Origin of the sequence: Rhodobacter capsulatus (assembly GCF_005144475.1) — a bacterium.
GTDB lineage: Bacteria > Pseudomonadota > Alphaproteobacteria > Rhodobacterales > Rhodobacteraceae > Rhodobacter > Rhodobacter capsulatus_C.
Genome location: NZ_SWJZ01000063.1, coordinates 1 through 56,599 on the forward strand (window position 1 = coordinate 1; position 56,599 = coordinate 56,599).

At 66.7% G+C, this 56,599-nt stretch carries 47 protein-coding genes and 2 pseudogenes (1 of these 49 cut by a window edge); 21 read left to right on the top strand and 28 right to left on the bottom strand.

The annotated features are described in order from the left end of the window. The first annotated feature begins 263 nt into the window (after positions 1–263). The 5 genes from FBT96_RS14305 to FBT96_RS14325 all read left to right on the top strand — a co-directional run bounded on the left by FBT96_RS14305 (position 264) and on the right by FBT96_RS14325 (position 6,308). Positions 264–722, top strand: a complete 459-nt coding sequence (locus FBT96_RS14305; protein ID WP_136907799.1) for a helix-turn-helix domain-containing protein — start codon at positions 264–266, stop codon at positions 720–722. Positions 723–848: 126 nt separating this feature from the next. Next, entirely contained in the window at positions 849–1,793 is a 945-nt protein-coding gene (locus FBT96_RS14310; protein ID WP_136907801.1) for a major capsid protein, read from the top strand. Positions 1,794–1,795: 2 nt separating this feature from the next. After that, entirely contained in the window at positions 1,796–2,716 is a 921-nt protein-coding gene (locus FBT96_RS14315; RefSeq protein WP_136907803.1) for a hypothetical protein, read from the top strand. Beyond that, on the top strand, positions 2,716–3,267 hold the full coding sequence (locus FBT96_RS14320; protein WP_136907805.1) for a phage virion morphogenesis protein: 552 nt from the start codon (positions 2,716–2,718) through the stop codon (positions 3,265–3,267). The genes FBT96_RS14315 and FBT96_RS14320 overlap by 1 nt, the downstream gene beginning before the upstream one ends. Next, on the top strand, positions 3,264–6,308 hold the full coding sequence (locus FBT96_RS14325) for a phage tail tip lysozyme (protein ID WP_136907807.1): 3,045 nt from the start codon (positions 3,264–3,266) through the stop codon (positions 6,306–6,308). Before FBT96_RS14320 ends, FBT96_RS14325 begins: the two co-directional genes overlap by 4 nt. Before the next feature lie 474 nt (positions 6,309–6,782). On the opposite strand, the pseudogene FBT96_RS14330 reads toward FBT96_RS14325, so the two are convergent. From FBT96_RS14330 to FBT96_RS14355, 5 genes and pseudogenes are all read right to left on the bottom strand, one after another. Further along, positions 6,783–7,500: pseudogene (locus FBT96_RS14330) on the bottom strand (IS91 family transposase); the annotation flags it as partial. 12 nt (positions 7,501–7,512) lie between these two features. Continuing rightward, positions 7,513–8,496: pseudogene (locus FBT96_RS14340) on the bottom strand (tyrosine-type recombinase/integrase). Positions 8,497–8,894: 398 nt separating this feature from the next. Then, positions 8,895–9,461, bottom strand: coding sequence for an HNH endonuclease (locus FBT96_RS14345; RefSeq protein WP_136907811.1), 567 nt, complete (start codon positions 9,459–9,461; stop codon positions 8,895–8,897). A gap of 402 nt (positions 9,462–9,863) precedes the next feature. Continuing rightward, on the bottom strand, positions 9,864–10,526 hold the full coding sequence (locus tag FBT96_RS14350; protein ID WP_136907813.1) for an alpha/beta hydrolase: 663 nt from the start codon (positions 10,524–10,526) through the stop codon (positions 9,864–9,866). After that, the gene (locus FBT96_RS14355) at positions 10,523–11,155 is read right to left on the bottom strand and encodes a DNA-3-methyladenine glycosylase family protein (RefSeq protein ID WP_136907815.1); all 633 of its coding nucleotides are present in this window, start codon (positions 11,153–11,155) and stop codon (positions 10,523–10,525) included. Before FBT96_RS14355 ends, FBT96_RS14350 begins: the two co-directional genes overlap by 4 nt. Before the next feature lie 81 nt (positions 11,156–11,236). Here FBT96_RS14355 and FBT96_RS14360 point away from each other — a divergent pair, with 81 nt between their 5' ends. After that, positions 11,237–12,466, top strand: a complete 1,230-nt coding sequence (locus FBT96_RS14360; RefSeq protein WP_136907817.1) for an MFS transporter — start codon at positions 11,237–11,239, stop codon at positions 12,464–12,466. A 6-nt stretch (positions 12,467–12,472) separates the two neighbouring features. Here the strand turns inward: FBT96_RS14360 and FBT96_RS14365 are convergent, their stop codons facing one another. Beyond that, the gene (locus FBT96_RS14365; protein ID WP_136907819.1) at positions 12,473–12,919 is read right to left on the bottom strand and encodes a MerR family transcriptional regulator; all 447 of its coding nucleotides are present in this window, start codon (positions 12,917–12,919) and stop codon (positions 12,473–12,475) included. A 90-nt stretch (positions 12,920–13,009) separates the two neighbouring features. On the opposite strand from FBT96_RS14365, the gene FBT96_RS14370 reads away from it, so the two are divergent. Continuing rightward, the gene (locus FBT96_RS14370; RefSeq protein ID WP_136907821.1) at positions 13,010–15,280 is read left to right on the top strand and encodes a heavy metal translocating P-type ATPase; all 2,271 of its coding nucleotides are present in this window, start codon (positions 13,010–13,012) and stop codon (positions 15,278–15,280) included. Positions 15,281–15,365: 85 nt separating this feature from the next. After that, the gene (locus FBT96_RS14375; RefSeq protein WP_136907823.1) at positions 15,366–16,139 is read left to right on the top strand and encodes an NYN domain-containing protein; all 774 of its coding nucleotides are present in this window, start codon (positions 15,366–15,368) and stop codon (positions 16,137–16,139) included. A 6-nt stretch (positions 16,140–16,145) separates the two neighbouring features. On the opposite strand, the gene FBT96_RS14380 is transcribed toward FBT96_RS14375, so the two are convergent. The 6 genes from FBT96_RS14380 to FBT96_RS14405 form a co-directional block, all read right to left on the bottom strand. Next, complete coding sequence (locus FBT96_RS14380) at positions 16,146–18,641, bottom strand: putative bifunctional diguanylate cyclase/phosphodiesterase (protein WP_136907825.1); 2,496 nt, start codon at positions 18,639–18,641, stop codon at positions 16,146–16,148. Positions 18,642–18,763: 122 nt separating this feature from the next. Continuing rightward, positions 18,764–20,437: an amidohydrolase gene (locus FBT96_RS14385; RefSeq protein ID WP_249306510.1), complete on the bottom strand. Its 1,674-nt coding sequence runs from the start codon at positions 20,435–20,437 to the stop codon at positions 18,764–18,766. A 72-nt stretch (positions 20,438–20,509) separates the two neighbouring features. Further along, positions 20,510–21,535, bottom strand: coding sequence for an extracellular solute-binding protein (locus FBT96_RS14390; RefSeq protein ID WP_136907829.1), 1,026 nt, complete (start codon positions 21,533–21,535; stop codon positions 20,510–20,512). A gap of 32 nt (positions 21,536–21,567) precedes the next feature. Further along, positions 21,568–22,374, bottom strand: coding sequence for an ABC transporter permease (locus FBT96_RS14395; protein WP_136907831.1), 807 nt, complete (start codon positions 22,372–22,374; stop codon positions 21,568–21,570). Then, the gene (locus FBT96_RS14400; RefSeq protein ID WP_136907833.1) at positions 22,367–23,275 is read right to left on the bottom strand and encodes an ABC transporter permease; all 909 of its coding nucleotides are present in this window, start codon (positions 23,273–23,275) and stop codon (positions 22,367–22,369) included. Before FBT96_RS14400 ends, FBT96_RS14395 begins: the two co-directional genes overlap by 8 nt. Before the next feature lies 1 nt (position 23,276). Beyond that, positions 23,277–24,338: an ABC transporter ATP-binding protein gene (locus FBT96_RS14405; protein ID WP_136907835.1), complete on the bottom strand. Its 1,062-nt coding sequence runs from the start codon at positions 24,336–24,338 to the stop codon at positions 23,277–23,279. Between the two features lie 340 nt (positions 24,339–24,678). Between FBT96_RS14405 and FBT96_RS14410 the strand changes: the two genes are divergently transcribed. Further along, complete coding sequence (locus FBT96_RS14410; RefSeq protein ID WP_136907838.1) at positions 24,679–26,070, top strand: aspartate aminotransferase family protein; 1,392 nt, start codon at positions 24,679–24,681, stop codon at positions 26,068–26,070. A gap of 24 nt (positions 26,071–26,094) precedes the next feature. On the opposite strand, the gene FBT96_RS14415 is transcribed toward FBT96_RS14410, so the two are convergent. The 3 genes from FBT96_RS14415 to FBT96_RS14425 form a co-directional block, all read right to left on the bottom strand. After that, entirely contained in the window at positions 26,095–26,757 is a 663-nt protein-coding gene (locus FBT96_RS14415; protein WP_136907840.1) for a GntR family transcriptional regulator, read from the bottom strand. A gap of 62 nt (positions 26,758–26,819) precedes the next feature. After that, positions 26,820–27,158, bottom strand: a complete 339-nt coding sequence (locus FBT96_RS14420) for an AzlD domain-containing protein (protein ID WP_136907842.1) — start codon at positions 27,156–27,158, stop codon at positions 26,820–26,822. After that, positions 27,155–27,847 carry an AzlC family ABC transporter permease gene (locus FBT96_RS14425; RefSeq protein WP_136907845.1) on the bottom strand — a complete coding sequence of 231 codons (693 nt, stop codon included), beginning with the start codon at positions 27,845–27,847 and terminating at the stop codon, positions 27,155–27,157. The genes FBT96_RS14420 and FBT96_RS14425 overlap by 4 nt, the downstream gene beginning before the upstream one ends. A 194-nt stretch (positions 27,848–28,041) precedes the next feature. Between FBT96_RS14425 and FBT96_RS14430 the strand changes: the two genes are divergently transcribed. Then, on the top strand, positions 28,042–28,932 hold the full coding sequence (locus FBT96_RS14430; RefSeq protein ID WP_136907847.1) for a bestrophin family protein: 891 nt from the start codon (positions 28,042–28,044) through the stop codon (positions 28,930–28,932). A gap of 39 nt (positions 28,933–28,971) precedes the next feature. Here the strand turns inward: FBT96_RS14430 and FBT96_RS14435 are convergent, their stop codons facing one another. The 3 genes from FBT96_RS14435 to FBT96_RS14440 all read right to left on the bottom strand — a co-directional run bounded on the left by FBT96_RS14435 (position 28,972) and on the right by FBT96_RS14440 (position 30,624). Continuing rightward, complete coding sequence (locus FBT96_RS14435) at positions 28,972–29,601, bottom strand: DUF1638 domain-containing protein (RefSeq protein ID WP_136907849.1); 630 nt, start codon at positions 29,599–29,601, stop codon at positions 28,972–28,974. After that, a complete protein-coding gene (locus FBT96_RS20795; protein ID WP_169583483.1) occupies positions 29,598–29,765 on the bottom strand; it encodes a hypothetical protein in 168 nt (55 codons plus the stop codon). The genes FBT96_RS14435 and FBT96_RS20795 overlap by 4 nt, the downstream gene beginning before the upstream one ends. A 160-nt stretch (positions 29,766–29,925) precedes the next feature. After that, positions 29,926–30,624 carry a corrinoid protein gene (locus FBT96_RS14440; protein ID WP_136907850.1) on the bottom strand — a complete coding sequence of 233 codons (699 nt, stop codon included), beginning with the start codon at positions 30,622–30,624 and terminating at the stop codon, positions 29,926–29,928. 166 nt (positions 30,625–30,790) lie between these two features. Here FBT96_RS14440 and FBT96_RS14445 point away from each other — a divergent pair, with 166 nt between their 5' ends. After that, a complete protein-coding gene (locus FBT96_RS14445) occupies positions 30,791–31,897 on the top strand; it encodes a PA0069 family radical SAM protein (RefSeq protein WP_136907852.1) in 1,107 nt (368 codons plus the stop codon). A 96-nt stretch (positions 31,898–31,993) separates the two neighbouring features. On the opposite strand, the gene bmt is transcribed toward FBT96_RS14445, so the two are convergent. The 3 genes from bmt to FBT96_RS14460 all read right to left on the bottom strand — a co-directional run bounded on the left by bmt (position 31,994) and on the right by FBT96_RS14460 (position 35,651). Next, positions 31,994–33,007, bottom strand: coding sequence for a betaine--homocysteine S-methyltransferase (gene bmt, locus FBT96_RS14450; RefSeq protein WP_136907854.1), 1,014 nt, complete (start codon positions 33,005–33,007; stop codon positions 31,994–31,996). A gap of 69 nt (positions 33,008–33,076) precedes the next feature. Then, entirely contained in the window at positions 33,077–35,107 is a 2,031-nt protein-coding gene (locus FBT96_RS14455; protein WP_136907856.1) for a phosphatidylglycerol lysyltransferase domain-containing protein, read from the bottom strand. A 229-nt stretch (positions 35,108–35,336) separates the two neighbouring features. Further along, complete coding sequence (locus tag FBT96_RS14460) at positions 35,337–35,651, bottom strand: DUF1476 domain-containing protein (RefSeq protein ID WP_136907858.1); 315 nt, start codon at positions 35,649–35,651, stop codon at positions 35,337–35,339. 252 nt (positions 35,652–35,903) lie between these two features. On the opposite strand from FBT96_RS14460, the gene purC reads away from it, so the two are divergent. From purC to FBT96_RS14490, 6 genes are all read left to right on the top strand, one after another. After that, complete coding sequence (gene purC / locus FBT96_RS14465; protein WP_136907860.1) at positions 35,904–36,665, top strand: phosphoribosylaminoimidazolesuccinocarboxamide synthase; 762 nt, start codon at positions 35,904–35,906, stop codon at positions 36,663–36,665. A 185-nt stretch (positions 36,666–36,850) separates the two neighbouring features. Next, positions 36,851–37,090 carry a phosphoribosylformylglycinamidine synthase subunit PurS gene (gene purS / locus FBT96_RS14470; RefSeq protein WP_136907862.1) on the top strand — a complete coding sequence of 80 codons (240 nt, stop codon included), beginning with the start codon at positions 36,851–36,853 and terminating at the stop codon, positions 37,088–37,090. Between the two features lie 76 nt (positions 37,091–37,166). Beyond that, entirely contained in the window at positions 37,167–37,835 is a 669-nt protein-coding gene (purQ, locus tag FBT96_RS14475) for a phosphoribosylformylglycinamidine synthase subunit PurQ (protein WP_136907864.1), read from the top strand. A gap of 111 nt (positions 37,836–37,946) precedes the next feature. Next, positions 37,947–39,680, top strand: a complete 1,734-nt coding sequence (locus FBT96_RS14480) for a sensor histidine kinase (protein WP_249306516.1) — start codon at positions 37,947–37,949, stop codon at positions 39,678–39,680. A 3-nt stretch (positions 39,681–39,683) separates the two neighbouring features. Next, positions 39,684–41,009: a sigma-54-dependent transcriptional regulator gene (locus FBT96_RS14485; RefSeq protein ID WP_023915360.1), complete on the top strand. Its 1,326-nt coding sequence runs from the start codon at positions 39,684–39,686 to the stop codon at positions 41,007–41,009. A 575-nt stretch (positions 41,010–41,584) separates the two neighbouring features. Continuing rightward, positions 41,585–44,410, top strand: coding sequence for an Rne/Rng family ribonuclease (locus FBT96_RS14490; RefSeq protein WP_136907868.1), 2,826 nt, complete (start codon positions 41,585–41,587; stop codon positions 44,408–44,410). A 59-nt stretch (positions 44,411–44,469) separates the two neighbouring features. On the opposite strand, the gene FBT96_RS14495 is transcribed toward FBT96_RS14490, so the two are convergent. Continuing rightward, positions 44,470–44,727, bottom strand: a complete 258-nt coding sequence (locus FBT96_RS14495; RefSeq protein WP_136907870.1) for a sulfurtransferase TusA family protein — start codon at positions 44,725–44,727, stop codon at positions 44,470–44,472. Positions 44,728–44,818: 91 nt separating this feature from the next. Between FBT96_RS14495 and FBT96_RS14500 the strand changes: the two genes are divergently transcribed. Both FBT96_RS14500 and FBT96_RS14505 read left to right on the top strand, forming a co-directional pair. After that, a complete protein-coding gene (locus FBT96_RS14500; protein WP_136907872.1) occupies positions 44,819–45,577 on the top strand; it encodes a cytochrome c biogenesis CcdA family protein in 759 nt (252 codons plus the stop codon). Between the two features lie 111 nt (positions 45,578–45,688). Beyond that, complete coding sequence (locus tag FBT96_RS14505; protein ID WP_136907874.1) at positions 45,689–48,250, top strand: penicillin-binding protein 1A; 2,562 nt, start codon at positions 45,689–45,691, stop codon at positions 48,248–48,250. Positions 48,251–48,502: 252 nt separating this feature from the next. Here the strand turns inward: FBT96_RS14505 and gap are convergent, their stop codons facing one another. The 4 genes from gap to purB all read right to left on the bottom strand — a co-directional run bounded on the left by gap (position 48,503) and on the right by purB (position 52,420). Then, positions 48,503–49,504, bottom strand: coding sequence for a type I glyceraldehyde-3-phosphate dehydrogenase (gene gap, locus FBT96_RS14510; RefSeq protein ID WP_136907876.1), 1,002 nt, complete (start codon positions 49,502–49,504; stop codon positions 48,503–48,505). Positions 49,505–49,640: 136 nt separating this feature from the next. Further along, positions 49,641–49,784: a hypothetical protein gene (locus tag FBT96_RS14515; RefSeq protein WP_055212864.1), complete on the bottom strand. Its 144-nt coding sequence runs from the start codon at positions 49,782–49,784 to the stop codon at positions 49,641–49,643. A 114-nt stretch (positions 49,785–49,898) separates the two neighbouring features. Further along, positions 49,899–50,957, bottom strand: a complete 1,059-nt coding sequence (locus tag FBT96_RS14520) for a flagellar motor switch protein FliG (protein WP_136907878.1) — start codon at positions 50,955–50,957, stop codon at positions 49,899–49,901. Positions 50,958–51,115: 158 nt separating this feature from the next. Then, a complete protein-coding gene (purB, locus tag FBT96_RS14525; RefSeq protein WP_136907880.1) occupies positions 51,116–52,420 on the bottom strand; it encodes an adenylosuccinate lyase in 1,305 nt (434 codons plus the stop codon). An 81-nt stretch (positions 52,421–52,501) separates the two neighbouring features. Between purB and FBT96_RS14530 the strand changes: the two genes are divergently transcribed. Together FBT96_RS14530 and mprF are read left to right on the top strand one after the other, a co-directional pair. Next, on the top strand, positions 52,502–52,906 hold the full coding sequence (locus FBT96_RS14530) for a DUF6314 family protein (RefSeq protein ID WP_136907882.1): 405 nt from the start codon (positions 52,502–52,504) through the stop codon (positions 52,904–52,906). Between the two features lie 225 nt (positions 52,907–53,131). Then, on the top strand, positions 53,132–55,738 hold the full coding sequence (mprF, locus tag FBT96_RS14535) for a bifunctional lysylphosphatidylglycerol flippase/synthetase MprF (protein WP_136907884.1): 2,607 nt from the start codon (positions 53,132–53,134) through the stop codon (positions 55,736–55,738). Here the strand turns inward: mprF and FBT96_RS14540 are convergent, their stop codons facing one another. Beyond that, positions 55,739–56,053 carry a TM2 domain-containing protein gene (locus FBT96_RS14540; RefSeq protein ID WP_136907886.1) on the bottom strand — a complete coding sequence of 105 codons (315 nt, stop codon included), beginning with the start codon at positions 56,051–56,053 and terminating at the stop codon, positions 55,739–55,741. Between the two features lie 64 nt (positions 56,054–56,117). Next, positions 56,118–56,599 carry the 3' portion of a CAP domain-containing protein gene (locus tag FBT96_RS14545; protein ID WP_136907888.1) on the bottom strand. 91 nt of this gene lie beyond the right edge of the window, so the window shows 482 of its 573 coding nt (coding positions 92–573); its start codon lies off the right edge, out of view; it ends in the stop codon at positions 56,118–56,120.

A 56,599-nucleotide genomic window follows, 5' to 3' on the forward strand; every position in this document is an offset into this window, starting at 1 on the left:
TATTCCCCACCGGTTAGGAGGGAAGTGGTGGCGGGGCTCAATCCAAGCCCCGCCACACGCCCCCGGCCTCTTCTGCGATGATGCGCCACCGCGATCAGCCGGGGGTTGCCCACGAGAACGCGGGCAACCGTTGATCGCCAGGGAACGGGCCAGACCACCTTCGCCGCAATCGCCCCCGGTTGACCCCGGACAAATGTCCGGTGGTATAATGATACCTCCCCGGACTAGCGTCCGGGAGACAGGCAAAACGGAGGCATCCCGGCATGACACCCCTTCCCGTTCGGTCCGGTTACGCGGACGAAACCGACGCATCTCTGATCAAGGAGGCGATCCTTGACGAGTTGGGCGAATGGGCCTTCGGGCAGATTTGCAAGGCGTTCGGCGGGCAACAGATCGACATTCCGGCCAGGGCGAACACTGTCACCGAGGGGCACTTTCTTTCCCAGGCATTGGGCCTCGATAACGCCCGGCTGCTGTGCGAGGCGGTCGGGCCTGCGCGGTTCTATGTGCCGCGCCTTTGCAAGGCCGAAGACCGGGACGCCCGGCTTGTTGACATGGTGCGCCGCGGCCTCGCCAACTGGGAGATTTCCCGCGCGGTGTCGCTGACCGAACGGCATGTGCGGCGGCGCCTGTCGCAGCTGGGCGTCAGCAATCCCAACCGCAAGCCCCGGAACCGTTATTTCGGCGCGAGTTGCGCCACCGCAGCGGGCGGGGCGTCCTGATATGCCCCGCGCCGCGATCCTGACGGGGGGTTAACACCCCTTCCCACCCTTTCCGGGGCGTGACCACCGGGAAGGGCACAGACCGCGCCCAGCGGCGCGGAAATCAACCAGAGCCAAGGAACGCAAATGCAACCTCTGAACCAGAATTCCGCCCGCGTGATCGACCCCGTCCTGTCGGGCATCGCGCAGGGCTATATCCACCCGCAGCGGGTGGGCCACATCCTGTTCCCCTCGATCGCGGTTCCGGCCTCGGGCGGGCAGGTGATCGAATTCGGGCGCGAAGGCTTCGTCAACTACAACTCGCGCCGCGCGCCGGGGGCGAGTGTCCAGCGCATCCAGTTCGGCTATGAGGGCAAGCCCTATGCGCTGCAGAACTTCGCCCTCGATACGCCGGTTCCGCGCGAATTCGCCCAAGACGCCGCCGCCGTGCCGGGTCTCGATCTGGGCAAGCGCGCCGTCAATACGGTGATGAATTCGCTGACGCTGACGCTGGAAATCGACCAGGCGGCGTTGGCGACCGATGCGACGCACTATGGCAACAGCAACAAGCTTGCCTTGGCTGGAACGGCTTGCTGGGACGACGACCTGAGCACCCCCATGCAGGACATCGAGAACGCGAAAGACCAGGTGCGGACCACCTGCGGCATCGATCCGAACCGCATGGTGATCAGCTCGAAAGGCTTCCGGGCGCTCAAGCTTCACCCGAAAATCGTCGAACGGTTCAAATACACCACCGCCGAAAGCATCACGGCGCAGATGCTGGCGGGCCTGTTCGAGCTGGAAGAACTGGCGGTGGGCAAGGCCACCTATCTCGACCCCAAGACCCCGGATGCCGCGGCCAAGGAAGCTTGGGGCAACTTCGCCGTGCTGGGCTATGTGCCGTCGCAGGATGCGGCGATGGATCAGCCGTCCTTCGGCTACACCTACACCCTGACCGGGCATCCCTTCGTGGAAACGCCGCGCTGGGATGGCGATTGCCGGTCGTGGGTCTATGGCGTCACCTATCAGCGCGCGCCGCAGCTGACGGGCATCGCCTCGGGCTTCCTGTTTCAGAACATCGTGGGGGCGTGATCATGGTGAACCAAGGAACGGGCATTCCTTCGCAATCCGCGCCGGGCAGCTTCGGACCGATCGAGGTCTTTCGGGTCGGCACCTTCAGCGACATGTCGGGCACGAAGCAGACCATCGGGCGTCAGACCTTGGCCAGCATCGCGGCCAGCTATAACGCCGAGGCCAACCCGGCCCCGGTGGTGATCGGGCACCCTGAAACCGACGCCCCGGCTTTCGGCTGGGTGGATCGTCTCTTTGTCGAAAACGACGTTCTCAAGGCGACGGTGCGCGACGTGGTGCCGGAATTTGCCGATGCGGTGAAGGCCGGGCGTTACAAGCGCGTCTCGATCTCGCTTTTCACGCCCGGCTCGACGGCGAACCCGACCCCCGGTGATTTTCACCTGCGCCATGTCGGCTTCCTCGGGGCGACGGCCCCCGCCGTGCCCGGCCTGAAGCCGGTCAAGTTCGCGGGCGGGGCGGGCGAAAGCATCGCCCTTTCGCAGAACTTCGCCGCGCCGCTTTCGCCCGAGGCGCGCGAGCTGGCGCAGCTGCGCCGTGAAGCCGTGGAACGGCGGGTGGAAGACCTGATCCAGTCGGGCCGGGTGCTGCCCGCGTTCAAGGACGAGGTGCTGAGCTTCGCCGCGCACCTGGGCAGCTCCGATACCGTCAGCTTTTCTGACGGCAGCGAAAAACCCGCCCGTGACTGGTTCTTCGACTACCTCGCCAAACAGCCGTCCGTGGTAAGCTTCGGGGAATTCGACCTTGGCCCCGATCCGTTCAAGGCTGGCGGCGCGCCGCGCGCTCCTGGCGGTGTCGAGGTTCCGGCAGGCTACACCATCGACCCGCGCGGCAGCGACCTTGCGGCGCGGGCGTCGGAAGTCAGCCGGGCCAAGGGCATCAGCTTTGCCGACGCGCTCGATCTCGTGCAAGGGCAGGGGCGGTGATGGCAGGCATCAGCGTCTCGGTTGAACTGCAAGAAGCCGCCGCGCGGCAGGCGCTGCGCGATATGCTCGCACGGATGGGCGATCTGCGGCCCTTCTACAAGGGTGTTGGGGAAATCCTGTTGAATTCCGCACGTGAACGGTTCGACAGCCAGAGCGGCCCGAATGGTGCGCCCTGGGCGCCGCTGAAACCGGCGACAGTCCGGGCACGGATCAAGAAAAACCAGCTGCCGTTGATGATCCTTCAGTCAAACACGAATGGCAAAAACAGCAGCCTGAAAGCATCGCTCAACGCAATTCCCTCCGACAAGGATGTGAGGGTTGGCTCTCCTGTTCGCTGGGCGGCGATCCACCAGCTTGGCGGCACCATCAACAAGGACGCTGGCAGCCGCTATATGGTCGGGAGGCGCTTTGCTCAGCGCGACAAGGAGGGCGGCAAGGACGTGTCAATCAAGGCGCACTCCATCCGAATTCCGGCACGTCCCTACATCGGTGTTTCCGATCTGGATCAGGAGCGCATTCTTGAGGCCGCAGAAGAATGGTTGTCGGTATGAGCGGGCCTTTCGTCTATGAGCTGATTTTCAAGGGAAACGCGACCAGCGCGACGGCGGCGGCCAAGGAAGTGCTAGCCGCAACGGATGCGCTGGCAGCGGAAACGCAAGGCGCGGCGGCGGTCACCAATCAGGACACCGCCGCCACGGTCCAAAATGCGAATGCCAAGCGCAATGCAGCGAGCGCATCGCGTGAGGCAGCCGCCGCGGCCGAGGCAGAAGCCCGCGCCCGCGAGGCCCTGCGCAAATCGGCTCTTCCTGATCCGATGCCATTGCAGCCCCCGCCTCCGGTTCTGCCGCCCGCTCATGTTCCCACGCCCTTGCCCATGCCCGCCACCCCCACGGGATCGCAGCAAAGCGGGGCCGGTGCGGCCTATGCCGCAAACCTTGGCTACCAGTTCAACGACATCGCCATGATGACGATGGCCGGGCAAAACCCGATGATGCTGATGATGCAGCAAGGCACGCAGGTTACGCAGGTCATGGGGCAGATGCGGGCTTCCGGCCTGAGTGTCGGGACCGCGCTGCGCGGGGCTTTCATGGGGATGCTCAACCCCATGTCTTTGGCAACCATGGCCGTGATCGGCTTTGGCACGGCAGCCGTGCAATGGCTGATGGACACACGCGAGGGGACCAAAGACCTCGATCAAGCGTTGTCCGATCTGCAAAGCTCGACCAAATCCCTCGACGGCGCCATGAAGGCAGCGAAGGAAGGGTCTTCCGATCTGGTCGAGCAATACGGCAGCGGGGCCAAGGCGGCGCGCGAAATGAACCTCGCCATTCTGACGCTCTCGCGGGCAAAATCGGCCCTCGATCTCAAAGACGCCCTGGGCAGCATCGGTGAAAAGATCGGAGACGTCTCGACCTTCGGCGTCGTTCGCCTGCAAAAGCTGGAGGAACAGTTCAACCTGACCAACAAGGGCGCGGTTGGGGTCAAGGACGCGCTCGATCTGTTCTTGCACGCCAAGACCAATGAAGATCGGCAGATCTTTGCGCAGCGGTTGGCAACCGCCTTGGCTCAGGCTGAATATGCCACCGGGGGAGCCACACGGGAGGCGCTCGCGTTTGGTGAAAATGTCGCCAAGGTCGCGCTTGAGGCGCAGAATGTTAAGGGCACGACTGAGCAGATCGACGCCCTGGTGAAATCGGTCGCCAAGACGGACATGGGGGCACCCTACAAGAGCGGCGCTGAAAAGGGCAAAGAACTCCTGGGCATTCTGTCCGATCTTCGGAACGTGATGAAGGAGACGCGCGGTCCTTACGATCTGGCCGACGATCTCGAAATGACGCAGCGGATCGCCAAGGCCACTGCGGAATATGGTGCCGACAGTCTCGAAGTGAAGCGCCTGCAGATCGAGGCCGAGCGTCAGGATTTCGAACGGCAACTGCGGGACATGACGCAGCTGACCGAGGCTCACAAGCAAGAGCTGCGCGAGCGGTGGGAAGCGGCCAAGGGGCTGAATTCTGCCGACCCCTTCGGCACCATCGCAGCCGGTCGCGACTATCTGCGCACCCAAGCCGAGAGCATCGCCAAGACGCAGCTCGAACTGAGCCTGGTCGGACAGACAGAAGAAACGCGGCGGCGTGTGCTGGCCCTTTATGAAGCCGAACTCGAAATCCGTCAGCGCAACATAAATCCTGACAGTTCGCTTGCGGCCATGATGCGGGATGCGTCCGTGACGGCTTCCGAAGCTGAAGCGACCCTGAAGCGGATCAGCGACGGATGGGGAACGGTGACAAAGGCGGGTGAAACCGCCATTGACGGCATCTTCGACGCCCTCAAACAGGGGGACGTTAAGGGCGCATTCGACAGTTTGGCCGACGAAATCGGCTCGATGTTCGAACAACTGGCGATCACCAACCCCCTCAAGAACGCGATCTTCGGCAGCGATTATTCCACCATGTTCGATGTCGGCGGTCTGTCAGGAATTTGGGACAGGCTCACCGGAAAAGCCGGTCCCATCGACGGTTCGAAGCTTGCCGCCACGGCCGCGGCGCAGTCTGTCGCGAACATGAACGTGACCGCAGCAACGGTAATTCTTGGCGGAACAGGGATTGGCGCATTGGCCGGTGGCATCGGCGCGGGTGGGGGCATGGGCGGCTTGCAAGGCACGTCCGATGTGCAATCGCAGGTCTGGAACTACTTCTCGGCCAAGGGTCTCAAGCCGCACCAGGTGGCGGCGATCATGGGCAATGTGCAGGCCGAAAGCGGCTTCAATCCGACGATCCCAGGCGATGGAGGCACAAGCCTCGGGCTGTTCCAGCACCATGGCGCGCGCGCGGATGGCCTCCTTTCCTCTCTTGGCGGACGTCAGAACCTTGGCAACGTGCAGGGGCAGCTTGATTACGTCTGGAAGGAGCTCAACAGCTCCCATTCCGGCGCGCTGGCCGCGTTGAAGGCCGCGCCGGATGTGTCGAGCGCAACCAATGCCTGGATGCGTCAGTTTGAGCGCCCGTCTGACGACGCGATGCAGAAAAGCTGGTCAACCCGGCTTGGTGCCGCCGAACAGGCGATGGCGAAATTCGGCACCACCACGACGCTCGCCACCGGCCAGTTGGGCACCATGGGCACTGGCTTCGACAAGTTCGGGCAGGCGCTTGGTGGCGCCGTGCAGGGCGGTGGTGGCGGAGGCTTCTGGGGCACGCTGTTTTCGGGCATCATGAGCGGCCTCGGCATCCCCGGCTTCGCCGGCGGCGGGCGCCACGACGGTGGCCTGCGGATCGTTGGCGAATCCGGCCCAGAGGTCGAATATACCGGCCCGAGCACGATTGTCCCCGCCGACCTGACGCAGCGCATTCTCACTGGCGGTGCCCCGGCTGCCAGCGCGACCCAGATCGACGCGCGACCGGTGATCAACATCACCAACAATTCTTCGGTGCCCGTGCAGGGCGAGGTGCAGGAGACCACGGATAGCCGCGGGCAGCGCCGGTTTGAACTCGTGATGGCCGATGCCGTCGCGAAGGGCCTGACCGCTGGCGGAGGTCAGGCGCGGCGGACCATGCGGGATTACTACGGCATCAATCCGGTCGGGATAGCGCGCTGATGGGTTCGGAACGATTTCCCGCCTAATTGCGAACTGAAGGAACATTGTTCCGATTGGTGAGATTTCGCGGCTTCCCACCTTGTTTCAAAATGTATGCGATGCAATCCCAATTATTTTCATTCATTATCATAACCTTACATGTCATTTCCATTTCGGAACAAGGTGGGAAGCCAGGCAACACCTTGGCAGCCAATGGCCGACCTGTTTCCGGCGCATTTTCGCTCATCTCAGCACATAAAATGTCTTTTGGCTCAGAATGTTAGCTTGCGCCAAGAAGTGCTTCCTTCATGGTGGCCTTGTGCAAGTTTTTGCGTGCTGAATGTCAGTTTTTGGGGCCAGTAAAGGCACTTGGTAACATTCGCCCGCGTCCTGCGTCACGTCTCCATGTCGCTGTTCTTTAAGCCTTTTCATGCCCTTGCAGGTTTTTACCCCGTCCGGAAGCTTTGTGTCAAAGGTAGTCCCCCCCTACACGAAGAAGGCGAGTTCCCCGGCGCAGTGCAAGGCGAGCAGACCTTCAAGGAACAGGCGCCGAAACAGCCGCGACAGCACCCGAACATGCAAGAAAAAGCCCGGCTTGCAGGCAATCCAGTGGGTGCCGTCAGGCGACAGGCCGCCGCCCGGAACGATCATGTGGATGTGGGGATGGTGGGTCAGCGCAGAGCCCGTCGTGTCGAAGACGCGCCCGCGGCACGATGTGTGCAGCACCGCCGTCATGCCGAGCCGTGTGGCCCAAGGCGTTTGGGGTCGGCCGCGATGGTCATGACCGTTTCGGCCGAAGCGCGGAACAGCAGGTCATAGACCGCCTTCTTGTTCCAGAACGCGACCTGCGCGATCTCGGCCGACAGGGTGAAGACGACGTGGAAATATTCGACCGGCAGCAGATCCTCGGCGCGCGCGGCCATCCAGTCGCGCGCCGCCGGGCCCTGGCATTTGGGGCAATGCCGGTTCTTGCAGGAGTTATAGGCGATGTGCTGGTGGCCGCAGTTGGCGCAACCGGCCACATGCCTGGCCCAAGCGCGTTTTCGCTACAAACGATCCCCCGGATCGTTTGCTTGACGCTCAAACTCCGGCAGGCCTCGATCGCCGACATTACCTTCAGCTGGGTCAGGCTGACATGCCCCGCATTGGCCCGTCGCCACGCCGGGCCATGGGTGCGGAAGATGTCAGCCAGTTCCAGCGATGGGCGGGGCATAGAGCCCCGGCATCAATCCGGGCCGTCGGATCGCAGCACCCTGTCCTGCACAAGCTTCATCTGTTCGAAGGGGCTGACGGTGCTCTGGATCGTCTTGGTGGCGACATGGGCATACCGCGCCGTGGTGCTGAGCTCGGGCCGTGAACCAACAGAACCTGGATCACCCGCACATCGGTATTGGCCTCGAGCAGATGCGTGGCGAAGCTGTGGCATCGTGCCGGAGGCGCGTCTTCGACACGACGGGTGTGCAGGGTCGCGGGCTTCGTGATCCCCGCATTCGCCATGGTCCTCGGACCAATGGCGGACCATGGCTCATTCCTTGGCCGCCATGAAAGCGCGGTTCAGCTGCCTGGACGACAGCGGCGAGATCTTCGGCTTGCCCGGAAACAGCCAGCCTTCGGGCCGGGACTCGCGCCAATATTGCCGCAGCACCTCCAGCAGGCTGGGCGACAACATGGCTTGCCGGTCCTTGCTCCCTTTGCCTTGTTCGACATGGATCAGCATGCGCTGGCTGTCGTCGTGTCGAAGACGCGCCGTCGGCACGATGTCGCGGACCTTGAGGTTGCAGACCTCCGATGCCCGCAGCCCGGCTCCGTAGCTGATGCCAAGGGCTGCTCGATACTTCAATCCGGGCCCGGGCACCGAGGCCAACAGTTTTGCGACCTCTTCCACGCTCAGCACCACCGGCAACTTCCGCGGCTGGCGATGGAACTGCATGTATCGCTTCATCTCTTCGCGTCCGCAGGTGACGCCGAAAAAGAACCGCAACGAGATGATCCGGACGTTGAACGTGGTGGCCGAGACCCCGTCTTTCGTCATTTGAAGCTGGTAGGACCGCAGATCCTCCGGAGTGGCGGTGTCTGGCGATCGCCCCAGGAACGACGCGAAATGCTTCACGCAGCGGATGTGACCCTGTTGGGTCTTCTCGCATAACCCGCGGATCTTCATGTCCTCAATCATCCGCTGGCGCAGCGGAGTGGTCTTCTTCTCCTTCATCGAAACCTCCTGTCTGACGGGTGGGAAGACCACGATCGTCAGCCCGCAAAGGCCTCACACAAAGCGCAACTCTGAATTGGCAGCCGAGCGCCAGCCACAGGCGCCAATGCCGCGGAGCGGCTTAGTCCTTCCGCCCCTTGCGAAGGCGCCCTCACTGCGGCGTGCCCGACTGGCCGCTTCGCAGGCCCGAGAGAAAGATGGCCGGGTTGCACGGTTCCTCGCAGTCGCCTGTGCTCCCTGCTAGGGCTCTGCACGGCCCAAGCGGTCAGCGCGGGCAAGGGCGGTTTGGGCCGCGCGGCCCTGACACTTTCGCGGCCTTTCACGATGGGGTGGTGAAATCGATGCGTCCGAGGGGAAACCTGTGCGTCCCTCTGCACCCGGGTCGCCACCGGCCGCGGTCATTCTTCCAGTTCGCTGTCCCAGTAAAGAAAGTCGAGCCAGGTCTGGTGCAGCCCCTCCTTGGCCATCGGCAGCCGTCGCGCGATGTCGTCAAGCTGGCGCGGGCTGGGCTCGAAAGGGGCCCGCAACAGGCGCATCCCGGCTTCTTTCGGGGTCCGGCAGCCCTTGCGCAGATTGTCCGGGCCGCAGGCGGTGACGATGTTCGTCCAGCGGCTGCCGCCCGACCGCGCCCGCGGAATCACGTGATCGAAGGTCAGCTCCGAGGCCGAAAACCGCTTGCCGCAATACTGGCAGCGGAATTCGTCGCGCAAGAACACGTTGAACCGCGTGTAGGGCACCTTCTTGCGCCGCCGATAGGTCTTGAGCGCCACCACCGCCGGGATTTCAAAGCTCTGGTTGGCCGAGGAGACCCGCAGCCCCTCGTAGGTCTTCACCTGGATGACGCGCTCCTGCAGCACCGCCACCAGCCCCTGCTGCCAGCTCCAGGCCGACAGCGGCGCCCAGGACAGCGGCTGCATGTCGGCGTTCAACACCAGCGTGCGCAGATTTCCGATCGCCGCATTCATCCCCGCCCCCTTTCGGCAAGGCCTTGCAGGCAAAGAAAAAAGCGCGTGGGATACACGCGCTTTCGCAAGGTCGGACAGGAAGAGACAGGCGTCACGGGGGTGATACTGCTCGGATGCGGCGGGCAGGCAAAGCCACCATCGGCCGACACCCGGTTGCGCCGGTCCCTGCAGGTCCGCAGCCTTTCGCCCCCTCGATCCGATCCGCACATCGTTCTTCCCCGCCTGTTCCGAGCGGGCAGCGCGGCGGAGAAGCCCCCGCCTCTGCCACAGCTCTACTATATCTCGCGTCAGCCGCAGGACAAGGCCCGCGATCTGCGCAACCTGCCCGTGGGCCTTGGCATTGCATGCGTTTGCAACGGCGATATGACGGGCTGCCCGGAAATCGGGCAGATGGCGCGCGACTCAGGCGGGCAGATGCGCCCGCAGGAAGGCCAGCGCCTGACCCAGCCCGTCGGGCGAGATGCCATGCCCGGTACCGCGCATCACATGGGTGCGGACATCGAAACCGGCGGCGCGCAGCGCATCGGAGGCCTGCTTCAGATCGCCGAAGGGCACGATCTGATCGACATCGCCATGCAGCAGCAGCATCGGCGGCTGTGTCACCGTCTCGGCGGCCAGCGCATCGGCGCGCAGAAGCCGCCCCGAAAAGCCGACGACGCCAGCCAGCGCCTGCGCGCGGCGCGGCGCCACCTGCAGCGACATCATCGTGCCCTGCGAAAAGCCCACCAGTGCGATCTGCGACGCGGCCAGCGCCTCGGAGGTCATCACCTGATCCAGGAAGGCGTTCAGATCTTCGGACGAGCGCGCCAGCCCCGCGGCGGCCTCCTCGGGGGCGGAGCCGTCGAGCCAGGGGATCGGGAACCATTGCCGCCCGAAGGGATTGGTCACGCAGGTCTCGGGCGCGTCGGGCGACAGGAACAACGTGTTCGGCAGATGCGGCGCCAGCGGTTCGGCCAGACCCAGCAGGTCGTCGCCATCCGCGCCGTAGCCGTGCAGGAAGATCACCGCCGAGGTCGCCTTGCCCGACAGGGCCTCGACCCGTCCCACCTTGTTGATCCGCGTCATGGCGCCACTCCTTCGCGATCCTTCATCGCCGCGTAATAGGCCCAAAGCCCGCGCGCGGCAACCGCCCGCCAGGGCGACCAGGGCGCAGAGAGCGTGCCAAAGGCGCGTGGCTTCGGCCGTTCGGGCAGATCGAACAGCATCCGCGCCGCCTCGGCCAAGGCCAGATCGTCGACGGCAAAGACATCGGCGCGGCCCAGCGCGAAGATCAGATACATCTCGACCGTCCAGCGGCCGATGCCGGGCAGGGGCAGCAGCGTCTCGATCACCTGCGCATCGGGCAGGCGGCGCAGCGCGTCGAAATCGATCCCCGAGCGGGCGAGCGCCTGCAGATAGCGCACCTTTTGCCGCGACAGGCCACAGCCGCGCAGATCGTCCTCGGAGGCTTCGGCCAAAGCGGGGGCGGCGCCGAACCCGGCCTCGATCAGCTTGCCGCGGATCGACCGCGCCGCGGCGGTCGAAACCTGCTGACCCAAGATCGCATCGCGCAGGGCGTCGAACCCGTCTTCGCGGCGTCTGAGCGGCCAGGGGCCGGTCCGCTCCAGCGCCCGGGCAAAGCGCGGCTCGGTCGCGGCCAGCCAGGCCGCGCCCTCGGCGATATCGTCTTCGGTATGTATGATGCGTCCGACCATGCGCCCAGCCTGCCCGGTTTTCGCGCCCGCCGCCAGCCCCGAAAGCTTGCCAGCCCGCGCGGCGCGCGCTAGGCCTTGGGCATGACCGAGACCGCCACCTCCGCCCCGCCGCTGCCGCTTCGCAACCTGATCGTGCTGGTCGCGGCGCAGGCATTCCTGGGCGCGCAGATGTCGATGATCTTCACCGTCGGCGGGCTGGCGGGCAAGTCCTTGGCCACGAACCCCTGTCTGGCGACGCTGCCGCTGTCGCTGATCGTGCTGGGATCGGTGCTGACGGCGCAGCCGATGTCGAGTTTCATGGCCGTTTACGGGCGCCGCGCGGGCTTCATTCTGGCCACCGCCGCGGGGGGCATCGGGGCGGCGATTTCCGCCCATGCGCTGGCCATCGGCTCTTTCCCGCTGTTCTGCCTTGGCTCGCTTCTGGCCGGTATCTACATGTCCGCGCAGGGATTTTACCGCTTCGCCGCGACCGACGGGATCGCGCCCGAACATCAAAGCAAGGCGATTTCCTGGGTGCTGGCCGGGGGGCTGATCGCGGCGGTGCTGGGGCCGCAGCTGGTGAAACTGACGGCGCAGGCGCTGGTGGTGCCGTTTCAGGCAACCTATCTGGCGATCATCGCGATCAATCTGGCCGGGCCGCTGCTGTTTGCCTTCCTGCGCCTCCCCGCGCCCGGCCGCCGGGTGAAGGGACAGTCCGGGGGGCAGGCGGCGGGGCGGACGCGGGCACAGCTTTTGCGCGATCCGGTGATCCTGGTGGCGATGATCTGCGGCATGGTCTCTTATGCGCTGATGAACCTCGTGATGACCTCGACGCCGCTGGCGGTGGTGGGCTGCGGCCATACCACGACGAATGCTGCCGACATCGTCTCGGCGCATGTGCTGGCGATGTATCTGCCGTCTTTCTTCACCGGCCATCTGATCGCCCGCTTCGGGCGCGAAGTGATTGTGGGCATTGGTCTTTTCATTCTGGCCGTGGCGGGGGCGGTGGCCCTGACCGGGGTCAACCTCGAGCAATTCTTTCTGGCGCTGGTGCTGTTGGGCCTGGGCTGGAACTTCGGCTTCATCGGCTCGACCGCGATGCTCGCCGCCGCCCATGCCCCCGAGGAACGCGGCACGGTGCAGGGGATGAACGATTTCGTCGTCTTCGGCGGGGTGTTTCTGGCCTCGCTCTCCTCGGGCGGGCTGATGACCTGCGCCTCGGCCGATGCGGTGACGGGCTGGCAGGCGGTAAACCTGGCCATGCTGCCCTTCCTGACGCTGGCGGGCGCGGCGCTGATCTGGCTGGTGCTGCGGCCGAAGGAGACCCGCTGAGGGGCGCTACCGCCCCGGCCCGTCGTCGTCAAACGTGCCGTGATGGTCATGCGCGCATTGGCCGTGATCGCCCAGCACCTCGATCACCCGGCACTCGGCGATCCGGCCATGCGCACATTGCCCGATCATCCGCATCAGCTCTTCCTCCAGCGCCTGCAGCCGCGCGATGCGCGAGCGGATCGTCGTCAGCTGCGCCCGCGCGATCGCATCGACGGCGCCGCAGGGCTGGTCGGGCTGGTCGGACAGGCCCAGCAGATCGCGGATCGCCTCCAGCGGAAAGCCCAGATCGCGGGCATGGCGGATGAAGGACAGCCGCCGCCGCGCCGCCGTGCCGTAAAGCCGCTGATTGCCGGTGCTGCGCTCGGCCGCGGGCATCAGGCCGATCTGCTCATAGTAGCGGATCGTCGGCACCTTGACCCCGGTTTCCTGCGACAAACGCCCGATGCTGAGCATGATCCCCCCTTGCAGCTCTAGTCGCTAGAGAGATTAGGGTTTTCTTCAGGTCGCGGCAAGCGCCGCAAGATCGTGATGCAAGAGGTTGATATGACGAATATTTCCCAGCTCGAATCGTGCGAGTGGCAGGTCGGCGGCATGGATTGTGCCGCCTGTGCGGGCAAGGTCCGCACCGCGGTGGAGCGGCTGCCGGGCGTCGATGCGGTGGAGATCGCGCTGATGAGCGAGCGGCTGCGGGCGCGGCTGACCCCCGGCGCGACCAGCCCGGCCGAGCTGGAGCGGGTGGTGACGCGGCTGGGTTACACGATCACCCGTATCGGCGCCGCGCCGCCGGTGCCGGTGCTGCGGCGGCCCGAAAGCGGGCATGACCATGGGCATGATCACGGGCACGCGCATGACGGGCACGGGCACGACCACGGCGGCGCCCCGGACTGCGGCTGTGGCGGTTGCGGCTGCGGTGCGGCAGCCCCCGCGCCGGAGGCTGCACCCGAGGCGGCCCCCGCTCTTGTGCTGCCCGCCGCGCCCTGGCTTCGCGGGCCGAAGGCGGCGCGGCTGGCCTGGTCGGCGGGCGGGTTGGCCCTCGCCTGGGGCGTCGCGCTTGCGCTGCCCGCGCTGGCGGCGCCTGCCTTCGCGCTCGCCTGTCTCGGCGCGCTTTTCCCGGTGGCGCGGCAGGCCTTCGCGCTGGCGCGGACGGGGCAGCCCTTCACCATCGAGATGCTGATGACCGTGGCTGCCATCGGCGCGCTGGCGATCGGCGCCGCGGCCGAAGCGGCGATGGTGGTGGTGCTGTTTGCCCTCGGCGAGTTGCTGGAATCGATTGCCGCCGCCCGCGCGCGCGACGGGCTGCGGGCGCTGGCCCGGCAGATGCCGGAAACCGCGCTGCTGGAGGTGGACGGACAACCGCGCGAGGTGGCGGCGGCGCGCTTGCAGCCGGGGCAGATCCTGCGGCTGCGTCCGGGCGACCGCGCGCCGGTCGATGCCGAGATCGTCGAGGGGGTCTCGGGCCTCGATGAAAGCGCGGTGACCGGGGAAAGCGTGCCGGTGACGCGCCGCCCGGGCGAGCGGGTTCTGGCGGGATCGATCAACACCGAGGCGCTGTTGCGGCTGCGCGTGACCCGCGCGGCGGCGGACAGCACGCTGGCGCGGATCGCGCGGATGGTGGCCGAGGCCGAGGCGGCCAAGGCCCCGGTCGAGCGGTTCATCGACCGCTTCAGCCGCTGGTACATGCCGCTGATCGTCGGTCTGGCGGCGCTGGTGGCGGTGCTGCCGCCGCTTTTGACCGGGGCCGATTGGGGCGTCTGGATTTATCGTGCGCTGGCGCTGTTGCTGATCGGCTGTCCCTGCGCGCTGGTGATTTCGGTGCCCGCGGCGATGGCGGCGGCGCTCTCGACCGGGGCGCGGCGCGGGCTTCTGGTCAAGGGCGGCGCGGTGATCGAGGCGCTGGCGCGGCTGCGGCTTGTGGCGCTGGACAAGACCGGCACGCTGACGCCGGGGCGCCCGCTGGTGACCGATCTTCTGCCCGCTGCCGGGGTCTCGGCCGCGGATCTGCTGGCCCATGCGGCGGCGGTCGAGGCGGGATCCTCGCATCCCCTGGCGCGGGCGATCCTGGCGCGCGCCGCCGCCGAGGGGGTCACGGCCCCCGCCGCCACCGCCGCCCGGGTGATCCCGGGGGTGGGGGCAGAGGCGCAGATCGCCGGGGCGCTTTGGCGCATTGCGGCGCCTGCCGCGGGCAGCCCGCAGGCGGCGGCGCTTCAGGCCGAGGCGAAGACCGTGGTCGAGCTGTCCCGCGACGGCGTTCCGCAGGGCCTTTTCGCCCTGCGCGACGAGCCCCGGCCCGAGGCGGGCGCGGCGCTGACCGCGTTGCGGGCGCTTGGGCTTGAAAGCGTGATGCTGACCGGCGATGCCGAGGCCCCGGCGCGGGCGTTGGCGGCACCCCTGGGGCTTGCGGTCAAGGCGGGGCTTTTGCCCGAGGACAAATGCGCCGAGGTGACGCGGCTTTCGGGGCAGGGGGGCGTGCTGATGCTGGGCGACGGCATCAACGACGCCCCGGCGCTGCGGGCGGCCGATGTCGGCGTGGCGATCGGGGCGGGGACCGATGTAGCGATCGAGACCGCCGATGCGGTGCTGATGCGCAACGACCTGACCGATCTGCCCGCGCTGATCCGGCTGTCGCGGCAGACCCTGGGCAACATCCGCCAGAATGTCGCGATCGCGCTGGGGCTGAAGGCGGTGTTTCTGGTCACCTCGGTTTTCGGGATCACCGGGCTCTGGATCGCGGTTCTGGCCGATACCGGGGCGACGGTGCTGGTGACGGCGAATGCGCTGCGTCTGCTGCGCTATGATCCGCGCCGCGCGGCGTGACGCAACGCCGCGCCGAAGCGCCTGAATTTTGTCGCATTTTCTGCGCAGCCTGCGGTTGCGCGCGGTGCAGAGGTGACGAGGGCTTATGGAAACGGTGGCGGTTCTGGTCGATGGCGACAATCTTTCGGCCAAATATGCCGGGCAGATCGCGCTTTGGTCGCGGGACTTGGGCACGGTGACGGTGCGGCGGGTCTATCTGGATGCGCAAAAGACATCGGACTGGCAGGGCGGTCCGCAGGGGTTCCGGCTGATGCATGCGGGCACGGGCAAGAATGCCTCGGACCTGCTTTTGGCGCTCGATGCGATGGAGCTGGCGCTGCGCGAGGGGGTGAACCGCTTCGTGATCGCCAGTTCGGACCGCGATTTCAGCCATCTGGCGCTGCGCCTGCGCGAATACGGGCGGCAGGTGACCGGGATCGGCGAGACGAAGACGCCGCAGATCTTTCGCGACGCCTGCGAGACCTTCCTGACGCTGTCGCCGCCCGCCGAGGCGAAAGACGTGCCGCAACCGCCCCCGAAGCCGGTGCAACCGACGGTGCAGAAAGCCGCCCCGCCGCCCGCGCCGAAACCCGTCGCCGTGCCGAAACAACCTGCGGCGCAGCCAGCTATCACTGCCCTTGATCACAAGATCCTTGACCTCTTCAGAGTGCAGCCCGAAGCCAAGGGAGGGCTGCGGATTGAAAAGCTGAATCAACTGATGAAGAAGCTTCACAACGTGAATATCGGCAACACGTCCGAAGGCACCTGGCGGGCCTATCTGAAAGCACGGCCAGACCTTTACCATCTTGACCCCCGCGGTCCGGAGGCGCGGGTGCGCGCCCTTCAAGGTTCCGCGCCCCAGCGGCTCAAGGTCGTCTGAGCCCGCTCAGCCGACCTTGAGCCCGTCAAGCCGGGTCAGCAGCGCCGCCACCTGCGCCGCGGGAACGGGCTTGCTGAACAGATAGCCCTGCACCTCGGTGCAGTCTTCGCGCGCCAGCGCGGCCAGCTGCGTCTCGGTTTCCACCCCCTCGGCGGTCGAGACCATGCCGAGGCTCTGGCACATCCCCGTCACCGCCCGCACGATCGCCGCGCTTTGCTGCGACGTGCCCAGACCCGCGGTGAAGGCGCGGTCGATCTTCACCTTGTCAAAGGGAAACCGCTGCAGGTTGCGCAACGAGGAATAGCCCGCGCCGAAATCATCCATCGCGATGCGCAGCCCGATCCCCTTGAGCCGCTCCAGCGTCGCCAGCGTCGCCGGGGTCTCCTTCATCATCACCGTCTCGGTGATTTCCAGCTCCAGCCGGTTCGCCGCCAGCCCGGTGCGCCGCAGCGCCGCCATGATCGCCTCGGCCAGACCGATATGCGCCAGCTGCACCGGCGACAGATTGACCGCCACCCGCAGGCTGCCCGGCCAGCGCGCCGCCGCCGCGCAGGCCTCGGTCAGTACCCATTCGCCGATCGGCACGATCAGCCCCATTTCCTCGGCCAGCGGAATGAAGGTCTCGGGCGAGACCCAGCCGCGCTCGGGGTGGTGCCAGCGCAGCAGCGCCTCGAGGCAGGAGACCCGCCGCGTCTTCATCTCGAGGATCGGCTGGAAGAACAGCTGGAAATCGCGCGCGGCCCAGGCCCGGCGCAGATCGCTTTCCAGCGCCCGGCGCTGCTGCATGCGGCTGTCGCTTTCGGGCGCGAAAAACCGCAGACAGCCCGAGCCGTCGGCCTTGGCCCGGCACAGCGCCACATCGGCGGCCTTGACCAGCGCCTTCGGGCCCAGCCCGTCCGAGGGCGCCATGGCGATCCCGAGGCTGGCGCCGATGCTGATGCGCCGCCCGTCCAGATCGAACTCCGCCTCGATCGCGGCCAGCAGCCGTTCCGCCAGCGCCCCCACGGTCTGCGGCGCCTCGGTCTCGGTCAGAAGCACGGCGAATTCGTCGCCGCCCAGCCGCGCCAGCGTGTCGGCCGCGCTGACCTCGGCGCGCAGCCGCGCCGCCACCGCGCACAAAAGCCTGTCCCCCGCCGCATGGCCCAGCGTCTCGTTCACCTCCTTGAAACGGTCGAGATCGATCAGCAGCACCGCGCAGCCCCGCGTCTGTCGCACCCGCCCCAGGGCCGCCTCGAGCCGGTCGAGAAACAGCGCCCGGTTCGGCAGGCCGGTCAGCCCGTCGTGATGCGCCAGATAGGCGATGCGCTCCACCGCCTCGAAGCGGTCGGTGACGTCAAAGGAAATGCCGCTGACCTTCAGCGCCCGCCCCTCGGCGTCGCGTTCGAACCGCCCGAAGGTCTCGATCCAGCGCGGCCCGCGCCCGTCCGGCAGCGCCACGCGATATTGCAACGCCAGATCGCGCACGCCCGATTCGAGCGCCCCCAGCACCAGCGCCCGCACCCCGGCGCGGTCCTCGGGATGCAGGCAGGCCAGCCACCCGGCCAGCGTGACCGGCCCCGCCGCGGGGTCAAGCCCGTGCTGCCGCAAGAAGCGTTCCGAACAGCTCGCGCGATCTTCAAGGCAGTGCCATTGCCACGATCCCGCCCGCGCCGCCTCCAGCGCGAAGCGCAGCTTTTCCTCGCTTTTGCGCAGCGCGTCGAAGATCTGCATGGGTTCGGTGATGTCGCGCAGGATCGTCGAGATGCCGATGATCGCGCCCGCGGGATCGCGGATCGGCGAGAGCGTGGTCGAGACGTCGATCAGACGGCCATCGCGGGTGCGCAGCCGGGTCTGGAAATGCTCGACCGTCTCGCCCGCGCGCAGCCGGGCGAACAGCCCGGCGCTGTAATCGGCCTCGGCGCCGCACAGATCCAGCACCGGCCGACCGATCATCTCGTCGGCGTGATAGCCCAGCATCACCGTTGCCGCCGGGTTCCAGGTGGTGACGATGCCGTCGAGCCGGTGCGTCAGGATCGCATCGTTCGAATATTCGATCACCGCCGCATGCAGCCGCTCCACCTGATCGGCGCGGCGGCTTTCGGCCAGGGCAACCCGTTGCGCCCGCAAGAAAAGATCCGCCAGAAGCACGATGAACCCGGCCGCCGCGACATAGATCAGCTGGGCGAGGGTGTGGCCCGGCCCGGCCTGCGGCACGAACAGGAAATGGATTTGCAGCGCGGTCAGCGCGACCACGCCCAGGCCGATCTCGACGCGCAGGAAGGCCGCGGCCAGCGTCACCGTGGGCAAGAGCGGCAGGTAGTTCAGCTCGGCGCCCAGCGCATGCAGCAGCTCGCGCAGCGCCGTTCCGGCCGCGATCAGCCCCAGCCCGGCCAGAACCTGCCGCCGCCGCGACGCCCGCGCGCGCCAGATCATCGTGCGCTGCCAGACCCCGTACAGCCCGTTGGGCCGCGCGGTCCGGAGGTCCGCGTCTTCGGGAATCCTGGGAGGGGGCGGGGCGGTCATGGTGTCTCCGACGCGCGACGCAGGGCGGGGCCGTCCCTTGGGGGGACGGTCCCGAAAGGATACAGGGATTTTGCAAAATGCAAAGTGGCTGTTCGTCCCGGTCGGCGCGGCCGCACCGCGGCTTACGGCGTTTTGCCGGGATCCTCCCACAGGATACGCCCGCCACAGACGGTCAGCGCGATGCCGAGACCCGGGATCGCTTCCGGCGCGCAAGCCTCGATGTCGCCGCCCAGCATCACCAGATCGGCCGCCATGCCGGGGGCAAGCCGGCCCGTCACATGGTCGCGATGCGCGGCCCGGGCGCCGCCCGCCGTATAGGCGCGCAGGGTCTCGATCAGGCTCAGGCGTTCGTCGCGGCAGCCCTCGAACGGCCTGCGCGTCACCCCGGCATGAATGCCGCGCAGCACGGACACATCCGTCACCGGCCAGTCGCTGGAATAGGCGATCTGCGCGCCGCCCGTCGTGGCGAGCGTCTTCCACAGATAGGCATCGGGCCAGCGGGCGCGGCCGATCCGGCTCAGCGTCGGTTCAAGCGGAAACTCCATCGCCCCGGGCGGATGCGGCGGCTGCAGGCTGGCGGTGATGTCCAGCGCGCCAAGCCGGGGAATGTCGGTGGGGTCGATCAGCTCGATATGTTCGATGCGGTGGCGGGCGTCGCGGGGGCCGTTCGCCGCCCGGGCCGCCGCGATGCCGTCGATCGTCACCCGCACCGCGCCGTCGCCGATCGCATGCACGGCGATCTGCAACCCGCGCCGGTCGATCTCGGTGGCGATGGCGTTGAAGGTTTCCGGCGCAAAGAGCGGTTCCGAGCGGTGCCCGGGCGCGTCGATGTACTCGTTCAGCATATAGGCGGTGCGGCTGTCGACGACGCCATCCATGAACATCTTCACGAAGCCCGAGCTGATCCAGTCGTTGTCGAAATCCCGCATCATGTCGGACGCCCGGTCAAGCGCGGTCAGATCCATGTGCGGCTTGAAATGGAAGGGCACCTTGACGCGCAGCAAAAGCCTGCCCTCGGCCTGCATTTCGGACAGCAATTCAAGGGTGTAGCGGTTGCCGTCCATGTTGACGACGCTGGTGACCCCGTGTTTCGCGCAATGCTGCATCCCGGCCAGCAGCATCGCCTTGTCGGCGGCACGCTCCTCGGCCGTGGGGGGCGTCGCGGGTTCCTCGCCGGTGGCGATGCCCAGATTGATCCGCGCCTCGCCGCCCAGCGCGATGATCGGGCCGAAAGCCTCGAATTCGCGCAGCTCGCCCGTCGCCAGACCGGCTTCGTCCAGCACCACCTCGTGCCCATGCGGCATGGCGGCGCCCTGCATCAGCCCGGTGGCTTCCAGCGCGGCGGAATTGGCCCAGACCGTGTGGTGGTCATGCGACATCATCGCGATCGGGCGATCGGCAATCATCGCATCCAGATCGTGGCGGCTGATCGGATGGTCCAGCATGCCGTAATCCGCGCCCTGCGCGATCAGGATCGGCCGGTCGGGATGGGTGTTTGCAAAGGCGCGGAAAGCCGCCGCGACCTCTTCGATCCCGTGCAGGTGATCGAGGTGAAGATGCGCCAGTTCCGCCCCGCCAAGGCCCAGATGGACATGGCCCTCGAAAAACCCGGGCAGGACGGTGCGGCCCGCGGCGTCGATGACGCGCGTTGCCGGACCGGCCAGCGCCTCGATCTCGGGCGTGGAGCCAAGGGCCAGGATCGTCTCGCCTGCAAGCGCGATGGCTTCGGCGGTGGGGCGCGCGTCATCCATCGTCAGGAGGCGGGCGTTCGTCAGGATCAGATCGGGGGTCGGCATGAAGGGCGCTTTCATGGGGAAGGGGCCACGCCCCGGGCGTCGGGGCGTGGTCGGACAGGCAAGGGCAGAGGCTTACTTCTGCAGCTCGGTCCAGATCGCGTTCTGATAGTCGAGCGCCTTGCCGGTGCAGATCGTCACGAACTGCCCCTTGTCGGCGAGTTCCGCGGGCGGCGTCAGCTCGGGCGCGGTCTTCATGTCCTCGGGCAGGAAGGCTTCCGAGCCCGCGATCCCGTTCGCATAGCGCGCAAAGGCCGACAGCATCGCGGCGTTTTCAGGCTCCATGATGAAGTTCATGAAAAGATAGGCATTCTCGACGTTCTTCGCGTCCTTCAGCAGCACGACATTGTCCATCCAGAGGCCGTAGCCCTCCTTCGGATAGCCGTAAGCCACGTCCTTGTTGCCCAGCCGCGCCCGCATCGCCGAGCCGTTCCAGTCGACGGTCGCGGCGTAATCATTGTTCGTCATCTTCTCGACGGTCGAATAATCCATCGACAGCCACTTCGGCTTCGCCGCCAAAAGCGTGTCGCGGACCTTCTTCATCACGGCGGGATCATCCGAACAGACGCTGCCGCCCGCATACATCGTGGCGATCGCCATCACGTCGCCCATTTCGGGAATGACGTTGATCTTGCCCTCCAGTTCCGGCGGCGGGTCCATGAAGATGGCCGAGGTGTTGATGTCGCCCGGGTAAACCTTGGTGTTGACCGACACCCCGGTCGAGCCCCATTGCCACGGGATCGACCATTCCCGCCCCTTGTCCCAGGCGACGTCCAGCCATTGCGGCGCGATGTTCTTGTGGTTCGGCAGGCGGCTCAGGTCGAGCTTCTCGATCAGCCCCTTTTCGGCATAGATGCCGACGAACCCGGCCGAGGGCACGACCAGGTCAAAGCCCGAGGCGCCCGCCTCGACCTTGGCCAAGGCCGTGTCGTTGCTGTCGAAATCGGTGATCGTGACCTTGACCTTGTAGGTGTCCTCGAACTTCTTGACCATCTCGGGGCTGGTGTAATTGCCCCAGTTATAGAGAAACAGCTCCCCTTCGGCGGCGGCAAGCGTCGCGCTGGACAGCAGGATGGCGGTGGCGCCAAGCAGTCTTTTCATTGGGTCTCTCCCGGTTGGTTCGTCGTTTCATCTCAGCTCTTGCGGCGGCTGAGCAGGAAAAATCCCGACAAAAGCACCAGCGTCAGCCCCAGCAGGGCGGCAGACAGCGCGTTGATGTCGGGGGTCATGGCGCGGCGCAGCTGGCCGAGCATGTAGGTGGGCAGGGTGTCCTGCCCGGGCGATTTGATGAATTCGGTGATCACGACATCATCAAGCGAGGTGACGAAGGCCAGCATCCCCCCGGCCAGAATGCCCGGCGCCAGCTGCGGCAGGGTGACGAAGCGGAAGCTTTGCCAGGGGCTCGCGTAAAGATCGGCGGCGGCGGTTTCCAGCGTCAGATCCATCCCTTCCAGCCGCGCGCGGATCGGCAGATAGGCGAAGGGGATGCAAAAGGCCGTATGCGCGACGACCAGATAGCCCAGCCCCGCATAGCCCGTCGCGGCCTTGATCGCGGCGACGACGATCAGCAGGGCGACGGCGGTGACGATCTCGGGCACCATCAGCGGCTGGTTGATCGCCGCATAGACCGCGGTGATGCCGAAAAACGCCGGGCGGCGGGTGGTGCCAAGGGCTGCGAGCGTCGCCAGCGCCGTCGACAGCACGGCCGCCAGCGTCGCGACGATCAGCGAATTCGCCGCCGCATTCATCACCGCGGCATTGCCCCAGGCCTTCAGATACCAGTCAAAGGTGAAGCCGTCCCAGGTCGCGATCGAGGGGGAGGCGTTGAAGGAATAGACCACCAGCGTCAGGATCGGCGCATAAAGCCCGGCAAAGACCAAAAGCGCGGTCGGGCCGACGCCCGGCAGATCGGCGACATGGAAGGGCTTGGGCTCAGCCATGGCGTTTCTCTCCGTTGATCGCGCGGACATAGACCAGCAGCGCCGCCATCACGATCACCAGAAGCACGATCGACAGCGCCGCGCCCAAAGGCCAGTTCCGGCCCTGCCCGAATTGCAGCTCGATGAAATTGCCCAGCATCATCAGCTTGCCGCCGCCCAGCAGCCGCGGCGTCACATAGGCGCCAAGGCAGGGCACGAAAACCAGGATCGAGCCCGCGACGATGCCGGGCCGCGCGATCGGCAGCACGACGCGGGTCAGCACCTGCCAGCGCGTCGCGTAAAGATCATAGGCGGCTTCAAGCAGCCGCAGATCGAAGCGTTCCAGCGCCGCGTAAAGCGGCAGCACCATCAGCGGCAGATAGACATAGACCATGCCGACAAGCAGCGCCCCCTCGGTATAGGTCATCTGCAAGGGCGTTGAAATCACGCCAAGATTCAGCAAGACGGTGTTCAAAAGCCCCTCGTTGCGGATGATCTGGTTGATCGCGAAAGTGCGGATCAGAAGGTTGGTCCAGAACGGCAGGGTGATCAGGAAGAGCCAGATCGCGCGCTGGTTGGCGGGCCTTGTGGCGATGAACCAGGCGGTCGGAAACCCGGCGAAAAAGGACAGGACGGTGGTGACAAGGGACAGGCTGACCGAGCGCCAGAAGATGCTCAGATGCGCCTCGGCCAGATGCAGGCTGTCGTCGAAGATGTCGCGCTCGACCACCACCTTTTGCCAGCCCTCAAGCGAGAAGCTCCAGACGACATTGCCGTAATCGCCCGGCGTCAGGAAGGAATAGATCAGCACCAGCACCAGCGGGCCGATGGCGGCGGCGGCCAGCACGATCAGCGCCGGGGTGACCAGCGCCCAGGCCGTGCGGGTGGTGCGGGCGCGCAGGGCGGTCTCGGCGGCGCTCATCTTACGTCCTCAGCATCTGCGCGGCGCCGGGCATCGGCAGCACGCCGACCCGGTCGCCGACGGAAAGACCGATATCGCCGCTGGCCGGGCTTTGCAGCCGCGCCGTCAGCGCCGTGCCGTCGGTCAGCGCCATGTGGCAATGCGTGTCGGTGCCGAAATAAACCAGATCGCGCACCGTGGCGGCCAGCGCGCCCACGGTCTCGGGCGCGACCAGCCGCAATTGCTCGGGCCGGATCGCCACGGTGACGGGGCCATGCAGCACGCCCTCGACCGCGATCAGATCGCCCGTCGACAGCCGCGCGCCGCCGGTTTCCCCCACCGCATCCAGAAAATTCGTCTCGCCGATGAAGGCGGCGACGAAGCGGTTGACCGGATGGGTGTAAATCTCCTTCGGCGTGCCGATCTGCTGCACCTTGCCCGCGCTCATCACCGCGATGCGGTCGGACATCGTCAGCGCCTCTTCCTGATCATGCGTGACGAAGATGAAGGTGATCCCGGTTTCATGCTGCAAGCGTTTGAGTTCGATCTGCATTTCCTTGCGCAGCTTGAGATCGAGCGCCGACAGCGGCTCATCGAGCAGCAGCACCTTGGGATGCGGGGCAAGCGCCCGCGCCAGCGCGACCCGCTGTTGCTGGCCGCCCGAAAGCTGGGTGATCTTGCGCCCGGCCATCGCCTCAAGCCGCACAAGGGCCAGCATCTTCGCCACCGTCTCGGCAATCTCGGCGCGCGGCTTGCCCTGCATCTTCAGCGCGAAACCGACGTTTTCCGCCACGCTCAGATGCGGAAACAGCGCATAGCTTTGAAACACCGTGTTGATCGGGCGCCGGTTCGGCGGCAGCACCGTCACATCCTCGCCATCCAGCAGGATCGTCCCGGCGCTGGGCATTTCAAACCCCGCAAACAGCCGCAACAAAGTGGTCTTGCCGCAGCCCGAGGGGCCCAGAAGCGTGAAGAATTCGCCGGGCTGAATGTCGATCGAGACGGTGTCGAGCGCGCGCACCGCAAAGTCGCCCGTGCCGAAAGCCTTCACCAGATTGCGCGCCGAGATGATGGGAGCAGCCACGCCGGATCCTTTCGGATTTGATCATATTGGGCCGAGTGTTGTGGCGATCCGTCGCGCTGGCAAGGGTTTCTTGCGGGCGCCGCGAAATCCTTGATCGACTGCACATAAATTCATCGCGCCTGGCCGGGGCAGGGTGTGGCGTGCTCTCGCGCCGGTTGCAATGCTGTGGTGCAGCCGAATCGATCCCGGGCGCGGGGCCGCCTGCGTGCCGCGCGCAGAGAGCGGATTGACCTTGCCTCATAATTTGATCATATTTTGCCAAGGGGCCATCGGGCCCGCTGCCGCGCCGCACCCGGCGCGACGTGCCGCGCGGCGGCACCCAGACCGGAAAGGACAGCCGATGTTCGAAAATCATCTTCCCACTGCGGAATTGCAGGCGCTTGACGCCGCCCATCACATGCACCCGTTCACCGATGGCGACGGGCTGGCGAAAAAGGGCGCGCGGATCATCACCAAGGCGAAGGGTGTCTGGGTGACCGACAGCGAAGGCGCTGATATCCTTGACGGGATGGCCGGGCTTTGGTGCGTCAACGTCGGTTACGGCCGCGAAGAGCTGGTCGAGGCCGCCGCCCGGCAGATGCGCCAGCTGCCGTTTTACAACACCTTCTTTCAGACCTCGCATATCCCGGCGATCCAGCTGGCGAAGCGTCTGGCGGAGCTTGCGCCGGGCGATCTGAACCATGTCTTCTTCAACGGCTCGGGCTCGGATTCGAACGACACCAACATTCGCATGGTGCGGCGCTACTGGCAGGCGCTGGAAAAGCCGGAAAAGAATGTGATCATTTCGCGCTGGAACGGCTATCACGGCTCGACCATGGGCGCGGCGAGCCTGGGCGGGATGAAGGGGATGCATGCGCAGGGCGGGCTGCCGATCCCGGGGATCGTGCATATCGACCAGCCCGACTGGTGGTCCGAGGGCGGCGACATGACCCCCGACGATTTCGGTCTGGCCCGCGCCCGTCAGCTGGAAGAAAAGATCCTTGAGATCGGCGCCGAAAACGTCGCCGCCTTCATCGGCGAGCCGGTGCAGGGGGCGGGCGGCGTGATCATTCCGCCCGCGACCTACTGGCCGGAAATCCAGCGCATCTGCCGCCAATACGACATCCTTCTGATCGCCGACGAGGTCATCACCGGCTTTGGCCGCACCGGCAACTGGTTCGGCTGCCAGACCTTCGGGATCACGCCGGACATCATGACTGTCGCCAAGGGGCTGACCTCGGGCTACATCCCGATGGGGGCCTCGATCGTCTCGGACAGGGTCGCGGCGGTGATCAACGGGTCCGATGAATTCGCGCATGGCTACACCTATTCGGGCCATCCGGTCGCCGCGGCGGTGGCTTTGGAAAACCTGCGCCTGCTGGACGAGGACGGGATCGTCGCCCGGGTGGCGGCGGAAACCGCGCCGTATCTGAAGGCGAAATGGGAAGGTCTGGCGGCGCATCCCTTGGTGGGCGAGGCGAAGATCATCGGCATGATGGGCTCGATCGCGCTGACGCCGAACAAGGAAACCCGGGCGAAATTCGCCGCGAAATCCGGCACGGTGGGCTATATCTGCCGCGAGCGCTGCTTTGCCAACAACCTGGTCATGCGCCATGTCGGCGATCGGATGATCATCTCGCCGCCGCTGGTGATCACCCCCGCCGAAATCGACATCCTGATCGAACGGGCGTTGAAATCGCTCGATGAAACGCTGGCGCGGATCACTGCCGAAGGGCTGAACCAAAGCGCCTGACGCAGGCTTGCACGGCCCGGCGGGTCAGCCGGGCTGTGCCTCGATCAGAAGCTCGCGGACGTTTTCCATCCCCTGCAGGATATCCAGCCGGATCGCCTCGGCCACGCCCGCGGGGTCGCCCGCCCGCATCGCCGCAAGCGCCGCCTGATGCATGTCGGGCAGGTTCGAGGTGCCAAAGCGCCCGCACATCACCCGCAGCGCCGGGGCGGACCGCAGCCAAAGCGCCTCCACCACCGGCAGGATCACCTCGGTCCCGGCCAGCGCGTAAAGCGTCATGTGAAAGCGGTGGTTCTGCACCATGTAGTGCCGCGTGTTGCCCTGCGTGATGGCGGCGGTATGGGCGGCGTCGATCGCGGCCAGCGTCTCGATATCGGCGGCCTGCGCCCGCGCCGCGCCCTGCCGGGCCAGCTCGGGTTCCAGCGCATTGCGGGCAAAGATCAGCTCGTCGACCTGCGCCACGCTGAGCACCGGCACGGTGACGCGGCGGTTGTCGTGAAACTGCAACGCCCCTTCCGAGGTCAGCCGCCGGATCGCCTCGCGCACCGGGGTCACGCCCGCGTCAAGCCGCGCCACCAGCCCCTGAATGGTGACCGGATGGCCCGGCGCCAGATCGCCCGACAGGATCAGATCGCGGATGCCGCGATAGACGCTCAGATGCGCGGGTTCTTTTGCGGCAAGACTGTCCACAGGGATCCTTTCGGCGGCGGGCCGGGGCAGGATAGCGGGTTTTTGGCCCCCGCGAAAGATGATCAAATTCCGGGGGCGCCGAGCCCGGCGAAGGTGGCAAGCCCGCAGGCGGCAGCCCCCGCCAGCGTCGCCAGCACGACCGAGCGGCGGGCAAACCAGACCAGCAGCACAGCCGTCGTCCCAAGCCCGAGGGGCAGGGGGGCGGTGCCCGGGCTTTGCAGCATCGGCAGCAGCGAGGCGGTGAACAGCGTCGCAATCGCCGCCGGTCCGGTGGCGGCAAAGAAGCGCCGCAGCGGGCCATCGGGCCTGCCTTTGGCCAGCGGCAGTTTCGTCGGCACGACGCGAAAGGCCCAGGTGGCCAAGCCGGTCAATGCGGCCAGGGCAAGAAGGTCGGTTCTCATGCGCGGCCTTTCTGCAAGGTTCCGGTGGCGGCGCCCGCGGCGATCCCGGCAAGGATGCCCAAGGTCGGGCTGAGCAGCAGGCTGCCCAGAACCGTCGCGCCGACCGCCACGGCGACCGGGCCAAGCTGGCGCCGGTCGAGGATCGAGAGCAGCAGCGCGAGGAAGAGCGCGGGCAGCATGAAGTCCAGCCCGGCATCAAGGGCGGGGAAGGCGTTCAGCGCCTCGCCCCCGGTGGCGGCGCCAACGGCGGTGCCCGCGATCCACGACAGATAGGCGCCCAGGCCAAGCCCGCCGATGAAGCCTTCGGAAAAGCGCTGCCCGCGGGCCAGTGCGCCAAGGCTCGCGCCGAAGACCTCGTCGGTCAGGCACCAGCCCCAGGCCCAGGAAAACCGCGTGCTGGCGGCGGGGCCCGCCTTTTCCAGCAGGGCCGGGCCATACATCACATGGCGCAGGTTCATCGCCGCAAGCGTGGCCGCCGAGATCAGCAGCGGGGCGCCGCTGGTGACCAGCGCCAGCGCCAGGAATTGCGCCGCGCCCGCGAAGATCACGACCGAGAACATCACCGCCTCGGCCGGGCTCAACCCCGCGCGAATGGCCGCGACGCCAAACGAGAAGGCGATGGGAAAATAGCCCAGGATCAAGGGGATGGCGGCCAGAAAACCGTCGCGCAAACGGGGGGTGTCGGTCATGCTTGCTCCGCTTGGGCCCTGCAACCGGCCGGGACGCCTGCGGTATATCGGCCGCAAGCCCGCAAATCAATCGCGGCTGCCCGGTCCTTGGGCAGGGGCGCGCGCTCGCGCATTCGTGGCGAAACGTGACGGGCCGGGGCCTTGCCCGCCGCGCCGATGCGGCCCAAGGAGGGGCAAACCCGAAAGGACGCCCGATGATCCTGCGCGACAAGCCCAGCCCGCTCGACCTTGCTTTCGCGCTCAAGGGCTCGATCGTGCCTGCGGTGGTGCGGCCGGTGGCGGTCGTCGCGGTGGCGGCGACGCTGCTGACCGGGCTCGGGCTGCGCTTCGAGGTGCTGCCGGTGGTCGATCCGGTGGCGGTGACGGTCTTCGGTCTCGCCTTGTCGCTGTTTCTGGGGTTTCGCAACAACGCCGCCTATGAGCGCTGGTGGGAGGCGCGCCGGCTGTGGGGCGGATTGCTCGCCGATCTGCGGATGCTGGCGCGCGAGGCCGAGGTGTTCATCGCCGATCCCGTCCTGCGCGCCGAGGTGCTGCGCGATGCGCTGGCCTTTGCGCATCTGCACCGGGCGGGGCTGCGCGGGATCGCGGCCGACCCCGAGGCGCTGCGCCTTGCGCCCGATCTGGCGGGCACGCCCAATCCGGCCTGTGCGGCGCTGGACCGGCTGACGGCGCGGCTGGCGGCGGCGCATCGGGCGGGGGGCATCGACGGCTTCGGGGCGCGGGCGCTGTCGCAGCGGCTGGCCGCGATCACGCTGGCGCAGGCGGGCACTGAACGCATCGCGGGCACGCCCTTGCCCTTTGTCTATTCGCTGCTGATCTATCGCACGATCTACATTTATTGCCTGCTGCTGCCGGTGGCGCTGTTTGCGGCGGCGGGCTGGCTGACGCCGGTGATCGTCGCCATCGTCGCCTATGTGTTTCTGGGGCTGGCCGAGGTCTCCGAGGAGATGTCGCATCCGTTCGGGACCTCGCCGAATGCGCTGCCTTTGGATGCGATCTGCCGCGCGATGGAGATCAGCCTGGCGCCGCATCTGGGCGAAGAGGCGCCCGCGCCGCTGGCGCCGGTGGACTATCTGCTGAGCTGACCGCGTGCGGGCGGGTCAGGGGCGGCCAGGGCGGGGCGGTCAAAGCCGCGCCAGTTCCGCCGCCAGATCGCCATAGCCGGTGAAGCGCCGCTCGTAACGCAGGCCAAGCCTTGCCGCACAGTCCGCGGCCTTGGCCTCCAGTGCCGCATCCTCGGTCTGCGCCAGATAGACGAGCTTCTCGTAATTGCCGAACATCATCGGAATGAGGCTTGGGTGCCGGTCAAAGCCCATCGGCCGCCAGACGAAGGCGTCGAACTGCCGGACCAGAAAATCGGTCAGGTAAAAGGCGGTGATTTCGCTGTCCGCATGGGCGGCGAAGCGGTCGTTGCCCTCGAAAAACGCATAGCAATGCGGCCCGGGGATCAGCGCGACCCCAAGCCGCGCGCAGGCCTCGGCCAGCTGCCCGCCGGTGCCGCAATCGGCATAGACGACATGGATGCTGTCGTAATCGCGCCGATGCTTTCCGACCGCCTCGATCACCGCGGCGGTGATTTTCTCGGGCCACAGATGCAGATTGGCGGGCAGGCAGGTCAGATCCAGATGATCCCAGGCGTTCACAGTTTTCAGCGCGACGATCTCCTGCGCCAAGGCCCCGCAGGCGATCAGAAGCACCCGGCCGCGCCCGTCGGGGGGCAGCCCCGCCTCGGTCAGCGCTTCGTCCGAGATCATTCCACCCGCGCCAGCATCCGGATCAGACAGGCTCCGATCAGCGCCCCCAGACCCAGCACCGCCAGCGACAGCCCGGACTGAACCGCCAGAAAGATCGTCAGACCCGCGGCCGCGATCACCGCAAGGAGCATCATCAGGAAATGCGGAAGGGGCATCGGCTGCATCGGTCATTCTCCATATCCTCAATATGGGGGCTCGGTGGCAAAAGAAAAGGCCCCGAACCGGGTCGGGACCTTTCGAAATCATCGCTGGAAACGCTCAGGCGCCGATCTGCCCGGCTTCAGGCGCCGATCTGCCCAGCCTCAGGCGCCCATCTGCCCAGCCTCAGGCGCCCATCTGGTTGTGCTTGCGCGCCACCATCGCCTTGGCCATTTCCACCGTCACGGCGGCGTCGCGGCAATAGGCATCGGCACCGATCGCCCGCCCGAATTCCTCGTTCAAGGGCGCGCCCCCCACCAGAACGATGTAATCGTCGCGGATGCCCTTTTCCTTCAGCGTGTCGATCACGACCTTCATGCAGGGCATCGTGGTCGTCAGCAGCGCCGACATGCCGAGGATGTCGGCCTCCTCACGGGCCAGCGCTTCAAGATAATTCTCGACCGGGTTGTTGATCCCGATATCGACGACCTCGAAGCCCGCGCCCTCCATCATCATCGCGACAAGGTTCTTGCCGATGTCGTGGATGTCGCCCTTGACCGTGCCGATCACCATCTTGCCCATGCGCGGCGCGCCGGTTTCCGCCAGCAGCGGCTTCAGGATCGCCATGCCGCCCTTCATCGCATTCGCGGCGAGCAGCACTTCCGGCACGAACAGGATCCCGTCGCGGAAGTCGTTGCCGACGACCGTCATCCCCGCCACCAGCGCCTTGGTCAGGACGTCATAGGGCGTCCAGCCGCGCGCGATCAGGATGTTGACCGCCTCTTCGATCTCTTCCTTGAGGCCGTCGTAGAGGTCGTCGTGCATCTGCTGCACAAGCTCTTCATCGTCGAGTTCCGAAAGGATGATGTCGTCTTCATCGGCCATGGCTGTCTCCTGCGCGTGCTTGCTTTTGTGATGCGGAAAAAAGGCTTCGATTACTTGCCGTTTTGCGACATGCGCCGGTCCGTCCCCGACGCGGCGTCTCTGTGTGCGCAAAGGACCCGGGGCGAATCTCTTGCGAAATGTTCTCATTTCGTTCTAGTTTTCGCCCATGATGCACGCTTTGCCCCTGCCGCTCGACCTGCCCCCTGCCGATCCGCGCCAACGCCTGCGCGCGCGGGGGGCGGCTGCGAATCCGGTCGGCCGCTTCGAACCCTATGCGCGGATCGTCGAGCCCGACGGCTGGGATCTGGTCGAGGACGACAGGCTTTTGCGCACCGAGGTCAGCGTCGAGCGGCCGAAATCGGTGATCACCAGAAACCAGAGCCCCGATGTGCCCTTCGACCGCTCGGTGAACCCCTATCGCGGCTGCGAGCATGGCTGCATCTATTGCTTCGCGCGGCCGACGCATGGCTTCCTCGGCCTCTCGGCCGGGCTCGATTTCGAAACCCGGCTGATTGCGAAACCCGAGGCGCCCGATCTTCTGGCGCGCGAGTTGTCGAAACGCGGCTATGCGGTGGCGCCGATCGCCTTGGGCACCGCCACCGACCCCTATCAGCCGATCGAGGCGGAATGGGGCCTGACCCGCGGCCTGTTGCAGGTGCTGAGCGATTTCAACCATCCCGTGCTGCTGACCACCCGCGGCGCCGGGGTGCTGCGCGATCTTGATCTGCTGGGTTCGATGGCGAAACGCAATCTCGTGCATCTGGCGGTGTCGCTGACGACGCTCGACGAGGATCTGGCGCGCAAGCTCGAACCGCGCGCGCCGACGCCCCAGACCCGGCTGCGGATCATCCGCGAGGCCGCGCGGGCGGGCATCCCCGTGCGCGTCATGGCCGCGCCGATCATTCCCGGCCTGACCGATGCGGCGCTCGAAGCGATCCTGACCGAGGCGCGGCGGGCGGGCGCCCGGGCGGCCGAGATGATTCCGCTGCGCCTGCCCAACGAGGTCGCGGCCCTTTTCGCCGACTGGCTGGCGCGGCATTACCCGCTGCGGGCGGAAAAGGTGCTGAACGCCATCGCGGCCTTCCGGGGCGGCAAGCTGAACGATCCGCGCTTCACCACGCGGATGGAGGGCGAGGGCACCGAGGCCGAGCTTCTGGCCCGCCGTTTCGAAGTGTCCTGCCGCCGCCTCAGCCTGGCCGCCGCGCTGCCGCCGCTGGATTGCACGCGCTTTGCCGTGCCCCCCCGCGCGGGCGAGCAGCTCGAACTGTTCTGACACCTGCGCCTCCGGCAAGGGGGGATGCGTATTTGCACCAAGAAGAAACCATGCCGTTTCTTCTTGGCAAAAATACGCTCTTTTCAAAGCTTTGGATCAGCCGCGACGGCGGCCCTTGCGCTCGCGGGTGGGGCCGTCGTCATCGCCGGTGCCATCCGAGGCCGAGGAGAAGGCGCCCAGTTTCGCGGCGATCTCCTCAAGGCTCGGGCGGGGCCCGCGCGGACGGGTCGAGAGCGCCTCGTGCATCGCCTGCAGATGCACCGGCATCGTGCCGCAGCAGCCGCCGATGATCGTCGCCCCGGCATCGCGCGCCAGGCAGGCGTAATCGCCCATCAGCTCCGGTGTGCCGTCGTAATGGATGTGGCCGTCGTGGTATTTCGGAATGCCCGCATTGCCCTTGGCGATCAGCGGCCGTTCGGTGCCGGTGGCGACGAAACCCATCAGCGTCCGCATCAGATCGGCCGCGCCGACGCCGCAATTGGCGCCGAAAGCCAGCGGCGGGTTCGGCAGTTTTTCCACCAGCGCCGCCATCTGCGCCGAGGTGACGCCCATCATCGTGCGCCCGGCGGTGTCGAAGCTCATCGTGCCGCACCACTCCATCCCGGCAAGGCGGGCGGCTTCGGCGGCGGCCTTGTATTCTTCGGGCGCCGAGATCGTCTCGACCCAGAGCACATCGGCGCCGCCCTCTTTCAGGCCCTCGGCCTGTTCATGGAAGATCTCGACGGCGAGGTCATGCGTCAGCGTGCCCATCGGCGCGAAGATCTCGCCCGTCGGCCCGACCGAGCCGCAGACGGCGACCGGACGGCCCGCCTTGTCGGCGACCTCGCGGCCGATCTCGGCGGCGATGCGGTTGAGGTCGCGCACCCGGCCCTGCGCATTGTGCAGCTTCAGCCGCGCCGCATTGCCGCCGAAGGTGTTCGTCAGGAACAGGTCCGAGCCCGACTCGACCGCGAAGCCGTAAAGTTTCGCGATCCGGTCCGGGTGTTCGATGTTCCACATTTCCGGCGGCTCGCCCGAGGACAGCCCCATGTTGAACAGGTTCGTCCCCGTGGCCCCGTCGGCCAAGAGCCAGTCGCGGGATTTCAGCAGGCGGGAAAGCGTGTTGGTCATCGGGCCTCTCCTGAACCAAGGTCGGCCTCTCCCTGCCACGAGGCGGGGAAAAGTGCAATTTCCTTTCGATCAAGATACTCTTGACGCGAAGACCGGAGTGGCGGCGAGCGCGGGGCCAGTGTCGATATCTGTGTCGGTATCGACCTCGGTCCCGGCGGCGCGGGCGGTGCCGGGCAGGGGGGCCGGGCGGTGGATGGCGCGGGCGATGTCGGCGGCGGCGAGCATCAGCGCGGCATGCGAGGGCGCGGCGATGTAGCGGGGCGAGAGCCGGGGCGCGAATCCCATCTTGAACTGGCGCAGACCGGCCGCGCCCTTGCCCTTTTCGGCGTGCCGCCATAGCGCCGCCGCCGGTCCTTCGCTGTCTTCGGCGCGCGGCGGCAGGGCGGCCAGCGACAGCCGCGCCACCCCGGCCCGGGCCGCTTCGGCGATGGCGGTGGCGATCAGCGCCTGCATCGTGCCATCGGGGGCCTCGGCGGCCGGGCGCATCAGGTCAAGGACCCATTCCGTCGCCGTGGTGTGGAAACTGGCAAAGCCGACCAGACGCCCCGCGCCGTCGCGGGCCAGCAGAACCTGTTGCGCCGAGACGTAATCCGCAGCGAAGCGGCCCATCGAGAAACCGCGTTCGCCGCCATGCGTCGCGGCCCAGGCGCGGGCGAGCCCGGCCATTTCGTCGAGCGGCAGCAGGCCGAGGGCGCGGGTGACGCGCAGACCGGATTTCTCGGCCTTGCGCAGCTTGCGCCGCAGCCCCGCCCGGGCCGGAGTGTTCAGATCGAAGCGGGCGGGATCGAGCCAGACCTCGGTGGCGACCGGGGCGACGATCCAGCCTGCGGCGCGGGCCTGCGCCGCGACGCGGGGGGAAATCTTGTAAAGGCAGGCGGTCCGCCCCTCGGCCCGGGCCGAGCTGCGCAGCCGTTCGAGCAGCACCGGGACGGGCGCGGTGCCGAACGGGTCGAGAAGCCCGGTCAGGGTCCGCGCGCTGCGCCCGACCATCCAGCCGCCGGTGCCGCAATCGCCGGGCAAAAGCCCGTGTTCGCCCTGCCGCAGCAGGCCAAGTTCGGCCTGCGGCCCCGCAAGCGCACGGCGCAGCAGCGGCTTCGGCGCCTCGGCGGGCATCATCACCGTGCTTTTGCGCAGCACATGCGCCGGACGCAGCGCCACCAGCGCGATCGCCGCCAGCGCGGGCAGGCCGTAATAGACGATCCGCCAGGCCAGAATCGCCGCGATCAGCTCGGGCTGGGCGGTGCCGGGCAGAAGCGTGATCAGCGTGATCTCGAACGGGCCGACGCCGCCCGGGGTGTTCGACACCAGCCCCGCGCCCTGCGCCAGCAGGAAGGCGGGATAAAGCGTCAGGAAGGACAGCGGTTCCGAGCCGGGCAAAAGCGCCCAGAGCGCCGCGGCGGCAAAGGCGGTGTCAAGCGTCGCAAGGCCGAGGATCCGCCCCATCACCGCCAGCGGCGGCAGCCGCAGGGTGAAGCGGCCGAGCCGCAGCCCCTCGGGCAGGACCAGCGTCGCCAGCGCCAGCCCGCCGCCCAGCACGAGGCCGAGCACGGCAAGCCCCTGCACCGCCAGCACCGGCAGATGCTGGTGATCGACCGGCGCGACCAGCAGCACCGCCGCCGTCAGCACCGACCAGCCCGCCAGGAAGGTCGCGGCGACGGTGGCGGTGATCTTGCTGGCCTGCGCGAGCGAGGTGTCGGGCAGCATCCGCCAGCGCACCAGCGCCCCCGAGACCAGCCCGAATCCGATCGTCTGCGACAGGGCGATCGCGGTCCAGCCGCCACGGCGGGCATGGCCGGGCGCGGTGCCGGTGGCCAGGGCGCGGTGGATCAGCGCGTCATATTGCGCCAGCGCCGCGAAAGAAGCGACGGTGGCCGCGATCGCCAAAGCCCAGGACAGCGCATCGACGCGCGCCAGCGCCGCCAGAATCGCCGCCCCGTCAAGGCTGGCCAGCTTGTCGCGCAGCACCCAGAGGAACACCGCGACCAAACCAAGGCCGAGCGCCTGCTTGCGCGCCGCCGCCCCGATCCGCATGCCCTCGGGCAAAACAAGGCCACGTGCCGCGAGCGCGGCCGCAAAGGCCGTTTCTGTGTCTTTGGACATGCTGCCTCCCCGAAGATGCGCAACCGGAAGGATGCGCGCCAAGGGTTAGCAAGCGGTGAAAAGTCGCAGGTTTCCCGCAGATTTGGTTGCCGAGACTTAACCATCCTCGCGCCGCGGGGCAGATAAGAAAACACCGCGCCTTCGCGGGGAAGGGCGGTGCCAAAGAGGCCGGGAGCGGATCGGAGCGCCCATCCGGGGCGCCTAGTGGCGCCCGCGGCGGTCGGATGTCTTATCCGGCGCTGGCGAGCTGTTTCATCGCCTCGACCATCGATTTCTGCAATTCGGCGCGGATCGCCGCCTCGTCGGCCTTGCCCGCCAGATCGGCGACAAGCTTGCGCACGACATCGTCCTTGCCGGCCTCTTCGAGATCGGCGGCCAGAACTTCGGCCACATAGGCGTCCAGCGCGGCCTCGGTCTTGCCCAGAAGCCCCGCCGCCCAATGCGCCAGAATCTTCACCGACCGGGCCTCGGCCTTGAAGCGCAGATCGGCATCATGCGCGAATTTCGCTTCGTAGGCATGTTCGCGATCGTCGAAAGTGGTCATGGTTCCCCCCTAGGTCAGTGTCTCGCGGCAGATATGGGTTCAACCGCGCGCCGCTGCAAGGTTTATTCCGCCCGCGCGCGGACCGATTGCGCAACCACCCGGCGATGATCGCGCCCGCGCGGGCGCGGTTCGGGACGGTGCGGCAGGGGCTGCGACCGGCTTTGCCTTGCGGGATGGGCGCTCTTGCGCTAATGGGCGCGAAGGCAGTGACCGTGTGCCCCGCACGGCCACCCGTTCGATATTGGAGAGCCCATGGCACCGCGTCGCAAGAAAATCTACGAAGGCAAGGCGAAGATCCTTTACGAAGGCCCGGAGCCGGGAACGCTGGTGCAGTATTTCAAGGACGACGCGACCGCCTTCAACGCGCAGAAGAAGGCGACGATCGAGGGCAAGGGCGTGCTCAACAACCGCCTGTCGGAATTCTTCATGACCGGGCTGACGAATGTGGGGATTCCGAACCACTTCATCCGCCGTCTGAACATGCGCGAGCAGCTGATCCGGCAAGTCGAGATCGTGCCGCTGGAAGTCATCGTGCGCAATTTCGCCGCCGGGTCGATCTCGAAGCGGCTGGGCATCGAGGAGGGCACGGCGCTGCCGCGGCCGATCGTCGAATACAGCTACAAGAATGACGCGCTTGGCGATCCGCTGGTGCCCGAGGAATATATCATCGCCTTCGGCTGGGCGAACCAGCAGGATCTGGATGACATCGTGTCGCTGGCGCTGCGGGTGAACGATTTCCTCTCGGGCGTGTTCTTCGGCGTCGGCATCAAGCTGGTCGATTTCAAGATCGAGATCGGCCGGATCTGGGATGGCGATTTCATGCGCCTGATCGTCGCCGACGAGATCAGCCCCGACAGCTGCCGTCTGTGGGATGTGAAGACGGGGCAGAAGCTCGACAAGGACGTGTTCCGGCGCGATCTGGGCTCGCTGACCGATGCCTATACCGAAGTGGCGCGGCGGCTGGGCGTGATGCCCGCCAATGCGACGCCGATGAAACCGACGCTGATCAACTGATCGCAACGGCAGGATTTGAAGGGCGGTCCCGCGGGGCCGCCCTTTTCCTTTGCGCGGGCGGGTCCAGTCTTGCGCGCGGGGGGCGCCATCCGTGCTTGCCCGAGGCCGGGGCTTGGGCTATCAGGGCCGAAACGGACGGGTGCGGCCACCTGTCGAGACGCCAGCCCCAAGCGAGGAGATCCCGGATGAAAGCCCGTGTGCATGTGATGCTGAAGGATGGGGTGCTGGACCCGCAGGGCGAGGCGGTGCGGCATGCGCTGGGGCATCTGGGCTTCACCGGCGTCGAGGCGGTGCGGCAGGGCAAGGTGATCGAGCTGGATCTGACCGCCACCGACCGGGCGGCGGCCGAGGCCGAAGTCAAGGCGATGTGCGACAAGCTGCTCGCCAATACCGTGATCGAAAAATACACCGTCGAGATCTGCTGATCCCGGCCGAGGCCGGGGGCGCTGCCCCCGGACCCCCGGGATATTTGTGGCAAGATAAAGCAGGAGTGCTGGGCCGATGAAAGCCGCCGTCATCACCTTTCCGGGGTCGAACTGCGACCGTGACCTTGCCGATGCCTTCGCGAAAGCGGGCGCCGAGGTGGTCCGGGTCTGGCACAAGGACACCGACATTCCGGCGGGCACCGATGTGATCGGTGTGCCGGGGGGCTTTTCCTTTGGCGATTATCTGCGCTGCGGCGCCATCGCCTCGCGCAGCCCGATCGGGCAGGCGGTGGTCGATTTCGCGGGCCGCGGCGGCCATGTGATCGGCATCTGCAACGGCTTTCAGGTGCTGACCGAGATGGGGCTGCTGCCGGGCGCGCTGATGCGCAATGCGTCGCTGAAGTTCCGCTGCCGTCCGCAGCGGCTGAAGGTGGCCACCGCGGACAGCCCCTTCACCCGTCTTTATGCGGCGGGGGCCGAGGTGACCTATCCGATCGCCCATCACGACGGCAATTATGTCCTTGACGCCGAGGGGCTGGCGCGGCTTGAGGGCGAGGACCGCGTCGCCTTCCGCTACATCGACAATCCGAACGGCTCGACCGCCGACATCGCGGGCGTGCTGAGCGAAAACCGCCGCGTTCTGGGGCTGATGCCGCATCCCGAGCGGGTCGTCGAAGAGGCGCAGGGCGGCACCGACGGGGCGGCGCTTTTCCGCGCGCTGGCCGACATGCTCGCGGTGGTGTGACCGCCGCGCCTTGTTGGGGGCGGCCGCTTCGCCTAAGCTGAGCCCATGACCGCCCTTGCCCCGCGCCCCGATCTGCTTGCCGCCTCCGAGGCCCGCCGCCGTCTGCGCCGCATGGCCTATCGGGCGCTGGCCGTGCTGATGCTGCTGGCCACGGTGATCGGTGTCTGGTTCACCAACACCTGGCTGACCGAGCGGTTCACCGAAACCACCCGCATGCGGACCGAGCTGCGGCTGGCGCTTTATTCCGGCAACATCCTGTCGGAGCTGCAGCGCACCTCGGTCGTGCCGCTTTTGCTTGCGCGCGACCCGGAACTGACCAAGGCGCTGGGATCGGGGGATTTTTCCACCACCTCGGGGCTTTTGATCGCGGCGCGCGAGGAGGTGGGGGTGGCCTCGATCCGGCTTCTGGACCTGCAGGGCCGGGTGATGGGGGCGACCGACCGCAACGTGCTGGGCACCGTTTTCAACGACGCGCCGTTTTTCGTCGATGCGCAGCGCACCCGCGAGACCGTGTTCTCGGCGGTGGAGGGGGTGACGGGGGCAAGCGAATTCGTCTATTCCCGCGCCGTTCTGGCCGATGGCAAGCTGGTGGGCGTGATCGTCGTCGGCGCCGATCTGGCGCGCTATGAACGCGCCTGGGCGGGGATTTCCGATGCCGTCGCGGTGATGGACAGCGCGGGCAAGATCGTTCTGGCGACCGAGCCGCGCTGGCGGGGCTTGACGATGGAAGAGGCTTTGGTGGCGCGTTCTGCCCCCTCGGCGATCGAGCGCGCGCTGCAGGCGACGGCCGACTGGGCCAATGATCCGCCCGATGCCTGGGTGCTGGGCCAGGCGGTGATGCGGACCGAGGCGCGGGTGCCGTTTCGCGGCTGGCGGATGGTGGCCTTTACCCCCTATTCCTCGGTGCGCGACCGGGTCAATGCGGTGATTGCCCTGGAAATCATGGGCTTCGCGATCCTTTTGGCGCTGGGGTTTTATCTGATTTCGCGGCGCGCCAAGGTGCAATCGGCGGTCTACCGGCGCGAGTCGGCCGAGCTGCGGGCGCTGAACGCGCGGCTTTCGCGCGAGATCGCCGAACGCGAGCGGGTGCAGAAAGACCTGTCCCTGGCCGAACAGACGCTGGAGCAAAGCTCGAAACTGGCCGTGCTGGGCGAGATGTCGGCGGCGGTCAGCCACGAACTCAATCAGCCCCTGGCCGCGATGAAGACCTATCTGGCGGGGGCGAAACTGCTGTTGCAGCGCGAACGCGTGCCCGAGGCGCTGTCGTCCTTTCAGCGCATCGACGATCTGATCGAGCGGATGGGGGCGATCACCCGGCAGCTGAAATCCTATGCGCGCAAGGGCGGCGATGCGATCGAACCGGTCGATCTGCGCGCGGCGCTGTCCTCGGCGCTGGCGATGATGGAGCCGCAGCTGAAAGCGCGCACGGTGAAGATCGTGCGCAACCTGCCGCGCGGCGCGGTGATGGTGCAGGCCGACCGGATCCGGCTGGAACAGGTGATCATCAATCTCTTCCGCAATGCGCTGGATGCGACCAAGGGCTTGCGTGCGCCGCGCATCGAGATCACGCTGGTCTCGGAGGAGGAGGTGGCGGTGCTGACGCTGGCCGACAACGGGCCGGGCATCACCGATCTGGAAAAGCTCTTCGAGCCGTTCTGGACGACGAAGAAACCGGGCGAGGGGACGGGGCTGGGCCTGGCGATTTCCTCCTCGATCGTGGCCGATTTCGGCGGCCGGCTGACGGCCCGCAATGACGAGGGCGGCGGTGCCGTTTTCGAGATGCGGCTGCCGCGGCTGACGGCAACAAGACAGACGCCCGTAGCTGGGCGCAGGGGGACGGAGTAGATCATGGCGCGGATGATGAAAGTGGCGATCGTCGATGACGAGGAAGACATCCGTCAGTCGATCGGGCAATGGCTGGCGCTTTCGGGCTTCGACACCGAGACCTTTTGCAGTGCCGAAGAGGCGCTGAAGGTGATCGGGACCGATTGGCCCGGCGTGGTGATTTCCGACATCCGGATGCCGGGGATGGACGGGATGACCTTCCTGAAGCGGCTGATGGGGCTGGACAGCGGTCTGCCCGTCATCATGATCACCGGGCATGGCGACGTGCCGATGGCGGTCGAGGCGATGCGGCTGGGCGCCATGGATTTCATGGAAAAGCCCTTCAACCCGGACCGGATGACGGAACTGGCCAAGCGCGCGACGCAGACGCGGCGGATGACGCTGGATGCCCGCGCTTTGCGCCGCGATCTGGCCGAGGGCTCGGCGGTGGTGGGCAAGCTGATCGGGGTTTCGCCCTCGATGGAGCGGCTGCGCGAGGATGTTCTCGATATCGCGCAATCGGACGGGCACGTGCTGATCGACGGCGAGACCGGCACCGGCAAGACGCTGGTCGCCCATGCGCTGCATGCGGCGGGGACGCGGGCGGGGAAGAAATTCGTCACCATCTCCTGCGCCGCCTATACCGAGGAAGCCTTGGCCGAGAAGCTTTTCGGGCCGGTGGCCGAGGGGCTGCCGCTGGTCGAGGAGGCCCGCGGCGGCACGCTGGTTCTGGAGGATATCGAGGCGCTGTCGACCGGGCTGCAGGCGCGGCTGCTGACGGTCTTGAACGAACAGGGCACGCCCGCCGAAACCCGGGTGGTGGCGATCTGCAACGCCCATGGCGAGGGGCGCACGCTGGAAGACGTGCTGCGTCCCGATCTGTTCTTCCGTCTGGCGGCGCACAAGCTGACCCTGCCGCCGCTGCGCGCGCGCGGCGAGGATGTGCTGACCCTCTTCACCCGGATGACCGAGGCTTTCGCCGATGATTACGGCTGCGAGCCGCCCGAGGTCAGCGCGCAGGAAGCCGCGCAGCTGCTGCAGGCGCCCTGGCCGGGCAATGTGCGCCAGCTGATCAATGTCGCCGAACGCGCGGTGCTGCAGGCGCGGCGCGGCTCGGGTTCGATCGCGTCCTTGCTGATGGCCGAGACCGACGAGGCCGGCACGGCGATGACGACCGAGGGCAAGCCGCTCAAGGAATATGTCGAAAGCTTCGAGAAGATGCTGATCGACAACACGATGCGCCGTCACAAGGGCTCGATTTCCGCGGTGATGGAGGAATTGTGCCTGCCGCGGCGCACCCTGAACGAGAAGATGGCGAAATACGGCCTGAGCCGCGGCGATTACACCTGAGGCGGAGAGGGGGCGCTGCCCCCTCGGCCTGCGGCCTCACCCCCGGGATATTTTCGCCAAGGTGAAAGCCATCCCGGGGTTTGCTTTCACCTTGGTGCAAATATCCTCGGGGGGTGCGGGGGGCAGACAGCCCCCCGTCGGCTGCGGCACGCGTCGGGGCTGAAATCAGCGTTAACCGTTTCTTGACGAAAAACCGATTGTGTTTGTGTCATTTGCGTTGATATTGTCGCAGTGTCGGCAGGACTCTCCTCCTGTCCACGGAATTCGCTGATTTCCGGGTCTGAGCCTTCGCGAGCGCGGGGCGGGCCTTGGATCATCCGATTGGTCGCAAGACCGCACTCTTGCCCCCGGGGCTTCGTTGTCAGGGGGGTTGCAAATCGGCGCGGGGCGACAAGCCCGGCGCTTGGGACGAACCGCGATGGGTTGCACGGCAACGGGATGGGTGATGACGGGCGGGCCGCTTTCGGCCGCCGCCGTCCATATCCGTGGATGCGCCCGCGCCTCAACGACAAACCATGCCCCGCCCGCCTTGCCCGCAAGGCCAAGGTGCGACGCGGCGTGGGGAAACAGGATTTATGGCAAAGAAGATGCTTATCGATGCCACCCACGCGGAGGAAACCCGCGTCGTGGTGGTGGACGGCAACAAGGTCGACGAGTTTGATTTTGAAACCGTCAACAAACGGCAGCTGGCCGGGAATATCTATCTGGCGAAAGTGACGCGGGTGGAGCCTTCGCTCCAGGCCGCTTTTGTCGATTACGGCGGCAACCGCCACGGCTTCCTCGCCTTCGCCGAGATCCACCCGGATTACTACCAGATCCCGGTGGCCGACCGTCAGGCGCTGCTGGAAGAGGAGCGTCTGGCTGCCGAGGCCGAAGAGGCCGAGGAAAACCGCTCGCGCTCGCGCCGGTCGCGGTCGCGGTCGGGATCGTCGCGCTCGGGCGGGCAACAGGCCCGCGCCGAGAAGGCCACGGGCAATGATGCCGTCCTGCGCTCGGAAGACATTCCGGGCATGGCGGTGATCGACGAGGCGGCGCCGGGCGAAGAGGCGCTGACGCTTGAACCCGTTGCCGCCGAGGCCGATGTCCTCGACGCGGCCCCGGAAGAGGGCTTTGCGTCCGAAGAGGGCGTGGCGGAGGTCGAGACCGCCGAGGAGGGGGAGGCCGAGGAGGCCGAAGCCCCGCGCGAGATCGAGGAAGACCACGATCACGACCATGACCACGATCACCATGTCCATCCCGTCGATGACGAGATCGAATCGGTGGCCGAGGAAGACGTGGCCGAGGAAATCCATGCGCCCCGCCGTCCGCGCGCGCGGCGCTACAAGATCCAGGAAGTGATCAAGGTCCGGCAGATCATGCTGGTGCAGGTGGTCAAGGAAGAACGCGGCAACAAGGGCGCGGCGCTGACCACCTATCTCTCGCTCGCCGGTCGCTACTGCGTCTTGATGCCGAACACCGCGCGGGGCGGTGGCATCTCGCGCAAGATCACCAATGCGGCCGACCGCAAGAAGCTGAAGGAAATCGCCTCGGAGATGGAGGTGCCGCAGGGCGCCGGGCTGATCATCCGCACCGCGGGCAGCCAGCGCACCCGCACCGAGATCCGCCGCGATTATGAATATCTGATGCGGCTGTGGGAACAGATCCGTGAGCTGACCCTCAAATCGATCGCCCCCGCGCCGATCTACGAGGAAGGCGATCTGATCAAGCGCTCGATCCGTGACCTGTATTCGAAGGACATCGACGAGGTTCTGGTCGAGGGCGAGCGCGGCTATCGCGTCGCCAAGGACTTCATGAAGATGATCATGCCGTCCCACGCCAAGAACGTGAAGCATTACAACGAGCAGCTGCCGCTGTTCGCGCGCTTCCAGGTCGAGAGCTATCTGGCCTCGATGTTCAACCCGGTGGTGCAGCTGAAATCGGGCGGCTACATCGTGATCGGCGTGACCGAGGCGCTGGTGGCCATCGACGTGAACTCGGGTCGGGCGACCAAGGAAGGCTCGATCGAGGAGACCGCGCTCAAGACCAACCTTGAGGCCTCCGAGGAGATTAGCCGTCAGCTGCGTCTGCGCGACCTGGCCGGGCTGATCGTCATCGACTTCATCGACATGGAAGAGCGGAAAAACAACGCCGCCGTCGAGAAGCGTCTGAAAGAGAAGCTGAAAACCGACCGCGCGCGGATTCAGGTGGGCCGGATCTCGGGCTTTGGCCTGATGGAGATGTCGCGTCAGCGGCTGCGTCCGGGGATGCTGGAAAGCACCACCCAGCCCTGCCCGCATTGCCACGGCACCGGGCTGATCCGCTCGGATGACAGCCTGGCGCTGCAGGTTCTGCGCGCCATCGAGGAAGAGGGCACGCGCAAGCGCAGCCGCGAGGTGCTGGTCAAGTGCCCGGTCGCGGTGGCCAACTACCTGATGAACGCCAAGCGCGAGCATATTGCCAGCATCGAGGCGCGGTACGGCATGGCGGTGCGGATCGAGGCCGATCCGACGCTGGTCAGCCCCGATTTCAGCATCGAGAAGTTCAAGACCGCGACCCGGATCGTGCCCGAGGCGCATAGCGCCGTCGTGCATGCCAGCGCCGAGCTGATGGCCGAGATCGACGAGGAAGACATCGTCGAGGAGGAAGAGGACGAGGTCGAAGAGGCCGCGCCCGCGGCGGTTGCGGCCGCGACGGGCGAGCCGGGCGAAGGCTCGCCGAAGAAAAAGAAACGGCGTCGGCGGCGGCGGAAGAAAAACGGCGCTCCGGGCGGGACCGATCTGGCGGCCGAGGGCGACGAAGGGGATGACGGCGAGGACGACGGCGAGGACGAAGGCGACGACGCCTCGGACGAGGAAGCCGCCGAAGACGCCGCCCGCGCCGCGGCTGCGGCCGAGCTGGCCGAGGTGAGCCTGCCGGTGCTGGACGCCGAAGCGGAGGCGCAAGCGCCTGTGGCCGAAACCGCCGCCGCTGCGGAGGCCGCGCCGGAAGAGGCGGCGCCGAAGCCGAGCCGCTCGCGGTCGCGCTCGAGCAAGGCGAAGAAAGAGGCCGAGGCCGTCGAGGGCGCGGAAGCGCCGGTGAAGAAGACCCGGACCCGCACCACGTCGAAGGCGAAGAAGGAAGCCGAGGCGGCGGCGGCTGCTGCGGCTGCGGCCGAAGCGGAAGCCCCGGTTGTTGCGCCCGAGCCGGTTGCCGAAGCCGCGACCGAGGCTCTCGCAGCCCCGGCGCCGGTCGAGGCGGTGGTCGAGGCGGTGGTCGAAGCCGCACCGGTTGTCGAAGCCGCGCCCGAGCCGGTCTTGCAGGCTGCGCCCGAGCCGGTGGCGGATCTGGCCCCCGAGGCTGCGCCCGAACCGGAAGCGGATTCCGACCCGACCTCGCCCGATGATCAGAAGCCGAAGAAACGCGGCTGGTGGTCGCTGGGCTGAGCCCCGCAGAACAGAAAACCGAAACGCCGGGCCCTGGCCCGGCGTTTTGCTTTTGCCGATCAGCTCTCGGGTTCGGGCCGGTCCGGGCCGCGCGCGACGGCATAGATCAGCACGCCCGCCTCGTCCCTGGCCGAGACGAGGCGATGGCCGGATTGCGCGCAGAAATGCGGCACGTCGATCCAGCTGGCGCGGTCGGTCGCCTGCATCTCGACCACGGCGCCTTCGGGCAGGCTGCGCAGGGCCTTGGCCAGCCGCAGCACCGGCAGCGGGCACAGAAGGCCGCGCAGATCGAGCGAAAGGGCAGGGGGTGTCGTCATGGTCCGGGCGTAACGCCCGGGCACGGCCCTGTCCACGGCAATGTGAGCCGTGCCCCGGTGACGCCGGGCCGCAGCCCTGCTAAAAGGACGCATGACGCCGACCGACCTGATCTTCGACGCGGGCTTCCTGACCGCCGCGGCCACCGCCTTTGTGGCGGGGTTCCTGTCCTTCCTCAGCCCCTGCGTGCTGCCGATCGTGCCGCCCTATCTGGCCTATATGGGGGGCGTGACGGTCAGCGACATGGGCGCGGGCCGCCGGGCGGCGCGGGGCCGGGTGGTTCTTGCGGCGCTGTTCTTCGTGCTCGGCCTGTCGACCGTGTTCCTGATGATGGGGCTTGGGGCCTCGGCGCTGGGGCAGGCGCTTGGCGCCTGGAAGGACACTTTGGCCAAGGTCTCCGGCCTGGTCGTGATGATCTTCGGCGCGCATTTCATCGGCGTCTATCGAATCGGTTTTCTCGATCGCGAGATGCGCTTTGACACCGGCGATCAGGGCGGCTCGGCGCTTGGCGCCTATCTGCTGGGCCTGGCCTTCGCCTTCGGCTGGACGCCCTGCCTTGGCCCGGTGCTGGGCACCATCGCCTCGATGGCGATGGCCGAGGGCACGATCGGTCGCGGCATGGCGCTGCTGTCCGCCTATGCCGCCGGTCTGGGCCTGCCCTTCCTGATCGTCGCCGCCTTCTTCCCCAGCCTGGGCGGCGCGCTGGCCTTCATGCGCCGCAACATGGGCCGGATCGAGAAGATCTCGGGCCTTCTGCTCTGGACGATCGGGCTGATGATGCTGACCGGACAGCTGTCGGATCTGTCGTTCTGGCTGCTCGACACCTTCCCGGCGCTGGCCGAGCTGGGCTGATCCCGGCGGGTTCCCGCGGGCGGGCCGGGCTAAACAGGAACTTGCTTTGACCCGATGTGTGCCCCGCGCTATAGGGGCGGCAACGGGCCCGATGGCCTTTGGGGGTGCTCCTTGATCCGCTTCGTCCTGTCTTCGCTTGGGGGAGTCTTCTCCTGGATCGTCACCGCGCTTTTCTTTGTCGCGCTGACCATCGGCGGCATCTTCTACATGTATTCGCGCAACCTGCCGAGCCATGAGCAGCTGGCGCAATACAGCCCGAAGACGATCAGCCGGATCTATTCCGGCGAGGGCCGGTTGATCGACGAATTCGCCCAGGAACGCCGGATCTTCGTGCCGATTCAGGACATTCCCGACATCGTCAAGGAAGCCTTCGTTTCGGCCGAGGACCAGAACTTCTACATCCACAAGGGCTATGACGCGCAGGGCATGCTCTCGGCCGCCTTTGCCGCGGTGAAATCGGGCGGGCGCGACATGCGCGGGGCCTCGACGATCACGCAGCAAGTGATGAAGAACTTCCTGCTCGACGGCTCGCGCTCGGCCGAGCGCAAGATCAAGGAGCTGATCCTTGCCTCGCGGGTCGAGCAGGCGCTGTCGAAGGACCGCATCCTTGAGCTTTATCTGAACGAGATCTTCCTTGGGCAGAATTCCTATGGCGTCGCCGCGGCGGCGCAGACCTATTTCAACAAGCCGCTGACGGCGCTTTCGATGTCCGAGGCGGCCTATCTGGCGGCGCTGCCGAAGAAACCGGCGGAGCTGCATCCGGTGCGCAACTACGAAGAGGCGCGGCTGCGGCGCAACTATGTGCTGCGGCGGCTTTTCGAGGACGGTCACATCACCAAGGCGCAGATGGAGGCCGAACAGGCGACCGAGCTGCGTTCGGTGCAACGCGGCGATTACGAGACCTTCCGTCAGGCGCTGCCGCCGCGCGATTATTTCACCGACGAGATCCGCCGCCAGCTGTCGAAAAGCTTCGGGCAGGATGAATTCTTCGGTGGCGGTCTGACGATCCGGGCGACGGTCGATCCGAAGCTGCAGCGCCAGGCGGCGAAGGCGCTGCAGGAGGCTTTGGAGAAATACGACCGCGGACAGGGCGTCTGGCGCGGCACCGGGGCGAAGATTGCCGCCGACAAGCTGGGCGACGAGGCGGGCTGGCGCGCGGCGCTGGCCGCCGTGCCGACCGACAAGGCGCCGCGCGATGTCGAGGGCTGGCATCCGGCGGTGGTGCTGGAGCTGACCGACAAGGAGGCCCGCATCGGTATCGAGGGGATCGCGGAAGACGCCGATGGCCACTGGATCCCGGCCAATGACGTGACCTGGGCGCGCAAGCGGCTGGCGGATGGCAAGCTGGGGGTGCGGGCGAAACGTGCCTCGGATCTGGTCGATCTCGGCGATGTCGTGCTGGTGCGCGCGGTGACGAAGGACGAGGACGGCAGCTTCCTGCGCTGGTCGCTGCGGCAGGTGCCGATCGTTGGCGGGGCTTTCGTCGCGATGGACGTGCATACGGGGCGCGTGCTGGCGATGCAGGGCGGCTTTTCCTATCAGGCCTCGGTCTTCAACCGCGCGACGCAGGCGATGCGCCAGCCCGGCTCGAACTTCAAGCCCTTCGTCTATGCGGCGGCGCTGGACAGCGGCTTCAGCCCCGAGACGATCGTCGTCGATGCGCCGATCGAGGTCGACACGCCGCAGGGCCTGTGGCGGCCGAAGAACGCCTCGAACAAGTATTACGGCCCGACGCCTTTGCGCACCGGGCTGGAGCAGTCGCGCAACCTGATGACGGTGCGGATCGCGCAGGAAGTCGGCATGGATGTCGTCGCGGGCTATGCCGAACGCTTCGGGGTCTATGATCCGATGGGGCAGTTCCTGGCCAATTCGCTCGGCTCGCAGGAAACCACGATGTACAAGCTGATTTCGGCCTATGCGATGTTCGCCAATGGCGGGCAAAGGGTCGAGCCGACGCTGGTCGACCGGGTGCAGGACCGCTGGGGCCGCACGATCTATCGCCATGATGCGGCGACGACCTGCCCGGATTGCGGCACGCCGGAGCTGCCGGCGGGGCTTGGGCCGCGGGTGCGCGCCGACCGCGAACAGGTGATCAATGCGATCACCGCCTATCAGATGATCTCGCTGATGGAAGGCGCGGTGAAACGCGGCACCGGGACCGGGGTGAACCTGCCGGTGCCGGTGGCGGGCAAGACCGGGACGACGAATGACGCCAAGGACGTGTGGTTCACCGGCTTCACCTCGAATATCGTGGCTTCGTGCTACATGGGCTATGACCAGCCGCGCACGCTGGGGCCGGGGGCCTATGGCGGCACGCTCTGCGTGCCGGTGTTCAACGCGTTCATGCAGGAAGCGGTGAAGGATTACGGCGGCGCGGCCTTCAAGGTTCCGCCGGGGGGCTATTGGCAGAAATACAACCGCTTCACCGGCGAGAAACTGCCCGAGGATGCCACCGGCGATTTCGTGCAGGCGGAATATCTGCGCGAGGGCCAGGAGATGCGCTCGCTTGGTCAGATCGTCGATGGCGGCTTTGCGATGGGCGAGAACCTGCCGCTGTTCGCACAGGGCGAGACCGATACCGACACGACGGCGGTGACCACCTCGACCGGGGAACAGCGGGTGATCCCGAAGAAGGCGACCTTCGGGTCGCTTTCGGCGGGCGGTCTTTACTGAACCGGAGATTTCGCCGCGCAGGCGCGGCGACCCGGGCGGGGGCTTCGCCCCCGCACCCCCAGCGTATTTGAACCAAGAAGAAGCCGGGGCCGTTTCGGGGCTCCCGTCTCTCGGCTTTCCGTCGCTGCGTTCACCTTGGGGTAAATATCCCGGCGGGCCGAGGCATCCCGGCAGTGCCGGTTTCGGCGGCCTTGCCGCCATGCAAAAGGGGCAGCCCTGCGGCTGCCCCCTGCGTCTTGCCGGATCTCTCGATCAGATCAGCTTGCCCATCGCCACGGCGGTATCGGACATGCGGTTCGAGAAGCCCCATTCGTTGTCGTACCAGGTCAGGATGCGGACCATCGTGCCGTCCATCACCTTGGTCTGGTCCATGTGGAACACCGAGGAATGCGGGTCGTGGTTGAAGTCCGTCGACACGTTCGGCTGGTCGGTGAAGCCGAGGATGCCTTTGAGCGGGCCATTGGCCGCCGCACGGATCGCCTCGTTCACCTCGGCGACGGTGGTGGCGCGCTTGGCTTCGAACACTAGATCCACGACCGAGACATTCGGCGTCGGCACGCGGATCGCGACGCCGTCAAGCTTGCCCTTCAGTTCCGGCAGCACGAGGCCGACGGCCTTGGCGGCGCCGGTCGAGGTCGGGATCATCGAGAGCGCGGCGGCGCGGGCGCGGTACAGATCCTTGTGCATCGTGTCGAGCGTCGGCTGGTCACCGGTGTAGCTGTGGATCGTCGTCATGAAGCCCTTTTCGATGCCGATCGCATCATTGAGGACTTTCGCCACCGGCGACAGGCAGTTGGTGGTGCAGGACGCGTTCGAGACGATGATGTCGTCTTTCGTCAGCGTGTCGTGGTTCACGCCGAAGACGATGGTCTTGTCGGCATTGTCGCCGGGCGCCGAGATCAGCACGCGCTTCGAGCCGTTCTGCAGGTGGGCGGCGCATTTTTCCTTCGAGGTGAAGATGCCGGTGCATTCGAGCGCCACATCGACATCGCCCCAGGGCAGCTCGGCCGGGTTGCGGATCGCGGTCACCTTGATCGGGCCGCGGCCGACGTCGATCCAGTCCTCGCCCGTCGTCACCGTGGCCGGGAAACGGCCGTGAACGCTGTCAAAGCGCAGCAGGTGGGCATTGGTTTCCACCGGGCCGAGATCGTTGATCGCCACGACTTCAATATCGGTCCGCCCCGATTCGATGATCGCGCGCAGCACGTTGCGCCCGATGCGTCCGAATCCGTTGATCGCCACCTTCACCGCCATCTCAGCCTCCTTTGGCTCGGTCCTCAAGTCGCCGCTACCTTGGTCAAGATGCGGGAAAGGTCAACAGCAGAAACCCGTTCCGACACAATTTCGAGCGCGGAAATCGCGCTTGCGGCCCCGGTCGCGCGCGCAAGCGCTACCGCCAGAAGGCGATCCAGTCGATCAGCAGAAAGGTCTTGCGGGCGAGGAACAGAAATCCCGCGCCCTGTCCGAAAACCGCATCGGCCAGGATGGCCAGGGCCAGAACCAGCCCCAGCCGGATCGCGATGGTGTTGGTCATCCGCAGCCCTCAAGGTCGGGGCGGGGTCACCGCCCGCCGCGCCCGTCACGTTAGCCGAGGCGAGCGCCCGGGTGAAGCCCGTCGCGACCGGGCGCGGATCCGGCCGGGGGCGGGTTACTCGCCATCCTCCGCCACAAGGAAGATTTCGCCCTTCGATTCGAGGTCGCGGATCGCGCTGACGATCTCGTTCATCGCCTCCTCGACGTCCTTTTCCTTGACCTTGCCAAGGTTCGCCATCTCGTCGCGCAGGTTCTGCGCCATCCGTTGCGACATGTTCGCCAGGATGAATTCGGCCGATTTCGCACTGTCGCCCTTGGCCCCCGCCAGCGCCAGGATGAGCCGGGACTGATCGACGGCGCGCAGGATCTTCGGAATGTCGCGCGGCTCGATGCGGACATGGATGTTGGTGAAGGTGAAGATCGCCTTGCGCACCTGTTCGGCGAATTCCTTGTCGTCCTCTTCAAGCCCCTTGAGCACAGAGTCGCGGGTGACGGCGGGCGAGAAGTTGAGGATGGCGCCGACGCGTTCCACCGGCCCGGTCTCGAAGGCCTTGACCGGCGCGGCATCGAGCTGATCGGCCAGCGCGGCGCCGATGCGCTGCACGGTTTCGGGCGCGACATTGCCGGTCAGCGAGACGGCATAGGTCAGCCGCCGCGCCCGGTCCGACGGCATCTTGCCCAGCAGTTCCGCCGATTTCGACACCGAGAGTTTCGAGAGCATCACCGCCCCCACCTCGATGCTTTCTTCCAGAAGCACCGGCAGCAGCACATCGGCGGACAGGCCCGTCACCCGTTCCCAGGGATCGGCGCGCGAGGTGCCGGTGGCCATGCGACGGATCCGGGTGGCGGCCGAGGCCGAGAGCTGACCGTCCAGAAGTTTCAAGGCGCCATCCAGCCCGCCGGGGAAGGCCAGCCCGACGGCTTGCAATTCGGTGCAGAATTCTTCGACCACCTGATGCAGCGTGTCGCGGTCGATCAGCCGCATCTGCGCGATCGATTCGGCCAGTTGCGTCTGCTGGTCGTCCGACAGCTCCATCAGGGGAAGCTTCTGCCCCTCCGACGACAAGAGCCGCACGATGATCGCAGCCTTTTGCCGCCGCGACAGCGTCGGCCGCGGCGTCTGCCCGGGCATGGCGAGCTGCCCAAGCGGCGATCTGGGGGTGATGGCGTTCACGAGCGTCTCCGATCCGTCTTGTCCGGAGAGCTTCGCAGCAAGCGGTTAAACCGCGGTTAGCAACGCCCGGGCAGGGGCAAAATACCTGCCCGGGCAAAGTGTTCCGTGTCGTCGCTTACGCGCCGAAGACGCTGGTTTTGCGTTTTGCGCTTCGTCGCTTACGCGCCGAAGACGCGGGCGAAGATCGTGTCGACATGCTTGGTGTGATAGCCCAGATCGAATTTCTCCTCGATCTCGGCGGGCGACAGCGCGGCGGTCACCTCGGGGTCGGCCAGAAGCTCGGTCTTGAAATCTGCGCCCTGTTCCCAGACCTTCATCGCGTTGCGTTGCACCAGCCGGTAGCTGTCCTCGCGCGACACGCCCGCTTGCGTCAGCGCCAGAAGCACCCGCTGGCTCATCACCAGGCCTTTGAACTTGTTCATGTTCTTCAGCATGTTGTCGGGGTAGATCACCAGATTTTCGATCACGCCCGCCAGCCGGTTCAGCGCGAAATCCAGCGTGATCGTCGCATCCGGGCCGATGCCGCGCTCGACCGAGCTGTGCGAGATGTCGCGTTCATGCCAAAGCGCGACGTTTTCCATCGCCGGCACGACGCACATCCGCACCAGACGCGCCAGCCCGGTCAGGTTCTCTGTCAGAACTGGGTTCCTTTTGTGCGGCATCGCCGAGGAGCCCTTTTGCCCCTTCGAGAAAAACTCTTCCGCCTCAAGCACTTCGGTGCGCTGCATGTGGCGGATTTCAATGGCGCAATTCTCGATCGACGAGGCGATGACGCCAAGCGTCGCAAAGAACATCGCATGGCGGTCGCGCGGAATGACCTGGGTCGAGATCGGTTCCGGGATCAGACCCAGCTGCGCGCAGACATGTTCCTCGACCCGCGGGTCGATGTTGGCGAAGGTGCCGACGGCGCCCGAAATCGCCCCGGTCGCCACTTCGGCGCGGGCATTGACCAGACGGGCGCGGCCCCGGTCCATCTCGGCGTAAAACCGCGCGAAGGTCAGGCCCATCGTCGTCGGTTCGGCATGGATGCCGTGCGAGCGGCCGATGCGGACCGTGTCCTTGTGTTCAAAGGCGCGCTTTTTCAGCGCCGCCAGAACGCGGTCCATGTCTTTCAAAAGAATATCGCAAGCCCGCACCAGCTGGATGTTCAGCGTGGTATCGAGCACGTCCGAGGAGGTCATGCCCTGATGCACGAAGCGCGCATCATCCGACCCGATATGCTCGGCCAGATGGGTCAGGAAGGCGATCACGTCATGCTTCGTCACCGCCTCGATCTCGTCGATGCGGGCGACGTCGAATTCGACGTCCTTCGCGCGCCAGACCGCCTCGGCATTGGCCTTCGGGATCACGCCAAGCGCGGCTTGCGCGTCGCAGGCATGGGCCTCGATCTCGTACCAGATCTTGAATTTCGTGGCGGGTTCCCAGATGTCGACCATCTCTTTGCGGGCATAGCGCGGGATCATGGGCAGGCCTCTTGCTTGTGACGGGGTTGCCGGGTGCATAGACTGAGACCCTGTTTGGGGCAAGGCAAAGGGCGGGTCAGGATGCCGCAATTGAACGATTTTCGCGGGATCTGGGCGCTGTCGCGCCGGATCGTGCAGGCAAACGGCCCCGAGGGGCGGTTCACCGGGCAGGCGGTCTTCACCGCCGAGGGCGCCGGGCTGCGCTATCACGAGGCGGGGCAGCTGGTGCTGGCGGGCGAGGCGCCGATGCAGGCCGAGCGCGACTATCTGTGGCATGCCGAGGGCGGTCAGATCGTCGTGCGGTTCGAGGATGGCCGCGACTTTCACCGCTTTGCGCCGGATGCACCCGAGGCCGCGCATTGGTGCGATCCGGATGATTACCGCGTCCGCTATGATTTCGCGCCTTGGCCCGCATGGTCGGTCGAATGGCGCGTCACCGGGCCGCGCAAGGATTACGTAATGATCTCGCGTTACACTCGCGCCTGAGGGTCCGCCCTCCTTTGCCGCCCGGCGAAGTCCCCCCGGAATGCTCCGGCCCGAAGCTGACGGGGTTTGCGTCTTCTCCGGCTTCGGGATCCGACCTCCGGGGGGAGGTGCGGCGCGAAATCACCCGGCCTGCTGCCAAATCGCGCGTTGCAAAGCTTGTAACCGTCTTGAAAACCTGCAAATCAGGGACAGAATAGCCGGGGGACGGAATGCGAGGGAGGCGCCATGATGAAGCGTGAGGCCGCGGGGCCAGGCCCGGGGCGGCTGCGTCATCTGGGGCCGCTGATCATCGGCTTTTCGCTCCTTGGACTGGGGCTTTTTGCCCTTCATCATCTGCTGAAGCCGGTCGATTTCGCCGATGTGATCGCGCAGATGCGCGCCACCCCGATCGAGACGCTGGCGATCGCGCTTGGCGCCACCGCGCTTGGCTACGGGGCGCTGATCGGCTATGATTTCTGGGCGCTGCAATATCTGGAAAAGAAACTGCCGCTGCGGGTCGTCGCCCTGGGTGGCTTTCTGGGCTATGCCTTTGGCAACACGATCGGAATTTCGGTCCTCTCGGGCGGGGCCGTGCGCTATCGGATCTATTCCGCCTTCGGGCTGAACGCCTTCGAAGTGGCGGCGCTGGCCTCTTACATCGCGCTGGCCATGGGCACGGGGCTGTCGCTGGTGGGGGTCTTTGCGCTTGCCGCGCATCCGTCGGCGCTCAGCGGGCTTTTGCCGCTTTCCGAAACCACGATCCGGGCGCTGGCGCTGGCCGGGGGCCTTGGCACTTTGGGGCTGCTGTATGCGCTTGGCATTTCCGGCCGGGTGCTGCGCGTCGGCCGTTTCGACATCGCCATGCCGCGCCCGCGCATCCTGACCGGGCAGATGGTGATCGCGCTCTTTGACAGCTCGATGGCGGCGCTGACGCTTTATGTCCTTTTGCCTGCGGGCGCCCCCGATTTCGTCACCTTCCTCGCCATCTATGCCACCGCGACGATGATCGGCGTGATCACCCATGTCCCGGGGGGCGTCGGCGTGTTCGAGACCGTCGTCATCGCCGCCATGCCCAAGGGCACCGCGGTCGGAGAGGTCGCCGCGGCGCTTTTGATGTTCCGCATGATCTATTACCTGCTGCCCTTCGCGCTGGCCTTCGTGATCGTGTCGCTGAACGAGGCGCGGCTCGCAGGTGGTTGGGCGCGCAGGCTTTTCGGCGATATTTCCGAACCGATGCGGCCCGCCTTCAAGGCCATTGCCGGCATGGTGCCCTGGCTTTCGGGCGCCTGGGCCTTCGGCTTTGGCGCTTATCTGATGGCGGTGTCGATCCTGCCCACGGTGGCGCCGCTGCATGATCCCGACGACCTTGTCGGGCTGATCCTGCTTGAGGGCGGCGCGCTGGTGTCGGCCGTCACCGGCGTCGTTCTGGTGATCCTGTCGCACGGGCTGATCCGCCGCGTCACCGGCGCCTTCTGGCTGACGCTTCTGACGTTGGGCGGTGGCATCGCCGCGGTCTTGCTGCGCAGCTTCGACATTGAAAGCGCGGCGCTTCTGACCCTTGGCGCGCTCGCGCTCTGGCCGTTCCGGGGCGAATTCTACCGTCAGGCGAAGATCACCGAGGGGGTGCTCGGCCCGGCCTGGATCGCGCTTGTGACCATCGTCATCGCCTCGGTGGCGCTGTTCTTCGTCTTCATCCATGCCGCGACGCCCTATTCGCACATGTTCTGGTTCGACTTCGCCCAGGACGCAAGCGCGCCGCGGTCGCTCCGCGCGGGCGTCACCGGCTCGGCCGTGCTGGTGATCTTCACCATTTTCCTCGCGCTCAAACCCTCGTCGAAACAGCGGCCGCAAACCATGGCGCAGGCGCTGCGGCTGGCGGGCGAGATCGTGTCGGGCCAATCCGACCCGCAGGCCTGTCTGGCGCTGTCGGGCGACAAGGAATTCCGCTTTGCCGAAAGCGGCACTGCGTTTTTGATGTTCGCGCGGCGGCGCACGTCCTGGGTCTGCATGGGCGATCCGGTGGGCGATCAGCGCTATTTCGACGATCTGGGCTGGGGTTTCGTCGAGGCGGCGCAGCAGGCCAATTGCCGTCCGGTCTTTTACGAGCTTTCCGAACGGCACGTGCCCTTCATGATCGAGATGGGTCTGGCCGCGCATCGGATGGGCGAGGAGGCGGTGGTGAACCTGACCAAGGCCTCGCTGTCGGGCACGCGGCTTGCCGGGCTGCGCACGGCGTATGAACAGGCCCGGCGCGAGGGGCTGCGCTTCAAGGTGCTTGCCCCGCCGCATGCGCCCGAACTGATCGCGGCCTTGAAACCGATCTCGGAAAGCTTCCTCAAGCATCGGATCGGACAGGAAAAACGCTTCTCGGTCGGGCGCTTCGACGCGGCCTATCTGAACCGTTTCCCGCTCGCCGTGATGTGGCGCGGGGCCGAGCCCGTGGCCTTTGCCGCGCTGCTGGCGCCGGGGGCGGGCAAGCGCGTCGCCATCGACGTGATGCGCTACCGCCCCGAGGATGCGCCCGCGCTGATCGGCTTCATGTTCTTCGCGCTGATCGATCATTACAAGACCGCGGGGGCGGCCGAGCTCAGCCTGGGTCTGGCCCCGCTGTCGGGTCTGGGCGCGCGGCGCACGGCGCGGCTGTGGGACCGGTTCGGGCCGCTGATGTTCCGCCACGGCGGCGCCTTCCGCAGCTTCGACGATCTGCGCGCCTACAAGGCGCAATTCGGCCCGGAATGGCGGCCGCGCTACATCGCGCTGCCGGTCGGCGTCTCGCCGATGGTGGCGATGGCCGATGTGGCGGGGCTGATCGCGGCCGGACGCGGCGGGCTGTTGCGGCGCAACGCGGGCTGATCAGTCGTCAAGGCCCTGCATCAGCCGCAGCCGCAGCCAGGCATTGTCCGAGGCGATCATGCCCGGGATCAACAGCGCATCCAGCGCCCACCACAGCGCCACGACGGCGAGCGGCAGATAGCCGACCAGCAGCACCGTCAGCGCCGAGCCGATCCCGAACAGGATCAGCATCAAAAGCCCCGAGACCCAGCGCCCCAGATAGAAGCGGTGCACGCCGAAGAAGCCAAGGAAAAACCACAGCAGATAGGCGACAAGGGCCGAGCGGCTCTCGTTCGCGACGCGTTGTTCGATGTAAAGCGCACGGGTGTCGTTCATGTGAACCTCCTTCACATGAAAGCCATATGGGGAGGCGCGGCGCCGCAAACAAGACCGCCGCCGGTCAACGGGCGTAAACGGCGGTCCAGAAAGTGATCTTGCCGTCGGCGGCGGTGGCGGTGCCGATGCCGAAATCGCGCAGGGAGGCGATGGTGATATTGGCGCGGTGCTTCGGCGAGGCGCTCCATTGCGCCAGGGTGCCGTTCAGCTCGAACCGCCCGGCGGCGATGTTTTCGGCAATGGTTTGCGGGCGATAGCCCATTTGCCGCGCGCGCGCCATCGGCCCGGCGGTGGCGCTGCCCGCATGGGTCATCGTGCCCCGGTTGGCCATGTCGCAGGCATGGGCGGCGGCAACGCGGTCCAGCACCGGATTGGAGCGCATCGGCGCCAGCCCCGCCTGCGCCCGGGTCGCATTGGTGACGGCAAGCCCGGTCGCGGCCATCGCCGCGCTGGTGGCCGGGCAGCTGGCCCGCCCGGCGGCGGCCACGGCAACATCGCCGTGCCCGTCCGTCCAGACCACCCGGCCGGGCAGACGCGGCCCGGCGG

Excerpts from the sequence above, each read along its gene's own strand:
- FBT96_RS14305 (WP_136907799.1), top strand. The coding sequence starts at position 264 with ATGACACCCCTTCCCGTTCGGTCCGGTTACGCGGACGAAACCGACGCA.
- FBT96_RS14365 (WP_136907819.1), bottom strand. The coding sequence starts at position 12,919 with ATGCTCAGCATCGGGCGTTTGTCGCAGGAAACCGGGGTCAAGGTGCCG.
- FBT96_RS14320 (WP_136907805.1), top strand. The coding sequence starts at position 2,716 with ATGGCAGGCATCAGCGTCTCGGTTGAACTGCAAGAAGCCGCCGCGCGG.
- FBT96_RS14425 (WP_136907845.1), bottom strand. The coding sequence starts at position 27,847 with ATGACCGACACCCCCCGTTTGCGCGACGGTTTTCTGGCCGCCATCCCC.
- FBT96_RS14500 (WP_136907872.1), top strand. The coding sequence starts at position 44,819 with ATGACGCCGACCGACCTGATCTTCGACGCGGGCTTCCTGACCGCCGCG.
- FBT96_RS14495 (WP_136907870.1), bottom strand. The coding sequence starts at position 44,727 with ATGACGACACCCCCTGCCCTTTCGCTCGATCTGCGCGGCCTTCTGTGC.
- purQ (WP_136907864.1), top strand. The coding sequence starts at position 37,167 with ATGAAAGCCGCCGTCATCACCTTTCCGGGGTCGAACTGCGACCGTGAC.
- FBT96_RS14420 (WP_136907842.1), bottom strand. The coding sequence starts at position 27,158 with ATGAGAACCGACCTTCTTGCCCTGGCCGCATTGACCGGCTTGGCCACC.
- FBT96_RS14375 (WP_136907823.1), top strand. The coding sequence starts at position 15,366 with ATGGAAACGGTGGCGGTTCTGGTCGATGGCGACAATCTTTCGGCCAAA.
- FBT96_RS14540 (WP_136907886.1), bottom strand. The coding sequence starts at position 56,053 with ATGAACGACACCCGTGCGCTTTACATCGAACAACGCGTCGCGAACGAG.
- FBT96_RS14345 (WP_136907811.1), bottom strand. The coding sequence starts at position 9,461 with ATGAATGCGGCGATCGGAAATCTGCGCACGCTGGTGTTGAACGCCGAC.
- FBT96_RS14395 (WP_136907831.1), bottom strand. The coding sequence starts at position 22,374 with ATGGCTGAGCCCAAGCCCTTCCATGTCGCCGATCTGCCGGGCGTCGGC.
- FBT96_RS14455 (WP_136907856.1), bottom strand. The coding sequence starts at position 35,107 with ATGTCCAAAGACACAGAAACGGCCTTTGCGGCCGCGCTCGCGGCACGT.
- purB (WP_136907880.1), bottom strand. The coding sequence starts at position 52,420 with ATGATCCCGCGCTATGCCCGCAAAGAGATGGTCGACATCTGGGAACCC.
- FBT96_RS14480 (WP_249306516.1), top strand. The coding sequence starts at position 37,947 with ATGGCCTATCGGGCGCTGGCCGTGCTGATGCTGCTGGCCACGGTGATC.
- FBT96_RS14360 (WP_136907817.1), top strand. The coding sequence starts at position 11,237 with ATGACCGAGACCGCCACCTCCGCCCCGCCGCTGCCGCTTCGCAACCTG.
- purC (WP_136907860.1), top strand. The coding sequence starts at position 35,904 with ATGGCACCGCGTCGCAAGAAAATCTACGAAGGCAAGGCGAAGATCCTT.
- FBT96_RS14440 (WP_136907850.1), bottom strand. The coding sequence starts at position 30,624 with ATGGCCGATGAAGACGACATCATCCTTTCGGAACTCGACGATGAAGAG.
- FBT96_RS14485 (WP_023915360.1), top strand. The coding sequence starts at position 39,684 with ATGGCGCGGATGATGAAAGTGGCGATCGTCGATGACGAGGAAGACATC.
- FBT96_RS14385 (WP_249306510.1), bottom strand. The coding sequence starts at position 20,437 with ATGCCGACCCCCGATCTGATCCTGACGAACGCCCGCCTCCTGACGATG.
- FBT96_RS14410 (WP_136907838.1), top strand. The coding sequence starts at position 24,679 with ATGTTCGAAAATCATCTTCCCACTGCGGAATTGCAGGCGCTTGACGCC.
- FBT96_RS14380 (WP_136907825.1), bottom strand. The coding sequence starts at position 18,641 with ATGACCGCCCCGCCCCCTCCCAGGATTCCCGAAGACGCGGACCTCCGG.
- FBT96_RS14390 (WP_136907829.1), bottom strand. The coding sequence starts at position 21,535 with ATGAAAAGACTGCTTGGCGCCACCGCCATCCTGCTGTCCAGCGCGACG.
- purS (WP_136907862.1), top strand. The coding sequence starts at position 36,851 with ATGAAAGCCCGTGTGCATGTGATGCTGAAGGATGGGGTGCTGGACCCG.
- FBT96_RS14430 (WP_136907847.1), top strand. The coding sequence starts at position 28,042 with ATGATCCTGCGCGACAAGCCCAGCCCGCTCGACCTTGCTTTCGCGCTC.
- FBT96_RS14530 (WP_136907882.1), top strand. The coding sequence starts at position 52,502 with ATGCCGCAATTGAACGATTTTCGCGGGATCTGGGCGCTGTCGCGCCGG.
- FBT96_RS14355 (WP_136907815.1), bottom strand. The coding sequence starts at position 11,155 with ATGGTCGGACGCATCATACATACCGAAGACGATATCGCCGAGGGCGCG.
- bmt (WP_136907854.1), bottom strand. The coding sequence starts at position 33,007 with ATGACCAACACGCTTTCCCGCCTGCTGAAATCCCGCGACTGGCTCTTG.
- FBT96_RS14325 (WP_136907807.1), top strand. The coding sequence starts at position 3,264 with ATGAGCGGGCCTTTCGTCTATGAGCTGATTTTCAAGGGAAACGCGACC.
- mprF (WP_136907884.1), top strand. The coding sequence starts at position 53,132 with ATGATGAAGCGTGAGGCCGCGGGGCCAGGCCCGGGGCGGCTGCGTCAT.
- FBT96_RS14515 (WP_055212864.1), bottom strand. The coding sequence starts at position 49,784 with ATGACCAACACCATCGCGATCCGGCTGGGGCTGGTTCTGGCCCTGGCC.
- FBT96_RS14490 (WP_136907868.1), top strand. The coding sequence starts at position 41,585 with ATGGCAAAGAAGATGCTTATCGATGCCACCCACGCGGAGGAAACCCGC.
- FBT96_RS14435 (WP_136907849.1), bottom strand. The coding sequence starts at position 29,601 with ATGATCTCGGACGAAGCGCTGACCGAGGCGGGGCTGCCCCCCGACGGG.
- FBT96_RS14370 (WP_136907821.1), top strand. The coding sequence starts at position 13,010 with ATGACGAATATTTCCCAGCTCGAATCGTGCGAGTGGCAGGTCGGCGGC.
- FBT96_RS14315 (WP_136907803.1), top strand. The coding sequence starts at position 1,796 with ATGGTGAACCAAGGAACGGGCATTCCTTCGCAATCCGCGCCGGGCAGC.
- FBT96_RS14445 (WP_136907852.1), top strand. The coding sequence starts at position 30,791 with ATGATGCACGCTTTGCCCCTGCCGCTCGACCTGCCCCCTGCCGATCCG.
- FBT96_RS14400 (WP_136907833.1), bottom strand. The coding sequence starts at position 23,275 with ATGAGCGCCGCCGAGACCGCCCTGCGCGCCCGCACCACCCGCACGGCC.
- FBT96_RS14460 (WP_136907858.1), bottom strand. The coding sequence starts at position 35,651 with ATGACCACTTTCGACGATCGCGAACATGCCTACGAAGCGAAATTCGCG.
- FBT96_RS14350 (WP_136907813.1), bottom strand. The coding sequence starts at position 10,526 with ATGACGCGGATCAACAAGGTGGGACGGGTCGAGGCCCTGTCGGGCAAG.
- FBT96_RS14310 (WP_136907801.1), top strand. The coding sequence starts at position 849 with ATGCAACCTCTGAACCAGAATTCCGCCCGCGTGATCGACCCCGTCCTG.
- FBT96_RS20795 (WP_169583483.1), bottom strand. The coding sequence starts at position 29,765 with ATGCAGCCGATGCCCCTTCCGCATTTCCTGATGATGCTCCTTGCGGTG.
- gap (WP_136907876.1), bottom strand. The coding sequence starts at position 49,504 with ATGGCGGTGAAGGTGGCGATCAACGGATTCGGACGCATCGGGCGCAAC.